This is a genomic window from Thioclava sp. NG1 (assembly GCF_003122275.1).
GTDB classification, from domain to species: Bacteria; Pseudomonadota; Alphaproteobacteria; order Rhodobacterales; family Rhodobacteraceae; genus Thioclava; species Thioclava nitratireducens.
In genome coordinates this window covers 54,844-97,190 of the sequence record NZ_QFBB01000012.1, presented here as the reverse complement: position 1 = coordinate 97,190, position 42,347 = coordinate 54,844, and the positions used below count along the sequence as shown (strand labels likewise).

62 protein-coding genes (1 of these 62 running past the window's edge) are annotated in these 42,347 nt (G+C 59.6%); 8 read left to right on the top strand and 54 right to left on the bottom strand.

The features are described from left to right. Positions 1-548 precede the first annotated feature (548 nt). From DEM26_RS18405 to DEM26_RS18395, 3 genes are all read left to right on the top strand, one after another. The gene (locus DEM26_RS18405; protein WP_109173077.1) at positions 549-911 is read left to right on the top strand and encodes a hypothetical protein; all 363 of its coding nucleotides are present in this window, start codon (positions 549-551) and stop codon (positions 909-911) included. 171 nt (positions 912-1,082) lie between these two features. Then, positions 1,083-1,322 carry a pyocin activator PrtN family protein gene (locus DEM26_RS18400; RefSeq protein WP_109173076.1) on the top strand — a complete coding sequence of 80 codons (240 nt, stop codon included), beginning with the start codon at positions 1,083-1,085 and terminating at the stop codon, positions 1,320-1,322. Positions 1,323-1,332: 10 nt separating this feature from the next. Then, complete coding sequence (locus tag DEM26_RS18395; protein WP_109173075.1) at positions 1,333-1,581, top strand: hypothetical protein; 249 nt, start codon at positions 1,333-1,335, stop codon at positions 1,579-1,581. A 333-nt stretch (positions 1,582-1,914) separates the two neighbouring features. On the opposite strand, the gene DEM26_RS18390 is transcribed toward DEM26_RS18395, so the two are convergent. The 10 genes from DEM26_RS18390 to DEM26_RS18345 all read right to left on the bottom strand — a co-directional run bounded on the left by DEM26_RS18390 (position 1,915) and on the right by DEM26_RS18345 (position 9,469). Then, positions 1,915-2,121 (bottom strand): hypothetical protein, encoded by a 207-nt coding sequence (locus DEM26_RS18390; protein ID WP_146194490.1) that lies wholly within the window; start codon positions 2,119-2,121, stop codon positions 1,915-1,917. 551 nt (positions 2,122-2,672) lie between these two features. Further along, on the bottom strand, positions 2,673-3,923 hold the full coding sequence (locus DEM26_RS18385) for an ATP-binding protein (protein ID WP_109173073.1): 1,251 nt from the start codon (positions 3,921-3,923) through the stop codon (positions 2,673-2,675). A 486-nt stretch (positions 3,924-4,409) separates the two neighbouring features. Beyond that, entirely contained in the window at positions 4,410-4,715 is a 306-nt protein-coding gene (locus DEM26_RS18380; RefSeq protein WP_109173072.1) for a hypothetical protein, read from the bottom strand. Positions 4,716-4,818: 103 nt separating this feature from the next. Then, complete coding sequence (locus DEM26_RS18375) at positions 4,819-5,121, bottom strand: hypothetical protein (protein WP_109173071.1); 303 nt, start codon at positions 5,119-5,121, stop codon at positions 4,819-4,821. A 53-nt stretch (positions 5,122-5,174) separates the two neighbouring features. Continuing rightward, positions 5,175-5,522, bottom strand: coding sequence for a GlsB/YeaQ/YmgE family stress response membrane protein (locus DEM26_RS18370; protein ID WP_199224700.1), 348 nt, complete (start codon positions 5,520-5,522; stop codon positions 5,175-5,177). A 310-nt stretch (positions 5,523-5,832) separates the two neighbouring features. Continuing rightward, positions 5,833-6,180 carry a hypothetical protein gene (locus DEM26_RS18365; protein ID WP_109173070.1) on the bottom strand — a complete coding sequence of 116 codons (348 nt, stop codon included), beginning with the start codon at positions 6,178-6,180 and terminating at the stop codon, positions 5,833-5,835. A 41-nt stretch (positions 6,181-6,221) separates the two neighbouring features. Beyond that, a complete protein-coding gene (locus tag DEM26_RS18360; RefSeq protein ID WP_109173069.1) occupies positions 6,222-7,322 on the bottom strand; it encodes an SH3 domain-containing protein in 1,101 nt (366 codons plus the stop codon). Between the two features lie 272 nt (positions 7,323-7,594). Next, complete coding sequence (locus DEM26_RS18355; protein WP_109173068.1) at positions 7,595-7,855, bottom strand: hypothetical protein; 261 nt, start codon at positions 7,853-7,855, stop codon at positions 7,595-7,597. A 25-nt stretch (positions 7,856-7,880) separates the two neighbouring features. Then, positions 7,881-8,591, bottom strand: a complete 711-nt coding sequence (locus tag DEM26_RS20740; RefSeq protein ID WP_233243197.1) for a hypothetical protein — start codon at positions 8,589-8,591, stop codon at positions 7,881-7,883. A gap of 224 nt (positions 8,592-8,815) precedes the next feature. Next, a complete protein-coding gene (locus tag DEM26_RS18345) occupies positions 8,816-9,469 on the bottom strand; it encodes a helix-turn-helix domain-containing protein (RefSeq protein ID WP_158275165.1) in 654 nt (217 codons plus the stop codon). 419 nt (positions 9,470-9,888) lie between these two features. On the opposite strand from DEM26_RS18345, the gene DEM26_RS18340 reads away from it, so the two are divergent. Continuing rightward, positions 9,889-10,569 (top strand): outer membrane protein, encoded by a 681-nt coding sequence (locus DEM26_RS18340; RefSeq protein ID WP_233243196.1) that lies wholly within the window; start codon positions 9,889-9,891, stop codon positions 10,567-10,569. Between the two features lie 846 nt (positions 10,570-11,415). Here DEM26_RS18340 and DEM26_RS18335 read toward each other — a convergent pair. From DEM26_RS18335 to DEM26_RS18300, 9 genes are all read right to left on the bottom strand, one after another. After that, positions 11,416-11,598 carry a hypothetical protein gene (locus tag DEM26_RS18335; protein ID WP_109173066.1) on the bottom strand — a complete coding sequence of 61 codons (183 nt, stop codon included), beginning with the start codon at positions 11,596-11,598 and terminating at the stop codon, positions 11,416-11,418. A 398-nt stretch (positions 11,599-11,996) separates the two neighbouring features. Continuing rightward, entirely contained in the window at positions 11,997-12,221 is a 225-nt protein-coding gene (locus tag DEM26_RS18330; RefSeq protein WP_109173065.1) for a hypothetical protein, read from the bottom strand. A gap of 11 nt (positions 12,222-12,232) precedes the next feature. Beyond that, entirely contained in the window at positions 12,233-12,418 is a 186-nt protein-coding gene (locus tag DEM26_RS18325; protein ID WP_109173064.1) for a hypothetical protein, read from the bottom strand. A 10-nt stretch (positions 12,419-12,428) separates the two neighbouring features. Next, positions 12,429-12,614, bottom strand: coding sequence for a hypothetical protein (locus DEM26_RS18320; protein WP_109173063.1), 186 nt, complete (start codon positions 12,612-12,614; stop codon positions 12,429-12,431). A gap of 9 nt (positions 12,615-12,623) precedes the next feature. Beyond that, positions 12,624-12,851 (bottom strand): hypothetical protein, encoded by a 228-nt coding sequence (locus tag DEM26_RS18315; RefSeq protein WP_109173062.1) that lies wholly within the window; start codon positions 12,849-12,851, stop codon positions 12,624-12,626. Between the two features lie 14 nt (positions 12,852-12,865). Further along, positions 12,866-13,000, bottom strand: a complete 135-nt coding sequence (locus DEM26_RS20825; RefSeq protein WP_255415043.1) for a hypothetical protein — start codon at positions 12,998-13,000, stop codon at positions 12,866-12,868. A gap of 14 nt (positions 13,001-13,014) precedes the next feature. Next, positions 13,015-13,194, bottom strand: coding sequence for a hypothetical protein (locus DEM26_RS18310; protein WP_109173061.1), 180 nt, complete (start codon positions 13,192-13,194; stop codon positions 13,015-13,017). A gap of 6 nt (positions 13,195-13,200) precedes the next feature. Then, positions 13,201-13,482: a hypothetical protein gene (locus DEM26_RS18305; RefSeq protein WP_109173060.1), complete on the bottom strand. Its 282-nt coding sequence runs from the start codon at positions 13,480-13,482 to the stop codon at positions 13,201-13,203. A gap of 74 nt (positions 13,483-13,556) precedes the next feature. Then, positions 13,557-14,039, bottom strand: coding sequence for a hypothetical protein (locus DEM26_RS18300; RefSeq protein ID WP_146194489.1), 483 nt, complete (start codon positions 14,037-14,039; stop codon positions 13,557-13,559). 101 nt (positions 14,040-14,140) lie between these two features. On the opposite strand from DEM26_RS18300, the gene DEM26_RS18295 reads away from it, so the two are divergent. Next, on the top strand, positions 14,141-14,590 hold the full coding sequence (locus tag DEM26_RS18295) for a hypothetical protein (RefSeq protein ID WP_109173058.1): 450 nt from the start codon (positions 14,141-14,143) through the stop codon (positions 14,588-14,590). A 606-nt stretch (positions 14,591-15,196) separates the two neighbouring features. Next, positions 15,197-15,541, top strand: a complete 345-nt coding sequence (locus DEM26_RS18290; RefSeq protein WP_233243194.1) for a hypothetical protein — start codon at positions 15,197-15,199, stop codon at positions 15,539-15,541. Between the two features lie 237 nt (positions 15,542-15,778). Here DEM26_RS18290 and DEM26_RS18285 read toward each other — a convergent pair whose 3' ends face one another. The 13 genes from DEM26_RS18285 to DEM26_RS18225 all read right to left on the bottom strand — a co-directional run bounded on the left by DEM26_RS18285 (position 15,779) and on the right by DEM26_RS18225 (position 27,110). Beyond that, positions 15,779-16,147: a hypothetical protein gene (locus DEM26_RS18285; RefSeq protein WP_109173057.1), complete on the bottom strand. Its 369-nt coding sequence runs from the start codon at positions 16,145-16,147 to the stop codon at positions 15,779-15,781. Further along, positions 16,144-16,863, bottom strand: coding sequence for a lysozyme (locus tag DEM26_RS18280; protein ID WP_109173056.1), 720 nt, complete (start codon positions 16,861-16,863; stop codon positions 16,144-16,146). The genes DEM26_RS18285 and DEM26_RS18280 overlap by 4 nt, the downstream gene beginning before the upstream one ends. After that, positions 16,860-17,345: a hypothetical protein gene (locus DEM26_RS18275; RefSeq protein ID WP_109173055.1), complete on the bottom strand. Its 486-nt coding sequence runs from the start codon at positions 17,343-17,345 to the stop codon at positions 16,860-16,862. Before DEM26_RS18275 ends, DEM26_RS18280 begins: the two co-directional genes overlap by 4 nt. Next, positions 17,342-17,599 carry a hypothetical protein gene (locus tag DEM26_RS18270; RefSeq protein WP_146194488.1) on the bottom strand — a complete coding sequence of 86 codons (258 nt, stop codon included), beginning with the start codon at positions 17,597-17,599 and terminating at the stop codon, positions 17,342-17,344. Before DEM26_RS18270 ends, DEM26_RS18275 begins: the two co-directional genes overlap by 4 nt. A gap of 105 nt (positions 17,600-17,704) precedes the next feature. Then, positions 17,705-19,528, bottom strand: coding sequence for a glycosyl hydrolase family 28-related protein (locus DEM26_RS18265; protein ID WP_109173053.1), 1,824 nt, complete (start codon positions 19,526-19,528; stop codon positions 17,705-17,707). A 14-nt stretch (positions 19,529-19,542) separates the two neighbouring features. After that, the gene (locus tag DEM26_RS18260) at positions 19,543-21,759 is read right to left on the bottom strand and encodes a phage tail protein (protein WP_109173052.1); all 2,217 of its coding nucleotides are present in this window, start codon (positions 21,757-21,759) and stop codon (positions 19,543-19,545) included. Next, the gene (locus DEM26_RS18255) at positions 21,749-22,162 is read right to left on the bottom strand and encodes a DUF6950 family protein (RefSeq protein WP_146194487.1); all 414 of its coding nucleotides are present in this window, start codon (positions 22,160-22,162) and stop codon (positions 21,749-21,751) included. The genes DEM26_RS18260 and DEM26_RS18255 overlap by 11 nt, the downstream gene beginning before the upstream one ends. A gap of 9 nt (positions 22,163-22,171) precedes the next feature. Next, entirely contained in the window at positions 22,172-22,741 is a 570-nt protein-coding gene (locus DEM26_RS18250; protein WP_109173050.1) for a hypothetical protein, read from the bottom strand. Continuing rightward, positions 22,734-23,396, bottom strand: a complete 663-nt coding sequence (locus tag DEM26_RS18245) for a hypothetical protein (RefSeq protein ID WP_109173049.1) — start codon at positions 23,394-23,396, stop codon at positions 22,734-22,736. Before DEM26_RS18245 ends, DEM26_RS18250 begins: the two co-directional genes overlap by 8 nt. Next, on the bottom strand, positions 23,396-25,471 hold the full coding sequence (locus DEM26_RS18240; protein ID WP_109173048.1) for a hypothetical protein: 2,076 nt from the start codon (positions 25,469-25,471) through the stop codon (positions 23,396-23,398). The genes DEM26_RS18245 and DEM26_RS18240 overlap by 1 nt, the downstream gene beginning before the upstream one ends. A 127-nt stretch (positions 25,472-25,598) precedes the next feature. Then, positions 25,599-26,036, bottom strand: coding sequence for a GTA-gp10 family protein (locus DEM26_RS18235; protein ID WP_109173047.1), 438 nt, complete (start codon positions 26,034-26,036; stop codon positions 25,599-25,601). Continuing rightward, positions 26,036-26,482, bottom strand: a complete 447-nt coding sequence (locus DEM26_RS18230; protein WP_109173046.1) for a phage tail tube protein — start codon at positions 26,480-26,482, stop codon at positions 26,036-26,038. Before DEM26_RS18230 ends, DEM26_RS18235 begins: the two co-directional genes overlap by 1 nt. A 202-nt stretch (positions 26,483-26,684) precedes the next feature. Continuing rightward, positions 26,685-27,110: an HK97-gp10 family putative phage morphogenesis protein gene (locus tag DEM26_RS18225; RefSeq protein WP_109173045.1), complete on the bottom strand. Its 426-nt coding sequence runs from the start codon at positions 27,108-27,110 to the stop codon at positions 26,685-26,687. A gap of 10 nt (positions 27,111-27,120) precedes the next feature. Here DEM26_RS18225 and DEM26_RS18220 point away from each other — a divergent pair, with 10 nt between their 5' ends. Beyond that, positions 27,121-27,657 (top strand): peptidoglycan-binding domain-containing protein, encoded by a 537-nt coding sequence (locus tag DEM26_RS18220; protein ID WP_109173044.1) that lies wholly within the window; start codon positions 27,121-27,123, stop codon positions 27,655-27,657. A gap of 73 nt (positions 27,658-27,730) precedes the next feature. Here DEM26_RS18220 and DEM26_RS18215 read toward each other — a convergent pair whose 3' ends face one another. The 3 genes from DEM26_RS18215 to DEM26_RS20465 all read right to left on the bottom strand — a co-directional run bounded on the left by DEM26_RS18215 (position 27,731) and on the right by DEM26_RS20465 (position 29,025). Continuing rightward, the gene (locus DEM26_RS18215) at positions 27,731-28,063 is read right to left on the bottom strand and encodes a hypothetical protein (protein ID WP_109173043.1); all 333 of its coding nucleotides are present in this window, start codon (positions 28,061-28,063) and stop codon (positions 27,731-27,733) included. After that, positions 28,060-28,803: a phage regulatory protein/antirepressor Ant gene (locus DEM26_RS20470; protein WP_158275164.1), complete on the bottom strand. Its 744-nt coding sequence runs from the start codon at positions 28,801-28,803 to the stop codon at positions 28,060-28,062. The genes DEM26_RS18215 and DEM26_RS20470 overlap by 4 nt, the downstream gene beginning before the upstream one ends. A 66-nt stretch (positions 28,804-28,869) precedes the next feature. Beyond that, the gene (locus DEM26_RS20465) at positions 28,870-29,025 is read right to left on the bottom strand and encodes a hypothetical protein (protein WP_158275163.1); all 156 of its coding nucleotides are present in this window, start codon (positions 29,023-29,025) and stop codon (positions 28,870-28,872) included. Between the two features lie 93 nt (positions 29,026-29,118). On the opposite strand from DEM26_RS20465, the gene DEM26_RS18205 reads away from it, so the two are divergent. Then, entirely contained in the window at positions 29,119-29,388 is a 270-nt protein-coding gene (locus tag DEM26_RS18205) for an Arc family DNA-binding protein (RefSeq protein WP_158275162.1), read from the top strand. Here DEM26_RS18205 and DEM26_RS18200 read toward each other — a convergent pair. The 19 genes from DEM26_RS18200 to DEM26_RS18120 all read right to left on the bottom strand — a co-directional run. Then, positions 29,385-29,789 carry a DUF3168 domain-containing protein gene (locus DEM26_RS18200; protein ID WP_109173041.1) on the bottom strand — a complete coding sequence of 135 codons (405 nt, stop codon included), beginning with the start codon at positions 29,787-29,789 and terminating at the stop codon, positions 29,385-29,387. The two genes, DEM26_RS18205 and DEM26_RS18200, sit on opposite strands and share 4 nt — an antisense overlap. After that, the gene (locus tag DEM26_RS18195; RefSeq protein WP_109173040.1) at positions 29,786-30,121 is read right to left on the bottom strand and encodes a phage head completion protein; all 336 of its coding nucleotides are present in this window, start codon (positions 30,119-30,121) and stop codon (positions 29,786-29,788) included. The genes DEM26_RS18200 and DEM26_RS18195 overlap by 4 nt, the downstream gene beginning before the upstream one ends. Then, complete coding sequence (locus DEM26_RS18190) at positions 30,118-30,675, bottom strand: head-tail connector protein (RefSeq protein ID WP_109173039.1); 558 nt, start codon at positions 30,673-30,675, stop codon at positions 30,118-30,120. Before DEM26_RS18190 ends, DEM26_RS18195 begins: the two co-directional genes overlap by 4 nt. Before the next feature lie 6 nt (positions 30,676-30,681). After that, positions 30,682-30,822: a hypothetical protein gene (locus DEM26_RS20460; RefSeq protein ID WP_158275161.1), complete on the bottom strand. Its 141-nt coding sequence runs from the start codon at positions 30,820-30,822 to the stop codon at positions 30,682-30,684. A gap of 55 nt (positions 30,823-30,877) precedes the next feature. After that, entirely contained in the window at positions 30,878-32,116 is a 1,239-nt protein-coding gene (locus tag DEM26_RS18185) for a phage major capsid protein (protein ID WP_109173038.1), read from the bottom strand. Between the two features lie 14 nt (positions 32,117-32,130). Continuing rightward, entirely contained in the window at positions 32,131-32,967 is an 837-nt protein-coding gene (locus DEM26_RS18180; protein ID WP_109173037.1) for a head maturation protease, ClpP-related, read from the bottom strand. Further along, complete coding sequence (locus DEM26_RS18175) at positions 32,954-34,195, bottom strand: phage portal protein (protein WP_109173036.1); 1,242 nt, start codon at positions 34,193-34,195, stop codon at positions 32,954-32,956. The genes DEM26_RS18180 and DEM26_RS18175 overlap by 14 nt, the downstream gene beginning before the upstream one ends. Positions 34,196-34,202: 7 nt before the next feature. Continuing rightward, positions 34,203-35,978 (bottom strand): terminase large subunit, encoded by a 1,776-nt coding sequence (locus DEM26_RS18170; protein ID WP_109173035.1) that lies wholly within the window; start codon positions 35,976-35,978, stop codon positions 34,203-34,205. Beyond that, complete coding sequence (locus tag DEM26_RS18165; RefSeq protein WP_146194486.1) at positions 35,956-36,354, bottom strand: P27 family phage terminase small subunit; 399 nt, start codon at positions 36,352-36,354, stop codon at positions 35,956-35,958. The genes DEM26_RS18170 and DEM26_RS18165 overlap by 23 nt, the downstream gene beginning before the upstream one ends. A 111-nt stretch (positions 36,355-36,465) precedes the next feature. Further along, complete coding sequence (locus DEM26_RS20910; protein WP_369907867.1) at positions 36,466-36,921, bottom strand: HNH endonuclease; 456 nt, start codon at positions 36,919-36,921, stop codon at positions 36,466-36,468. 308 nt (positions 36,922-37,229) lie between these two features. Beyond that, positions 37,230-37,463 carry an HNH endonuclease signature motif containing protein gene (locus DEM26_RS20905; protein ID WP_369907870.1) on the bottom strand — a complete coding sequence of 78 codons (234 nt, stop codon included), beginning with the start codon at positions 37,461-37,463 and terminating at the stop codon, positions 37,230-37,232. A gap of 284 nt (positions 37,464-37,747) precedes the next feature. Beyond that, a complete protein-coding gene (gene nusG, locus DEM26_RS18150; protein WP_109173031.1) occupies positions 37,748-38,359 on the bottom strand; it encodes a transcription termination/antitermination protein NusG in 612 nt (203 codons plus the stop codon). A gap of 6 nt (positions 38,360-38,365) precedes the next feature. Beyond that, on the bottom strand, positions 38,366-38,569 hold the full coding sequence (locus tag DEM26_RS18145) for a hypothetical protein (RefSeq protein ID WP_146194485.1): 204 nt from the start codon (positions 38,567-38,569) through the stop codon (positions 38,366-38,368). Between the two features lie 4 nt (positions 38,570-38,573). Beyond that, the gene (locus DEM26_RS18140; protein ID WP_109173029.1) at positions 38,574-39,368 is read right to left on the bottom strand and encodes a YdaU family protein; all 795 of its coding nucleotides are present in this window, start codon (positions 39,366-39,368) and stop codon (positions 38,574-38,576) included. Further along, positions 39,365-39,616, bottom strand: coding sequence for a hypothetical protein (locus tag DEM26_RS18135; RefSeq protein ID WP_109173028.1), 252 nt, complete (start codon positions 39,614-39,616; stop codon positions 39,365-39,367). Before DEM26_RS18135 ends, DEM26_RS18140 begins: the two co-directional genes overlap by 4 nt. Next, a complete protein-coding gene (locus DEM26_RS18130) occupies positions 39,613-41,001 on the bottom strand; it encodes a replicative DNA helicase (protein WP_109173027.1) in 1,389 nt (462 codons plus the stop codon). The genes DEM26_RS18135 and DEM26_RS18130 overlap by 4 nt, the downstream gene beginning before the upstream one ends. A 57-nt stretch (positions 41,002-41,058) precedes the next feature. Next, positions 41,059-41,514 carry a RusA family crossover junction endodeoxyribonuclease gene (locus tag DEM26_RS18125; RefSeq protein WP_109173026.1) on the bottom strand — a complete coding sequence of 152 codons (456 nt, stop codon included), beginning with the start codon at positions 41,512-41,514 and terminating at the stop codon, positions 41,059-41,061. Beyond that, entirely contained in the window at positions 41,514-41,684 is a 171-nt protein-coding gene (locus tag DEM26_RS20450) for a hypothetical protein (RefSeq protein ID WP_158275159.1), read from the bottom strand. The genes DEM26_RS18125 and DEM26_RS20450 overlap by 1 nt, the downstream gene beginning before the upstream one ends. Beyond that, on the bottom strand, positions 41,681-42,347 hold the 3' portion of the coding sequence (locus DEM26_RS18120; RefSeq protein ID WP_109173025.1) for a hypothetical protein. The gene runs 44 nt beyond the window's last position; only the last 667 of its 711 coding nucleotides appear in the window; the start codon falls outside the window, past its right edge — the gene reads right to left on this strand; the stop codon is at positions 41,681-41,683. The genes DEM26_RS20450 and DEM26_RS18120 overlap by 4 nt, the downstream gene beginning before the upstream one ends.

The following is a 42,347-nucleotide window of genomic DNA, read 5'->3' as shown; positions in this document are numbered from 1 at the left end:
GATGGGTATCACCTCGCAGTCCGCGCCGGCGCAGACAACGTGCCGCTCAGACACCGCTTACGAATAAATCCTTGCGCGGTCGTGAAATTTTTTAACGCTCTCCGAGCCGCTCTAACGAGCAAGATCACCGAAACCTTCGGTGACCTGAGCGCTTTTGCACTACTTCGCTAATGCTGATGAGCGCTCAATATTCGTTCGAAAAGTCGTGGTCGCCGTCAGCTCGGCGGCGCCTCGAGGATCACCACAGTGCGGCACTCTGATTTTTACGGGAATAACCCATAGAAACGCTGGTCGAGGCAGAGCCGCGGTTTCCGAAGCCGGTCTTTCGGCGAGACCGGCTTCGCAAGCCGCGGCCGATCACGACCAATGGATAGGGAGGAGATGCAAAAACGCGGACCGGAACAACCGCGCATGTCCTCGCTGATCACGCGCGAAATGCCAGCAGGTGATCAATCCCGCCGCACCTCCTGCCGGCGGGATCTTGAAGAACGGCACCGACAAGTTCAGGGCTGCACAGGGCGGCCCATCGGATGCCGGGGAGACCCGAAATGGGAAAACAAGTACTAATTGCTATCGATCCGAAGACTGGTGTGCCGCGGGCGACGGCAGATCGCTTGGTCCGTAGCTTCCTGGCTCGCCATGGCTCAGGCCTCGACGATCTTCTTCGTCGCTTTCCAAGCGTGCCGGGTTCGGCATTCGGGGCGGCAATTGAGCGCTGCATCAAGCCCGGTGAAGCGACGCCGGAACTGCAGCTCGCCCTCGAAGAAGCATGCGACACGCTGCTGTCATTACGGGTTGAAGAATTCCATCCGTTGCCCGTTGATGACGGAAAGAGACACAACATCGACGCTGGCCTGCGCTGGTATGCCGCTCGCTTTAGTGACTTGGCGAAAGCTGCGCGCTTCATGTGATTACTGAAAACCCTCGTCGGCACACCCCCGGCGAGGGTTCTTCCTTTGGCTCCGCGTCGCGACTTTGAGTGGATATCAAACCCTAATCACAGCTTCGCCCGTCCACGGCAAGTCGTTCGCATCTCTCGTTCAGGCACCCATCCGGTCGCCCTTACAAAGAGAGGAAAGCATATGAACACCTTTTACATCCTGCTTGGAAAATACGGACACGAGGTCATGATCCCTTCGGAAATCGTCGCCCGTGACTGGTTCAACGTTGGAAAAGCGAAATTCCACGAAAAGGTAAGCCGTGGCGAAATCGCACTACCGGTGATGAGCATGGATGACAGTCAGAAAAGTCCTCGAGGCGTCCACATACTGGATCTCGCTGAATATCTGGACAAGCGCCGCAATGCTTCTTTCCGTAAGTGAGATCAACTCGATGTCGACCATGATGATACTTGTTGCGAAGTTTGGCGCGACCTCGCTAATCCCAACTAAAATCGTAGCAGAGGATTATTTCGGGAAGCCGCTGAGAGACTTCCTGAAAGCACTGAAAACTGGAGCGATCCCTTGCGGCAACCTCGATCTCAACCAAGCGTGGGATCAAGGAATTCCTGTGGCTTGGCTAACGGAATTCATCGAAATGCGGCGTTCGATGGCAAACGGAGCCCTCCAAAAATCTCCCTGAGACTAATCGAACTCTCAGACTTTCAGCGGTCGGGACCGCTCTATCCAGGGACGCGTTCCGCTCTGTTGGAAATCACAGAAGACAATCTGGTGCCCATGTGGCACCAGATTACGACTCCAAAGAGAAAATTCTATGCCCCCCAGGGGCGTAAGGTCCCCGTTGAACCGGAAAACTTTTCGGACACGAGAAGCCCTCATCACCGCGCTCGAGTTTTCGCGCGAGCAGTATGCGCTAATAGTTCTTCGCATCCGCCTGCCCTCTTTTCATCGGCATCCTGAGGTATGTCATGCCATCAAACACCGAGAGTTCGCGACGCCTCAAAGCCTATAGCAGTCAATGCTGGGACTTTAATCCGCCAAGCAAGTCTTTAAGCAAAAACGCTGCTATGACGTCGCAGCGCTCAACAGCACTCAGGCTGCGCACACGCAGCACCTCATGCGCAGACATCCCGCGTTCGCGGAGCTCTGCATCGCTGATCTCTTGAGCTATTGCGCGGTAGTATTCGCCATAGCTGTCGAAATTCGTTTTCCGGTCGTTCACCGTCACTCCCACCATCAGTGGCCCCAAGGTCAGCCTCTAACAAAGGCCAGAGAGCACCGACGAAACGTCAAGTTATTCAGTCGATGCGAACAAAAAGCCAATCAAACAAGCAAGCGAGCACTGTGTCCACAACCTTCTACGGGGAGAACTTCATGCATATCGCCCCCATCTTCGAAACTCTTGAGACCGATCACGGAACGACCGACGCCGCAAAGCATCGCGTACGCCGACACGACGAAAGTCGCAACGACGTACTCCATGTGTTTGATTTCGCGCATGCGCCAAACGTCCGCAATTCGCGCTTCCTGCTTCGGCCCATACCGGCCGCTCGCCAAGATCACCAGCGCTGCGGTGCAGCTTCACCGGACCAGTCATTCACGCATTACGCGGCATGGCCTTGCGCGCAGAGGTCAGCAACGCGGACGCGACGGACCTTGAGCCGGATCATCTGACGTCACTCACCTACAGCTGGAACAGACCATTAACCACCTTGCGCGTTGTCGCTCCATTGACGCAAAAACGAAGCGGGGTGACTTTCTGCTGCCTAATGTCTATATGTCATTGATTACACGGACGACTTTACCCTCTTTGATAGCCAGCATGGTCCGTATAGCCATTCGCACTTTTGGGCTTGAAAGCCTGTAAGACTTTTGGCTCTCAATGCGCCTTAGCAGTGGATTCTCGTCCTTCGAAAGTTTTGACAACTCTCCTGATACATTGAGAGCCACATCTTTTGTGGTTTCAGGGAATAGCTCTCTAATCTTTGCTTCTACATCCTTGTAGGTAAAAGTGTCTTTAGTGATCTCACCGCAAGCGTATAGACATTGGTTCCGCCTGGCCGCCTTGGTTTCACTTGAGTTTAGGCGATCCGCCAACATGGCACAGGTAGAGCGAATAGAATTCTTTGCCCACTTAGTAGTCGCCCTGTCGAAGACAACTTGGTCTATTTTCCCATCCTTCTTTCGAGCCTCCTTTGCGATTTTTAAGCCCAACTCTTGAAGCTCGAGTGCAATTCTGTCAGTTACCTTTAGCATCCGATCATAGAAAATTTCGCTATTACCTATTACCTTCAGCTTCAACGCACTCTCAAGGCCTAAGCGCATTAAAGACTTGGCTTCGTTGGGCGTCATCCGCTCAACTTCTGGAATTTCTTTAAGTCGCGTTGAAATCGTTTGAAGATTATCACTTTTTGAAAGTATTTCATCTATCCCGGCAGGGGTTCCGACAATTACAATCTTAACTTCATACTGAGAATAAGTGGGGTCGTCCAAGAGGATAATGCAATTCGAGACTTGCTTGCACAAATCCGCGTCACTGGAAATCTGCTCGAAATTATCTAAGACGATTACCGCCTTGCTCCTGCCAGCCTTCTTTCTAACGTAAGCCAAAAGTCTTTCGAAAGGCTCTTTCTTGCCCTTTACATAGGTCCAAGTTCCTTCGAAATCGACACCGACACCTTGCGGCTTGATGCCGCCTGATTTCGCCAGCTCATAAGCCTCCTTCTCGAGTTCTTCATTCCTTGCGAGTCTATCCTCGAAAGCGGCGCCGAGAGATCCCAGCCTTGAGGCCTGAACAAGGTTGATGACTTCATAAGAGACGCGTTCAGTTTCAAAAACTCTTTTATAGAGCCATGACTTTCCGTTGCCGCTTTCTCCAAAAATGATCAGATGCTGACTTTCAGTTAGCCCCTCCGCGAGTTCCTCTTCCAGATCTGGACGCGGAATATATGATCGGCGATTTACGTCGGATGAACGAGGAGTAAAGACCTCTTCTGGCTTGGGCGTTCCGGAGAAAAGCGACATGATCTTGGTTCTCTACTTTTGAATATCCGTCATGAAATCTACTATCATCACGTCTCGTCGAAGACCATGTCGTAAGATTTCAATCTCGTGCACAGAAGCGCGTGACGATTTGCTTCTTACTGAGCTTCCAAGAGCGGTCATTCGGTGATCGGCGCAGCGAACTTCCGCTTCCCGCCCAGACCTACGGACCCGTGGCGAACGGCCCTTTGCTGTCGTAGACCTTAGCCCCAACCAATGTCTGCTATTTCCAATCAAAAAATAACGTTCGGTCCCCAATCACCATCGCTCGGAGGCGGTTCTCCCGCGAAAGCGACGCGTTATCCGAATGATGATTTCGGGGCTGCACGATGTGCAGCCCCGCATCTATCTTTCAGGAACACATAGTTCAAAACCGGCACCGAGGCAGCTCTGAAAAAAAGCGGCGCAGCGCGAATGCAGACTTCTCACGAGCCCACTGACCGAGAAACCGTAGCTTCCGTCTGTCCGTCAGCAATCCTCGGCGGGCAACATGGTCACGTCGGAGTAGCGACCGTCCGCGGTCGTGATGCGCGCGCAGGCGCCGGTGGAGCGATTGAAATACCAGGAGGTCAGACCTTGGGAGCGAACCCGTTCATAACCGAGTGCCATGATACCCATCTCGGCCTGCCCCGCCCGGGCGCCCTCGAAGGAAGAGAGGTCGTATTCGCTGCCGACGGCGGGGCGACCTTGCTCCGGCATGCTCGTGTCGCCGGTCTCCACGCAGGCGGCAAGCGGAAGGGCCGCGGCAAAGGTCCAGATCAATTTCGTCTTCATGGTCGTCTCCTTCGACAGTTTGCGCGCCAGTTCAGATCAATGCGCGGTTGGACAATCTTGGCTGCGGCCCCGCTATGAGGGAGGCGAGGCCGGAGGCGGCGCGTCAGTTCGCGTATTCGCTGAAGACTGTGACGCTGCCGTTCGCTTCAAGGCGGCAGGTGTATTTGCTCCCGCCCGCCATGAGCGTGAGGATCGGGCCGCCGCCGGTCTGGATACGGTCGAGGATGGTAACCGAGCCCGCGCTGGTGCTGGTCAGGGTCGCAGCCTGCACGATGCAGGGGCCGGTCATGGCTTCGAACTGGACATCGGTGCCGCTGAGCGCCGGGTCCGAGCCTCCGGTCTCGACGCAGCCTGCGAGCAGGGCCGAGGCCACGAACAGGCCTGCAATGGTCACAGTGGTCTTCATGTTTTTCTCCCTCCAGGTTGGTCGCCGTTGAATTCGGGCGTGATCCGCAGGGCTCAGGCCTTTCGGATCATCTTCACGATCAGCAGCAGAAGCACCGCTCCGAGGAACATCACGATCAGCGATCCCAAGACGCTCACGATCTGAATTCCGAACAGCCGGAGCAGAACGCTCGCGAGGATCGAGCCGCCGATCCCGATCAGAATGTCGAGCCCGATACCGGACCCCGCCCCCTTCACGAGCAGGCTCGCAAGCCAACCGACGATCCCGCCGACGACGACGGCGATCAGAATGCCGATGATGAGCCCCATCCCGGCGCCGACCGCCTTTGCGGGCCCTTGCTGCGCGAAGACGGGCGCTGCGAAAGCGGTGGCCGCGAAGGCCATGATTAGTCTCTGTTTCATCACTGGGTCCCCACGATTGGTGTGAAACCTGTCAAAATGGGCGAGCGGGTTTCGACCCCGATCAGGATTTCCCCCGTCTCTCCCCGAGCATTCCGCCGATGTAGCCGCCCACGGCCCGGCAAGAGCGGCGGACCACCAGGACGTGCTTCCGAAGTCCAAGGTGCGTGAAATGAACCACCCGATGATAAGGGCGACGCAGCCAATGAGTGCGTATTTGACACGCGTGCCGAGAGTATCGAGCACGGCTGTCTCCATCTGGTGAAACTTTCGGGGCAACGACCCGCGCCGCCACCCCGAAAGTCAGTGCGGATCAAAGGTAGCCTTCGCTACCCATGAACATGGTCTGCGGGTTGCTGCCGTCCGCGCCGACCAGACAGCGCCACGGAGCGCCGTTCGCGCCGACCCGCATATAGATGGCCGTCGCGGCCTGCGACGTCTCGCCACCGACCACGGTCACACCGCCCGTTGTCTGAGCGGCCAGGGCCGACCGGCAGGCGTCGATCGCTGCCTGACTGACGTCTGGGGCCATGCTGGTGATGAAGGGGGGGCTACCGGGCGCGACAGGCATTTGGGCTGCCGATCCGCCTGTGCTCTCGACACAGGCCGAGAGCGCAGTGAGCGCACAGAAACCGGCCGTAATTCCGATCAGTTTGGGCATGTTCCGTTTCCTTCCATTGAGATGAAATTTCGATTTGAGCTTCAGTCGATACCGAAGATGACGGTGTAAGATTGCGCGCCGTTGGACGTGTTGTAGACGTCGATCATGTGGTCGCCCGATTGAAAGAGCTGGCCACGGTATTCTTGGGTCGCGGGCATTTCGTCGAGCAGGACGGACCCGTCCGGGTTGTAGATCACGTAGGTCATCCCGGGCCCGTTGGCGGCGAGCCGGAAATACAGATTCTGCCCGTTGGCCGCGCCGAGGATATATCGCTGCGATTTCTGCGGCAGAAGCTGACCGGAGAGCTCCGCGCCGCTCGATCCGGGCGCGAACCGCACACGGATGTCTGCCGACCCGCTGCCCGCCATTGCCCCGCCGCCATCATCGGCGGTTGCGCCGTTTTCTCCGCCACCCGGCCTGGGAAGGCGCAGGAATCGGGCCGCGACCCAACCCTGCACACCGCTACGCGGATCTCGAATTTTGCACCATTGCCGACCGTCCGACATCGTGCAGCCGCCGACGTTGCTCACGACTGTCCCGTTTTGCAGTCTGCCAAGCAGCTGGCCACTGGGACGCGGGGCGTTGCGAACGTTGAGCGTATCCCCCGGCGTGCGGAGCGTTACGACAAAGATATCCTCTTCCGGGAGCAGTCCGCTGCCCTGACCGCCACTCGCAGTCGAGCCGCTGCCGCTTCCTTCTCCGGTGATCGAGACTTTGATCGAGAAGCCAACTGTCTTTCCGGTATCCCTGTCATTGCCCATCAGGTAGACGCGGATCGCCCAGTCACGAGTTTCGGGGAGGATCACGCTGGCCGACTTGCCTTCGTTTGAGCCAACGAACAGGCCGTTATAGTCCATGCCTGCGGGCAGGATGTTGAAGTAGGCGATACCGTTGCCATTCGTGCCTGTGACCGTCAGGTCGACATTCATCCGTTGGCCCGCGTTCCCGCGCAGCACATAGTCGATGTAGTCCCTACCGATCACAGCGCCGTTGATGGTCACGCCCGACTGGCCGCGTGGGAAGCTGATCGGCACGCTCTCCTGCGCAGCCGCTTGGGGCGCACCGAGCGCGAGGGAAAACGCACAGAGCGCAGCGGCCGAGGCGGCGCGAAGCGCGTGCAGGAATGGGGCCGTTTGAAGCATGTTTTTCTCCTCTCGGTTCGGACAGGCCGCGCGGCTTTGGATTGGGCCACGCGCGCCCAGATCATTTCGTGCGTTCACGCTCCGGGATGAACGACCGGCGGTCCGAAAATCTCTTTTCAAGCCACGCGTTAGGAAATCAGATCACGGGGGCGTGATTTTGGGGAGTGCGAAAATATGCGTTTTGGAAGATTCCGTTGACCTCAGGGCAAGGTGGCGCCGTTTTTCGGGACGCGCCGACGCACATAAGCAAAGAAGACGGGGGGGCGGGCCGCTCAGTGACGACGGCGTAGCGCTCTGCAAACCATAAAAAGCACGAAGAGGTTTACGCCGGGGGCAGCAGCCGCCCAGAGGGCGGCCGCACTTTCCGGCACGGGAACGATCATGTTCCACGGCAGGCCAAGCGGCATCAGAAAGACGCCAGAAAGTGGATCACGCTCCTGTCCGAACCAGCCAAACGTGCCGATCGCGAGCAGCAACAGCGCCGCGATCCAGAGGAGCACGAAGAGGCCGATGAGTATCCGACAGAGCGTCATTTCCTTGGCTCTACCCCTTACGCTTTCAGCAATCTTCCGCAGGCAGCATCGTGATTTCAGCGAATTTCCCGTCGGAGGTCGTGATCTTCGCGCAGGCACCGGTCGCCCGGTTGAACCAGAAGGTCGTCAGGCCTTCCGATCGTATGGACTCGAAGCCAAGGGCCTGAAGTCCGCCCTCTGCCTGACCCGCAGGCGCGCCGACGAAATCGGTCAGATCGGTCGGACTACCGACTGTCGGCATGCCGCTTTCCTGCGGCGCGCCATCCATCGCACCGCCACCGTCGTCGGCCGTGGCGCTGTCTTCCGTGGACGTCGGAGCGCCCACCTGTTCCACGCTCGCACCGCTGCCGTCATTCGAGACGAGACAACGCCATTCGGCATCATCGACGCTTTTCAGCATGACAAGCGAATTCGCCTCGGAGAACTCGGTGCTCAAAACCGTGCCGCCCATCGCGCCATGCGCCGCGCGCACCGCGTCGATGCAGGCGTCGATTGCCTCTTGGCTGACCTCGGACGGAGTCGCCGCTTGCGTCGCGGCAGGCTCTTGCGCTGCAGCTTTCGGGGCCTCAGACATCGCGCCGCCGCCGTCATCGGCCGTCGCGGTATCTTCTTTCGCAGGCTCCGCGCTCTGCGTCGTCGAGGTGGTCGCCGAGCCGGTCTCCTCGGCCTTGTCCTCCTCTTCCTGACATGCCGAAAGCGCGAAGACGAGCATGGCGCTGAGAACGAGCTTGTTCATTTTGAGGACCTCTCTGAATGCGTTGCGCAACGGGTAACGCGAGCGGCGTGCCGCGAAGTGCAGGAGGATGGCATCTCCCGCTAAGGTCATGCGCCGTCGTCATTCTTAGCATTTGATCACGAAGCGGTGATCTGTGGGAGGGCGGAAATATGCGTTTTGCCGGGCCGGATGAGTTCCGCGGTGAGGGTCCGATCATCCAAGCGCTGCGGCCGCCCCGGTTCCCGTCAGTATAACGACGCGTCGTCGATCAGATGGGCGCGCTGCCCCGCATGGGTGACATGAAAGGTTCCGGGATTGTCGGCCGCAACGAAGCCGATCTTCTCGATTGTGAATTCGTCATTGGCGGGGAAGTCGAAGAAGGAGGTGATATAGTTGAGCGCCCCGATAAACTGCCCGTCCTCCGTCAGAGGCTCCCAGATCGTGACGTTTCCGTTTCCGCGCGCATTCACCGTAAAGCTGAACAGAAGGGCCGCCCCGTCGAGAAAACCCGATTCCAGCAGGTGATCCCGAAGATGCGGCGCGCCGATGCGATTGGAGTAGGTTTCGAAGGACGTTCCCATGAGCTTGAAGGGATCCTGTCCGCGATTGATGAAGGCCTTCTTGCCGGAGGCCGAAATTTCGACGAGCCGCAGGTTCTGATCGAGGAGCGACGCGGGGCGCAGGTCACACCGCACGATCGCGAGGCTTCTGTTGAAGGCTCGCCGCTCCTCATCGCGCTCCAGAAGTGATCTCAGACGTGCGAACGTTGCGGGGCGCGGATTTTCCACTTCGCGCTCCCATCGGCTCACCGTGCCCTGATCGACCCCAAGCCGTTCGCCCAGTTCGCTCTGGGTGATGCCCAAGCGTCGCCGAATATTCCGGATTGTGGGGCCGTCCACTTCGATCTCCTGCCAAGCCGAACCGCAACGCGCTTACCTTACGTTACCCCAAGAAAGTGGATTGGCAAGATTTGTTGGACCGGCATCGCTGAGAAAAGGTTTTGAACACCAAACCGGCGAAGCACGGCATAGACCCTTTTCAATCGCTTCCCTTTATCGACCTCAGCGAGTTCATGCGTCATCTCGTGAAAAGAGCTTATGGAGAAGGACGGAGCCTCTTGTTTCGAAGACCTGTATTCGGGCTGTTAGATCCGTCTCGGTTGCTCAAAGCTTCACTTGCCGAACGCATATTTTCGCCCTCCCTTTTCCCACTTTTCCGTGAACATAATAATCGTGAAAGTGTTCGGCCAAGACCTCTCAAGGGACGTCAATCCAACTGGTTCACCTGAAGCTACGGCATGCCTGGTGTTGGAGATTTGATGCAATTCGAGAGCAACGCCCTCAGCAAACGGAGCTTAATAGGTATGCGTAAAATCTTCTTCTCGGCAGCGGGCGCCCTGTTGGCCGCTCCAGCGTTCGCAGGAGGATTTAGCTACAGTCCGGCCCCGGAGCCGGTTGTCGCGGCCCCAGTCGCGCAAGCCGCCCCCTCATGGGATTGGACCGGCGCATACGTTGGTCTGCAATATGATAAGATTTTCGATGGCACCTACACCGCTGGTGGGACTGACTCAGATGTGAACGGTCAGGTCTACGGAGTTTTTGGCGGTTACAGACATGACTTTGGTCGGTTCGTGCTCGGCGGGGAACTCGACTACATGGTGGGCGAAGGGTCGATTGATGCGCCAGCTCAAATAGGAGGTAAGTTCGACGTCGATGTTGACCACCTTGTCCGCCTGGGATTGGAAGGAGGTTACGATTTCGGACGCTTCCTCCTCTATGGCACGGTTGGCTATGCCGACATCAAGATTACCGATGACACGAATTCTTCGGTTTCCAGCAACGGATACTTTTATGGAGTTGGGGCCGATTATCTCGTTAGCGACAACTTTGTGGTCGGGGCTGAGTTGCTGCAGCATAAGTTCGACGATTTCGGCGGCGTTGCCTCAGGCGATGAGCTGGACCTTCTTACGTTTGGGATAAATATCAGTTACAAGTTCTGAGGATATTTCACAGCGATCGTCTGTGTTGCGGTTGCGCCGTCCGTTATGCCTTCGGGCATCTCAAGAGACCAGAGCGTCTTTGTGCGATCTGGTCACTATTCAACCGTGCAAGCCCAACATGAAATTTTATCCGTAAAGCAGCGATCAGTTTCTTGTTCGGCGCTGAACGAGAAGACAATCGCTCTGGATTAACGATCCTCTATGATCGGCAATATTTTGTTCGCGTCTTTTTCTGAGAATACAGCCGGTGTGATAGTGTCGCGACCGCCTTGCGTATTTTCTGACCGTCGCGACAAACTGGCATCTGCCGGAAGCGGCCATTCGGTTGACGCGCAGCGAAAGACAGCTTCCCGCCCTTTCTGACGACCGGAACACGTTCGAGGAGAGTGCTTCCAGGTGAACTCGGTGCTACGATCGGTGTGAAACAGAGGTCAAAGACGAGTTTCAGGTGCAACATTCGGTGCAACAAATTTCGCCTGCGTCGGTTTCGGCCAATAAAACAAGCCCACTCAGGACTCCTCGGCACCATCCATCATCGGGACGACCGAGAGCTTCGCTGCGCGGATCAGGGCGTCATCTGTCGTCATCGCATCTCTCATCGGGTCTGTCTCGGGGCCGTCTCGATAGCGTCTGTGCCGCCCCCAAGGCGCTGAAATTCCGAAAACTGGGGGAAATGGCGCACCCAGAAGGATTCGAACCTTCGGCCTCTGCCTTCGGAGGGCAAAGACAGTGTGGATGTTCGCGCTGTATTCCCGATTTATACCGCTATTCGTTCACCTTCGGGGCGTTTCGTTTAGCGAGTAACAGTTACGCGTAACAGATTGAAGGGTGAAAAGCCGCGCGAGGTCACCGGAACTTCTTGAAGATCACCCGCGCCCCGTGCTGCAGCGAGATCGTCTGCCCCGGCAGAGCCTCGACACGATCGAACACGGCCTTGCCGTCGACGAAGTTGTCATAGGGCTCGTCAGAGACGATCCGGTCATTCTCATCGCGGACGACGATGCGGTGGGAGACGTGCAGTTTTCCCATCACGCAACCTGAACCAGGGATAACGTCACGATGACCAGCACACCCATGCGCTCGCTCCTATCTTGACTGAAAGACTTCTGGGGCAGTCAGCGGCTTACGGAGATCCGCATCACGCTCAGCATCGATCCGTGACTCATGAGCGGTCTTGCGCCAATCACAATCGATCACCGGCCACCACCACGATATGATCCCGAGCAAGGTAACGCGCCGCTCTGCGATGAACCGACGCTCATGCCAACAACGGTAACCATTGCAAACCTCGACGCGAGCCTCGCGAACTCGATACTCCATCGCCTCGCTCCTTTCTTGGGTGCTGGGCAGGTGGGCGAGCCTTCAATCCGAAGACCTATGACCCGCGGGCAGAGCCCATTCGGCGCCCACCAGCGCAGCACCCACTCCTATCTGGACGCAGCGGGCGGCAGGTTCTCGACCATGTGCCTAACCATCGCGACGGCCTGAGTGAAATTGAGGACGTTGGTGCCCGACGGGTGGCGCCGGAATTCGTGCGGCGTGCCGACATTGCCAACCGGCTCGAAGCTGACCCCGCCGTCAGGGGCAAAATCGTCGGGAATCGGCCAGTTGAGAAACTGCTCCGCCATGTGTCTGATCTGCTCTTCGGTCATGGCCATTTTCCCTATTGCACCTTCCGATTGATCCCGGCGTGACCGGGCTCCATCACGTCTGACTGATCGACCATCATGTGGAGAAAGTCGTCGATCATACGCAGCTCTTCATCTGTCGGCTCGCGATTGAACGCGACCGACAGCGCACGTGGGTTCTCCCCATCTCGCCCAACGCCTCGCACTAGAAGCTTTGCCATCGTCTCGCTCCTATCTGGACTGTCGCGAGTACATCTCGCTTAGCTTCTTCAGAAGTGCATCCTTGGACATCGTGTCCGTGGATAGCACCCCTTCGTCCTCAAAATAGACGCCGCCGAGCTCGTCCTCATGCCAACGCCCAGGGATGACCTCCCCATCGACTTTGACAATGCCACTCGGCTCCAGCACGACCGCCATCTCTTGCTCCTATTTGGATTCGCGAGAGACGAAATCCGCCTCGACAGCAGCGAAAGCCTTTTCGCGCGTCAGATCATCTAAGATGTGGGACTGGTGCTCACCCCAATCTTCATCAGGGGTGCAGTATTCCCATGCCCCATCGCTCTTGCGCGGGCCGATGAAATACGTCCCATGTCGAGTGTCAGCACGATAGTGATCAGGCTGCATGTTGCTGACAGCCTTCCAATTCAGGCCCATACCTTGCTCCTTTTTCAGACCGGCCAGACTCCGGAGATGCTAATCGGCCCGACGCGAAGCACCGGGTCAGCCTCGAGGCCGCGATCCATGTGCGGCCAGTGCCAGATGAAGGGCGTGAGCCCGATCCAGAGATATCGCCATCGCTTCATCACCAGCTCCTTTTTCAGACTGCCAGACCGATCAGAAATCCGATCGATCCGGTAATGATCGCGACCAGAAGGCAAGCGAAGAATACGTCGCCACTCGCCCACGGCTGCGGCGGATGGTATTCGTGACCCCCAAGCCAAACCTGACCACCGATCACGTATTCCCGCCGGCCATCTTCGTTTACGCGATTAAACATCCGCCCTCATGTCGAGTATATAAGACGCCATAAGATCGGGACCGCCTGAAGAGCTGTGCCGATTGCTACCATGATCAAACCATACTTCGCTGCCCGCGAAGACCAGAGCAAGTTCTGGACCATCGGAAGCTGCAGATCTTCTTCGCGTACTCCGCCAGAGTAGCGCGTCAAACCGATATTAATCGCATCATCCTCTCGAAGAATAACCGCCTTCGCTGTCACGCCTGCACCGATTAGGGTTGTGGTGAGCCCCGCGAGAGAAAACAGATCGCCAATCACTTCGTTCATTTTGTCAAAATCCTTTGTTGACTTTTCGAATGTGAGGCAAGTATCGCTGATTCGCAGGTAGCGTGCAAAAGTAGTCAACTCCGGGCCCGGAAGCGGCGCTGATAGGCCGCGTTCGCCGCGAGCTGCACCATCTCCAAGAACTCTGTCAGGTCGTCGCCGTCGACGTAGAGCGCCGCGCCGTTGTCGCGCACCGAATGCACGTAGACCTGCATCCCGGCCTCCCACAGCCCGCGCACAGTCTGCTCTGCCAGCTTGGCAGAGAACCCGACGCAGAGCGGAGTCGCGAAGAACACAGTGTCGCCCTCGGGGCGAAGGAGCCGCATCGCATCGATGAACGCGGCTCGCGCCTCCAGCTTCGCCATCCAGTTCGTCGTGCGCTTCACCTTCGACACGTCATCGAGGATCAGCGCCGAAATATCGTCTCGCCCCAGCATACTCTCGGTGACGCCCCAGGCTCGCGCCCGGGCGACCTGCTCTGTCTTCGACGGGAGCGACGGGTGAACCGTCACCACGGCCCACTTTCCGTTGAAGTGCCCCTCTTCCTTACCCTCGCTCACGCGCTGTGCCTTTCTTACTATTTTCTCACAACGTAGCAAAAGGGCTTGGCGCGGGCAATCCGCTTAGTTATTCTTATATCGTAGTAAAAGAGGGAAAGCAGATGCCCCTGCCCTATGCATCATCGACCGCCGGCCAAGCGCGCGAGAAAGAGATCCGCGACACGCTTCGCAGCGTTGGCGCGAGCGCCGTCGGGTTTATGGTCGATGACGATAGCGATCAGATCATCGCGCAGTTTCGCCTGCACGGGCGCGAGGTCACGACCCCCGTTCGCGTCGGAGCATACGCCGAGGCGTGGAAGCGCGAGAACAAGCGCGGGCCCCGCACCAAGGAATGGGATCACGAAGCGAAGGCGCGCAAGGTCGCAGAGAGCGCCGCTTGGGCGATCCTAGCCGACTGGATCAAGGCGCAGGCGGCGATGATGGCCGCGGGCTTCCTCGATGCCGACGCCGCATTTCTTCCGCACATCCATTTGCCGGACGGTCGGCGCGTGGGTGATGCGATCACCGAGACGGACGGGCCGCTGCGCCTGCCGCCGCCGAAGTCCAACTAACCCGGGAGGGCCGCATGGAGCCACAAGAAGGCCACCGATTGGCGAAGTATCAGCGACCCGGCGTCGTTATTGTCATGGGCCCAGAGCAAGCCAAGGAGGTGCAAATACGACCTCTGCCAGACCATGTACTAAACAACCTACCCGGCGACGCATCCTTCTGGGCACGTGATATGCGGATGCGTCTCGGCTTCGTTCCTTGTCATTGGGCGCGCATGTTCGCGGCATGGGCAAAGATACTGGCGGGTCACGACCCATCAGACGACGAGTGGCGATGGCTTCATGGACCCGCAACTTTGATAGGAGCGCGGGCTTGGCTCAAAAGACTGATCCCAAACGAAAGTGAACAGTCCAGCTAACCCCGGAAAGAAGCATGAAGACACTCTGCCGCATCGCACGAGCGATTGCTGCCTGGCTCTCCCCGCCGAGAGCCACGTGTCCAGGTCAGTGCCCACCCTGCAACGGAGACTGCGACCAAGGCCGCACCTGCCCCGCCCGTTCGGGACCGAAAAGCCACAAACTTTCCTCCAGATTCAATAAATTGTGACAAAGTCGAGAGGCACAGGGTAAAGACGAATTGTGTATTATCACCAATAGGGGACAAAAAACGTGAAGACGATTATCAATGTTGGCATTCTCACCGCAGCTGCAGTCGCAATTGGTGCCTGCGCCAAGCAGCCCGACGAGATCGCGGCGATCCCGATGGAATCGAGCATGTATGCCGGGCAGAGCTGCAGTTCTCTGAGCCAAACGCGGCTGAAGCTTTCTCAGGATCTCGCTAACCTGTCCGCGCAACAGAAAGATGCAGCCAGCGGCGACGCTTTCGGCGTGTTCCTTCTCGGCCTTCCGCTCTCCAGCATGTCTGGCGGTGACAAGGAGGCAGCTATCTCTGTCACCAAGGGCAAGCTCGACGCCATCAATCAGGAGATGGCCCGGAAGCGCTGCAAGATGTGATCCAGAGAGCCATCAGAGACAAGAGAAGCCCTGCGGATCGCGGGGCTTTTTCATTTCTACCGCAGCGAACCTAACGCCAGCGCGCGCCGGCGCTCGCAGTCGATCAGCGCATCCCCGAGTCGCGTGATCGTCACAGCGTCCGCACGTAGCGTCCCGCCTGCCGCCACAAGCGTCTCTGGCGCCGTACACGGAACGCGCGCCGCTGCTGGGACTTCCACGCGGATTTGCGGCAGCGGCTCATTGAGCCCAATGTCCGCGGATTTGGTCGAGCACGCCGCCAGGAAGACCGGGAGCATCAAGACCGGGATCAGAATCGAGCGCATCTAAGAGCCTCCTTTCGGCTGCGGCGCGGGCATCGCGAGCGGTGAGTAGCGCGGACTCGGCCTCGGCCAGCTGGCGCGCCTTGTCATTGGCCTCGGTGATCGCGTGGGCTGTGCGGACGCGTGCAGCCCGGAGAGCGGCTGACGTGGCCTTTGCGGCGTCAGTCTGCATCTGAGCCACCTTCGCGCGGCAGAAGGCGTCACGAACCCACAGGCCAGCGCCGAACGAGGCGGCGAGCAAGGCAATTCCCGCCATCAGCCGCCAGTTCTTAGCGAGCCAGATCATTTCAAACCGGAGAGGCAGAGCTTCCGCTCATCGAGCCGCCGGTTCAGCAAGCCCTGCAGGAAGCGCTCGCCCGATCGCGTCCACTTCGGCAGCTCGTTGCAGGCCGCGCGCCAGTCCCGGGCCCGCAACTTCTTCGCAAGCGTCGATTTCGCGGCATTCCCGAGCCCGACGTTATAGGCCCAGCTCGTGACCGCTGCCTGAACCTCGATCGGCGCCTGCTGCATCGGAGGCGCGATCTGGAGCATCCCGGTATAGAACTCGGCCCAGCGGCTTTGCAGCATGGCCGTGCATTCGGCGTCGGTGTAGGTGTCGCCCGCCTTCACGCCACGCGTCTCGCCATAGCAGACCGTCAGGACGCCGATCACATCGCGATAGGCCGTATTCTCCTTGCCTTCCCACTTAGCCGTGAGAGGAACACCAACGGCCAGCACGGCCGCCATGATCGCCGCTGCCGCTTTCTTGCTGATCGCCCCGCCCTGCTCCGCGAGATAGGCCGCGATCGCCTCGGCCAGCTTCTGCTGCTGGATCAGACGCGATCCACCGGTGACGGCCGCCAGCATCGCGCCGACCATGAGATAGGTCGACGTCTTCAGGTGCAGGTCCTCGGGCGCGAACGTCTCCCAGCCAGCAGCCGCGGCGAGGAAGATCGCGTTCGCGATCGAAAACAGGAACGACCAGGCCTTCGTCGCGATTAGCTTCCACTCAGGAATCATCATTGGGTCACCTCGAAGATGTTGGAATCGATGCACTCACCCCGCTCTCCGACGAGCGGGATGCCTGTCTTCACGAAGACGCAGGTCGTCAGGACGTATTGGCCGGGGATCAGCTGCTGCATGCAGGGCGGCATGGCTCCGGCGGTCCACCAGTCCAGATCGATGGACTCGCGCAGCGCGGCCCCTGCCCGGTAGGGGACGTCCTCGCCGCCGGAGCACATGACCTCATTTTCCGGCACAGATCGCACCGTGGTGACGTAACGGCCATTGAAGTCGCGCAGGATCACCCGACTCGGGGTCACACGGATCGGCGCGCCGAAGTCCGCATCATCGACCTTGACCTCGCTAAGGGCATACCAACGCGAAGCAGGCCAGAGCGCGCGCCAGAAGTAGATCGCACCGACCGTGCAGCCGACGAGAATGCATGCCAGGAGAGCGAGCCCGCCGATCTTGTCGACGAGTGTCCAAGGTTTCGTTTTCCTCATTTCCAGATGCTCCCCTTGATCGTGCTCACCGTGGCGAGGATCGCCCCCAGCGCGAGGAAGATGCGGACGGACCACTTGATGCCCCACGACCCGCTCTCCGCCGCGTTCACCACGCGCGCAGCGCGCTGCAGGAAAGGCGGGGTGCCATCAGGCTCGGGCAACAGCAGCGCCCGGTTAAGCGCTGAAACCTCGTCGCGCAGCTCGGACATCTCCGATCGCAATTCCCGGATCATCGAGTGTTCTTCAGGCGTCACGTCCGCCCCCCTTTCGGCATAAAAAAGCCCGCCTGTGGGGCGGGGTCGTGGTCTGGTTAGATTTCATACTAGCGCCTCTTGCGAGGTATGCTTTCTTGCCTAACGTTACGCGGCTCTGCCCGTCTCGATCCAAAGGCCAATCGCGACGACATATTTCAGCGTGACGCTGTTATTCTGCGCCATTATGAAATTCACGTCTCCTGCGAGCCGCGTATTCGCTGCATTCCGCAGGGTGATCGAGAAGGCGGAGTTGTTAACGATCGTGATGGATTGCCCGTCAACGCCTGAAGAGATTGCCGTGACGGTTGAGGACGCAACTGATGCCGTCGCCGTCAGCAGATAAACGTCATGCGTCGGAACTAAGCCTGACCCAACCGCGAAACCGTTACCAACCGCTTGAGATTTCACACCTGCTGTGAGGCTACCTCCCGAGGCCAGACTGCCACTTGCGGTGATCGGTCCGTTCACGGTCAGTTTATCGTGCGATGTCCCAGGCCCTCTTGTGTTCAAAAACGTGTTTGAAGAACCAGCATCGCTAATTTGAACAGAACCTGCTGCGGTTGAGCCATCTTCTTCTATCCGCACACCGATAAACGTATTATAATTCGAGGTTGCGTCTAGCGAAATGCCGACAATGCCGCTAGCGTCCAGCCCTTCGACTCTGATACCGGAAAAGACGTTATGCTCTGAGGCAACCAGATCAACGATGTTTCCGGCCCCAGTTGTATTGTTCACCAGAACCCCTGAGAAAGAGGCGTAAGCGCAGCCATCCAGCTTGATTAGGCTGTCGATACAGTTCTCCAGATAAACACCTGACACAGAGATATTGTCGGTGGAGGTAAAGTGCAAAGCGATAGAAGCCGTCGCCCCGTCCGTGGTGCGCGCGTTCTCATAAGCGCCTCCCGTGATGGAAACAACCGACGAGACGTTTGTGTATAGCGGATCGCCCTTGCATAGCCGGGAAATACAGCTGACCAGTGTGGTCGCTTGCGTGTGGTCGAGGACAAAACCACGCCCGCAGCTTTCGACCACAACGTTGGAAAGCTTGGCGCCCCACATATTGAAGGACACACCGTTCCAAGTTAGAAAAACACCTGCGCCGTTGCCTGCGGTGCCGAAAGACCGGATATAGCAATCGTTTATCGTAATGCCGCGCGGATTGTTTATTACATGAATGCCATATGTATTGGCGGTCAGATCACCGACGATTTCCAATCCAGATATTTTGACGTGCTGATTGCCGTCTGCGGAGAAAATTCCGCTGCACCCCGTGGCTGTGATCCGCGTTTTAGTACGACCATCGCCGCAAATATCCGTTGCACTAACAACACTAAGCTTGGTCTTAATCAGGTAGTTTCCGGCTGGGATACATATTCTCCCGCCAAGACTAAACGCGGTCTGAAGTGCTGTTGTATCGTCCGTTACGCCATCGCCTTTTGCGCCCCAAGAGCGAACATCGCCGTAAAGCACGTCGAAGTTTCGTCCGCCTGCATTTGTCAGGCCAAGATTTCCACCGGAAGTGACGATTTGATAGATTGCAGCAATGCTCGGAATGGTGAGCGTTGTTCCAACTGGCAGGTCGTCACCGGTGCGAGGATCGGCCAGCATCTCAGCCAGAGAACTGAACTCACGCCGATAGCTGACCCACTGCAATCCGCTCCCCGTCAGGTCACGCACGAGCGATCCATCTGCGGTGTAGGTGCCAGCGGCGACGGTCTTCCCGAGTTCCGGCTTTCCGTTGGTGCCAGCCTCAACGATCACATTGTCATCCACAACGTTAGTCGTGTCGGCCTCTAGAGCTGTGAAGTCAGCGAACCGGCGCGCGTACTGGATGTCAGAAAGAAGATCGACCAGTTCCAGCGGATCAATCTGGTGGCTTGCAGAAGGCGGGTTGCCGCGCACAACCGTGCGGACGGGAAGAGAAGTCATCTTGTTCTCCTAGATCAGATTGTCACGGAAACCGGGCCGCTGCCGGTCGCAGGAAGGGTGCCGTCATCAGCGGGAATGCCAGACGGGTTGATCGGGACGCCCCAATAGTAATAGGTGCCGGTCGCGAGGCCTGTGTCGGTCCAGGCGTCTGCGTTCGACGGGATGCCGTACTCGGTGCGGACCAGCGCGGCGTCTGCGAAGGTCGTCGTCGTGCCGCGATAGATGCGGGTGGCGAAGTAATTCGGATCGTTCGGCGCGGTGAAAGCGACGTCCACGTTGAACCCTGTTGCCGTGGCGTCGAAAGCATCGAGCGCGGCAGGCGCAGTCGTATTCTGCACAACCGTCACCGTCTCGGAGGCAGACCAAGCGCTGACCTTGCCGCCACTTGTGCGGTTGCGGATCTGTGCCTCTATCTGCGCACCGTCAGGAAGGCCGGTTGCCGTGTAGACGGACTGCCCCTGCGGAAGCGTGACCGTCTCCCAATCGCCGCCGCTCTCGCGGAGCTGGATTTGCTGCTGCAGGTCGCTGGACTGCGCGTCCCAGATGTATTTGATCGCGCCACCGCTTTGCACCGAGCCAGTGAACCCTGTCGGGACGCTCACCGTGTCTGCGGTCGCGACTGCGGCGTAATTCGGCGGCGTCGGTTCTTCGGTCGCGGCGTCGAAGTCAAAGTCAGAGGCTTGCGTGCTCGTGCCATTGAGGAAGAACACGCCACCATCGATGCCAAACTCTCCCACCTCGATGACTTCATCCCAGAGCGCAGTCTTGATGCGCACGAACCGCTGCCCGAACAGCTTGAAGCCTGCGCCAGAGAGCGTGATCTGGTAGCTGCGCGCGTATCGCTTCACCTTGGCGATGCGCTTGCAAAGACGCGCCGCCTGATTGTGGCTGGTAGCGGCGTAAATCTTCGGTTCCTCGGTGACGAGCCGTTCAGCTTCGGTAATGACATAAGGCCCGGTGTTCGCCTCACGCCATGCGTTCTTCGGCTCCGTATAGGTCGCGACAACCTCGGTCGGGAGGTCACGCCCCATCGCGCCCTCCGAGACGCTGATCGACAGAATATCATCATCGGTCAGCGTGACAGTTGGCGCCTCGTAGCGACCGACCCTGAACCCGATCTTGCCATCCTCGCGCTCATAGATGAAAGCATCGCAGGCCCCGCAAAGTTGGGCGCGCTGCGTCTCGAAGTCAGTGTCGTCTGTGAATGACCAACCGATTGTCCAGCGCTTCTGCTGAACGCCGTCGCGGTTGGTCACGAGCTGGTCGCAGATGTCAGCCTCGGTCGCCACTTCTGCCCAATCGACGCTGCGCCCCCAGACCTTCGTCAGCCATGCCGCGATGATGAGGGCCGCATTATTCGAGTACCCGTAGCTGTCTGTGCGCGGGTCATAGATCGTATCCATGCCCTTAATGACCGGCGTATAGGCAGGCTCTCTCCCGGTCGGGTAAACCTTCGTAAAGCTCTCCGCGCCTTGGTTGCGCGCCCAGATATGAGCGCCGGTCAGCCCTGCAAAATCATGCGCGGAGGTGATCTCTGGGAAGATCGATACCATGGCCGGATCGGCAGTTTGCCCAGAATGGCCGAGGAAAGGACGGATGCGAACGTTGGAAGAAGTAGTGACAGTTACCCCGCCACCGCCAAAAATACCGCCGTTAAAAACGCTACCACTCTCCGTAGAGAATACATACGGCGCTGTTGTAACTAGCCCATCTGCATCGATCTCAACCTCGCGCTCATCAAGGTAATGGGTCGTCACGCTGTCGCAGCTGTGTGCCGCGAAGATTGGTGTGTAATGGCGCTTCCAGCCTTGTGTACCGGTCACAGGATCATTCGCCCGCGATGCGCCGGTGAAGCCGAGCGGCCCACCGATGCGAGCTTCCCCAAACACCCATTGGAAGTAGCTGATGTCTTGGGCGAAGTTACGGTATATCTGGCTCGGCGAAGGCGACCTAACGGCCCCCATTTTTCCAGCGAGCACGGAAGACAAGTAGGACAGCCCTACCGACAGAAGAACCTGCCCAAGGATGGTGGTCCCGAGGAACGCGCCAACGGCGTAGCCAGCAGCAGTCGCGCCCCCGATAGCAGTAGCAAGGGAGGCCGTGATTGCAGACCCACCGCCGAAGCCAGCGATGAATGCAGTTACAAACGTGCTGACAGGCTCAGCCGCAGCAGGGCGCGGCGTGAGCGCTGTGGACGCCATCAGCGCAGCGGCAAGTAGCTTACCCCTCATAGCCAACACTCCATGCCGCCAGAACGCCCACAAGCTTGCTGTGCAACGTCGTGGTCCCTTCTTCGCCCTTGAACAGCCATGCGTTGTCCGCGACCTTCACGCCCCCAACCGGATGCTTCGTGAAAGGCACGTTGCAGACCGCGATGTCTCCGGGCTGCGGAGCATCGGTGCGCTCCAGCCCTAGCGGCTCAACCTGCGCATCCATGAAGCCGACCGGGTCGGTGAAATATCCCGTGATCCGCTGGCATTCCCCGGCGCTTGAATAGGTCATGCGCCACTTTGCCCCGAGATCGACGCCGCGCACGGCATGGACCCAATCGGCGAGCAGAAATATGCAGTCGCTCTCCCCCCACATGAAAGGAGCCGCCGATTGGCGGTTAGCGAAGACAAACAGTGGTGACATGAAACCTCGTCAGCCGCCGAACAGCGGCTCATCCTGGTAATTGCTGGTTGGCATGAACTCGAGCGACGGGTTGTCATAGCCGAGAAGGCGGGAATGGCCGCGACGATCGAGGATATGGCGCCGCGCCGACTTGCGGTCCTGAAAGCTGCTCTCGAAGCTGAGCGTGATGGAGCGATCGGCGGCGCCTTTTAGCGTGTAGTCGAGTTTCTCCATCGTGCGCGTCATGAAGAGCACCGGCGCTTCTTGCGGTGCTTCCAGATCATCGACGGTGTAGAGCGGCTGAGCGTAGAACTTAATCTCGCGGCCTTCGACGTATTCGATCCCGAGCGCCTTCACCTGCCCGATCAGGTCGTCGCTGTCGGGATCTTGGAAATAGGCGAGCGTGACCTCCCCAGCCGGGGCCGTGCCGCCAATGGACGCCTGCAGCCGTGGCATGGAGAGCAGCACCGAGCCGACCCACCGGTCGCCATTGGTATCGGTGAAAACGCCATCCGTCCCCGGCCAGAAGCGCGCAGGACCGTCAGGCGTGTCGATCTCAGCCAGCAGCAGCCAGCCAATCACGGAGGACCAATCAGGCATTCAGAACCTCCTGCAGCTGCGGCGCAGGCGTTGCGAAGTGCGAGGGACCATAGGTGATCGCCCCCTGCCCTTCGTCGGACAGTTCGAACAGCCCTACGCCAACGCAGCGGATCTCGGCATCATCCGGGATGTCCGTCACGAGGCGCTGAACTCCGACCTCATAATCACCGCCGCCGAGGTCATCGACGTAGGTCACCTGAAACGGCTTCTTGGCATAGCTCATGATCTGGCCCGGGACCGGCGGGAAGTCTGCTGTGTTCACTTTGATCGAGGTCGCGCCTTTGGACGCCGCACCCACGCTGAGGACGGTCGGCACATAGGCCACGCCGCTTCCGGTGCTGAGGTATTGCCCATTCGAGAACGTGAGCCCGGTCGAGCGCGCCGCCAGCGCGGGCATTGCAGCCGTGTTGATGATCTCCACCTGCAGGATTCCGTGACGCCCCTGCAGCTGCGCCATGATGGCCTGCCATGCGCCGATCATGGTTCGCCGCGCTGCGAAGGTGGGCGTCCCGATCCAGCGCGGCTTCTGGTTTACCACCCAAGCGCTATTGCCGCTGATTGACGTTCCATTATCGACGCCGCGCCACTCGATGCGCCAAGTGAATTGCATATCCCGGCGAAGCTTGACTGGGATCGTGATGATCGGACGCGCCATCAGGTCGTGCCTCGCATATCGTATGTTTGGGCGTTGCTGCCGAACTGGCGCTTACTGGTAGCAACGGATGCGGCTGCAGATTGCACCGCGCTCACGCGAATCTTTGCCGCAATTTGGCCGCTGTCTGTGAGCACCAGATCACCGCCTTCGACTTGCACCCTTACCACACCACCGCCGCCACGCAGCGCTGCTTGCGCCTGCGGAACATTGAGAATTGCGCCGTTCGAGGAGGGAACGAAAACTTCTGAATTCGGCGTGTTTTCGTTGACGAGATAGGGCGTGCCAGCAGTCACTGGTCCACCGGAGGCGCGGGCTCCTCCGAACAGCCCGGAAACGAGGCTCCCCAGCAGACCGGATCCACCGCCACCGAGTGGCCCATCACCGAACAGTGCCGCCTGCACCGCTGCCTTCGCAAGAGACTTGGCCAACTCCTCCAGCACGCCAGACAGGTTCTTGCCCTCGACGATCGCGTCGACGAGTCCGCCCTTCAGTGTCTGCTGAGCCTGGTCGAAGAACTGGGCCCGCTCGCGCGCCTGCTCGTATTTTGCGGTCAGCTCACCGATTGCCTGCGCCTGTCGGTCGATCTGCTCGCGCACCGTCTCGCCGGAGCCTGCGACTTGGCTGTCGAGATCGATCCCGCGCTTCTTCGCCTCGTCGAGCAACTTCCACTTGGCTTCGAGAGCTGCAGTTTCGGACTTCGTCTTTCCCAGCAGCTCGATCTGGCGCTCGATATTCTGTAACTCTTCGTCCGATGCGGTGAAGAGTCCGGGCTTTTCCTTCTTCGACTTCCCGCCAGATTTCGGCGGTTTGGTGAGTGCAGCAATCTGAGCGTCAAGGGCCGCTTGCTGGCGAAGCTTGTCCTCGAATTCCTTTAGGCTCGCTGCCGCTTGATCACGGACAATCTTGTCCGAAGAACCAAATGCGGCTGCCTCCTGTAGCCGTTTCTCTTGAACTTTACCGGCGATTTCAGCCTCGGCTTTAGATTTGCCTGCCTTAAGCGCCGCCAAACGAGCGCGATCACCTGAGTTCGAGATATCGAGGCTTGCTATCCCAGATTGAATTTGACCAAGCGCACGGACGGCCGCGGAAAGCTGCGCGACGAGCGCAGAGGCTTCGCTCGCCGCATTCGCGATCGAGTTGGCCGCTCCATCAGCGGCACCTTGCATGTCACCAGCTGCATCACCCGCATCGCGAACGCTGGCATAAAGCGAGCGCGCCTCATCATTCATATTTTCGTATGGTCCGAGAGCGTCCTCAAGTGCGGTGAGCAGCGCCGCCGCTGCATCAGCTTGAGCCTTCGCACCTTCTGCGTTCTGCAGCGCGTCAAGGGCGCCAGCGAGCGCCACCGCCTCGCCTGTCGTGGCCCCAAGCTTTTCTTTCAGATTGTTGATTGCCTCGATCGCGTACCCGCCGATATTCAGACCGCTGGTGAGGTCCAGCAGTCGCGCATTCGGGTTCAGGTTCTCAGCCGATAGCTTGCCGAAGCTTTCGGTGATTGTGTCGATCGACGACTTGAGCTTCTCTGCGGCCTGCACACCATTTATGTCTTCCAGAGCTCGCAGGAACTGACGTGCAGCCTCGGTAGCAGTGCCATATTTCTTCGCGAGATCAGCCGTAGGAATGACCGCCTCTTCGGCGGCCGATCGGTAATCGCTCACGGCCTTCTTGAGCTTCTCGATCTGTTTTTCGAGATCCTCTCCCTTCTCCCCCATGTCGAGGAAATGACCCGCGAGAGGAACGGCGACAGCTGCGACGACGCCGATAACTGCGCCGAGCGCGCCGAAGCCGCTGAGAAGCTGAGGAAGCTGTTGCCCAAGCGCACGCGCGGCACTGGTCCCACCCGAAATCTGAACCGCCAGATCCTGAAACTGATAGCTGACGTTCTGGATGTTTCCGCGCGCCGAATTCGAAAGCCCCTTGAACGACTCGACGGCCTTCTGGTTCGACTTCACAAATCCCTTTGCAGCCTTGTTCTGAGTTTCGAGCACCTTCTTCTCGATACGCGCAAGCTGCTGCAGAAGCCTGTTTTCGCTGACCCCGATCGGGAGTTCCATTCCGGCGGTATTGTCTGCCATCAGAGACCATCCATGATATCGCAGAGAGCGTCGTATTGCTCATCTGTGAGCGGCGGGTTTTCTGAGCCCGCGCCCTTGCCTTGCGCTCTGTTCCAGCCATCGATGCAGGCCGAATATTCCCAAAGCGTCATTTCTTTGACTTGCGCCGGCGAGAATCCGAGGGCGGCCCCGTTTCCGTAGATGCGGGAGAATCTGGGCCGCTCTCCTCCCCCGCTTCCGCCTCCCCCAACGGGTCATGCTCTTTCGCAGCGAGCGAATGTGAGATGATCGTGTAGGACAGGAGGTTCAGTTCTCCGACATCCCCATCCTCGAAAGCTTGGCGGGACTTTCGATGTGCCGTCTCGCGGTCCATCCCACCCCCGATAAGGCCAAGGCGGATGCACGCAATCACCTCGCGCACCTTGACCGGCGCGTAGGTGAGGCTGCCGCGATCTTGGCCCATACGCAGGCGGTAAAACAGATCGAGGACGCCGTCCGAGGTCAGATCGTCTAGCGCCTCAAGCTCGCCGATGCGGAGAAGAAATTCATCCTCTCCGCTCGCGTAGTTCAGCCGGATGGGATCCATCAGGTCACCGCCGTGAAGGTCATCTCACCATCGGAAACGAGAGTGAGACTGACCTGCGCCTTGTTCCCGCGCTCGCCGCTCACCTCGAAGCCTGTGACATGCACCTTGCCTTCCCAGTAGTGGCCGTTGGTCGTGTCATCCGGCTTGCCGACATAGACGCGAGCATTGATGCTATCGGCGCTGTTGAACGCCTCCCACCAGGTGGTCACTGCCTCTGCAGCCAGCACGCCAGAGCCATTGACGCTCATGTCGAGGCTCTCGACGCCACGCTCGATCCACGCAGGAAGCTCAGGATCGTCACAGTCAGGAACGGTAATGTCCTGCGTGTTCTTCGAGAACTGCACGGTGTGGTTGTTGAGCCCGCAGGGGCGCGCGAAGGTGCCGGGCGTCGAGGTTTCGAGTTGGACCGCAACCGTCGAGCCGACATAGGAGGTCGGTTTAGCCATTGTGTGGCTCCTTTGTGATATGCCTTGCCCAAGGGCATCTGACGGGCGACAGGGCTATTCCCTGACTTCCCTGATCCGATCGCCTGCCATTTCGCGGCACGCGCGCGTCAGGCCGCACCGGACATCGCCCGGGCGGAACACCATCACCACGCTCGGGCGTGGCATGAATTCGAAATACTCGATGACGAGCCAGCAGCGCTGCCTAGGCATTGCCGCTCTGCCACGCCTTGCGGATCTGGCGCGTTATCCTTGCTTTCACCCGTGATTTCACCCGCCGCCATGACGGGTTGAAATACGGGTTCGCAGGCATGTTCTTCGTCCCGTGCTCCTGAAGCTTCGCATTCTGGAACTTCACGCCGCGCTCATTCGTCACGATCGTCGTCTGGTCACCAGCCTTGACGAGATAGCCGATGAACTTACTCGATTTTCCCTTGCTGCTCATCACCTGGTCGGCCTTCTCAACGCGGATTGACCGAACAAGCTCGAGCTCATCGCGCGGCGCGGTGGCGCGCATCACATTGGCGGTTTCTTCTGCGCCTTGCTTCGCCGCGGCGTCAGCGGCTTTAATGACCGCAGCGCCATGCTTTCGCAGCTTGGCGATGAGACGATTTGCACCATAGTCAGGCATTGGAGCCCCCATGAAATTTATCACCGCACTCGCTACAGCGATCTTGTTTGCTTCTCCTGCGCTCGCAATCGAGCGGGTTCAGCTCTTCATGTTTCAGGACGCCCTATCCGAAATAGGGCTCTACAAAGGCGATCCGGACGGGCTCAACGGGCCAGGAACGAGAAAAGCAGTTCTTGATTTCTCAAGCCAATATGGCGGCCCGAAGAGCGTTGACGGAGCGTTTAATTTTGCCTTGCAACTTTCGGCGCGAAGCAGAACTCCGATTGAAGACCCTGAATTACTCAAGGATGTGAAAGCCGAAGTGTCGAAAGAGCTTAAAGACCCTGATAGTGCGAAATTTCGAAACATCTTCTCCGTAAAATCTGGTGAAGAGACGATAATCTGCGGCGAGGTCAATGCTCGAAATTCCTACGGCGGATATGCTGGTTATTCTTACTTCTACGGCATGTCATCGGGCGTCTTGGGGTATCTTCAAATAGCCCTTGATGACGCTGGAAAAGCTGAACTCGCGAGAATGAAATGCAGCTTAGCTATTCCAAAGAGGTAGAAGTTTCAGTTTCGTGCTCGATCTTCTTAAGGTGCATATGGGCCCCCTCATTTTTGAGGAGACCCATTTCTCATCAAGCGGCGCGATACGCCTGCAGCGGACCGAAGCTCTCCTGATCGAAGTAGCCGCCGCGTTCATCTTCCTTCCAGTATGTCCGCCCGGCGTTCGCCTCGACGGATAGCGGATGGCGCATGTGGTCGACCGGGCCCCAGTTGCTGCGGAGCGTCACCGATAGGCTGTTGTGATCATCCTCGGCGAATTCCTCGCGGATTAGGTCCAATAGTGCCTCGGCATGCTGCCGGATCTTTTCTTCCCGGCTCAGGGTTTCGGTCGCAACGGCACCGCCTGTCATAAGACTGGCGAGACCGAGGGCTGGCGCGGCGGCGAGTAGCTGACGGCGTCTCATTGCGTCACCTCCTTCGCGATACCGGGCACAAGCTTGGCGAGCCGCGTCAGACCCTTGGCGGTCACGCGCACCTGTTCGGTGACCTTCTCTGACCCATCGGCGCGCAAGACGGTCGTCGTCTTGTGCTCCAGAAGTCCAGCGTTGCATTTCGACTGGTAGCCGAGCCACGTCCCGCCGTTAGGCCGCTTGTAAGTCCAGCCGTTGTGCGAAAGCCATTCGAACAGGTCTTTCGGGCGGACACCGAGCGCCTTTGCGGACTCGGTGATGTTCAGACTCCCTTCTGCCTTTGCTAGCCGGTCATGCGCGGCGACATCCTCGCGCATGTCGGCGATCTGCTGGGCCTGCTGATTCATTGTAGCGTTGGCCTCGATGAGGGCCGCTGCCATGAGTTGCGGGCCGGAAAGCATCGCCGTCGCTTTGATGCGTTGCTCCATCTCGTTGAAGGCTGAGATGAACTTCTCCTTCCACGCTGCCGCCTCTTTCCCGGTGAAGCCCATCACGAGGAAAGAGAACCCATCGCGGGTCATCAGCATCTGGGGGAGCGTTCGCCCTGTGGTATCTACATATTCACTGGGCGCAAAATTGCGCTCAGTGAAGTCGGTGCTGCATTCCAGATTTTTGATAGCCCGCAGCACATCCTTGTGCTGTTTTCCGAACTTCTCCGCGATGATGCGGCTGGTGGTCATCAGGCTCTCGCTCACGAGGCCATTGAAATCTTCCTTACGAGCTGGCATATTCATGCTCTAACCTTTCAGTAGAGAGTTGGGTTGATCAGGTCGCTGGGTGTGTGCAAGCCCCAGCGGCCTTTACTTTTGTGCGGCTTCGTCAGCCTCCACCTGCTTGCGCAGCATCAGGTTCATCTGAGCTGAAACCGAACGGCTCTCTCGAACCGCAATCTCCTTCAGCTTCACCATCACGTCCTTATGGACGTTGAGCTTGAACGGTTGAACTTCGACTTTCATCGTATCTCCTTCCAATGTCCCATCATGAACATAAAATGTAGCCTTGTGTAAAGAACATTTTTTGTAAACCTATGGACCATGAGCGATTCAAGCGTGTCCCAATACAAACTTAATCTTCCAACCGATCTCAAAAATCGGTTGCAAGAGGCGGCCAACCGAAGCGGAAGAAGCCTTTCTTCTGAAATCATTACCCGGCTAGAAGCATCTATCGCGATATCTGATGATGGCGGCCTCGACTTCACCTTGGATGCAATCGAAAACTTCATCGTCGAGGCTGTTATCAGCCAAACTGAAGACCTTGAGGCTAGGGTTAAAATGCTTGAGCGCTTCGTCGATACGACTGACTATTTGAACGACGACTAACCCTCCGTGACCGCCTTGAGCGAAACGATCCCGTGCGCGACCTGCTCGTCAGGATCGCCGATTACGCGCATGTCTTCGACCTCCACGAGGACCAGCGCGACCGGATCGGACAGCACTAGTGCGGCATTGTGGAGCGCCTGCTTCACCGCCGCGCATATCACCTTGGCGCCGCGCTTCGATCCACCTTCCTGCGTCCAAACGTCGATCTGCAGATAGTTCTCTTCACCGTCGATGCATTCCACATCGTCGGTGACCGCCTGCGACGGGCCGAACGTGATGTAGGGATAGACGACGCCATCCGGCGCGTTGTCATATACCCTTGTGCCGACCAGCGCCGAAACGCCAGCATCGGCGATCAGGGCATCATAGACGGAATCCTGCAGGGCTACGTCCGCGCTCATGCCGCCTTCCCTCCCTCGATGACGATAAACACCCACATCGGGTCCGTGATGGCGTCGACCTCGATCACCGCATAGGCCGCGTCGGCCCGGTGAAGGTCGATCATCCGGTAATCCGTCGTGATCGCGCGCGCGGCCGCGCAGGAGCGGATTTTGACCTTGTAGATCGGTCGGCCTTCAAGCCGCGCGGCCTCGACGACTTCGCTGCCGCGCTGATAGATCAGCTTGGCGCGCGTCTGGTGGCGCTCGGTCCAGACGGTCGTAACCACGCCGCCCGCGCCCGCGGTCTCGACGGGCTCCTGAAACTTGACCGATCCGCGAAACCCAGCCGTCATACCATCGTCCACCGATACGGAGCGATGAGAGCCTCGACGCCCATCGGAAGGTCTTTGCTCGCGCTGCGGTCCTCATACCAAGCTGCAGCCAGCGCCTTCACCGCCAGCTTGAGCGTAGAGGGAACGTCAGCCGGGTCGCCGAATCCGCAGGTGAACTCGATCCGGATCGGCGCCGCATTGTCGAACTGGAGCGCCGGGAATGCATAGTCGCTCGAAATGCTCACCAGCGTGCCGGTCGCTACCGGGTGCAGTGTCACCACCGGCCCGGTTTGCTCCGCCCCGTTCTCGTCGTCATAGACGATCGACACTGCGGACACGTCTGGCACCGGCAGAACGAAGGATCGCACCCACGCAGAGGCTGAAACCTGCCACGTCTGCGTCACCAGCGCGCGGCTCAAGACGCCGCGGAATCCGTCGAGACGAGCGACAGCCGCAGAGATGAACCCTGCGATCAGGTCGTCGTCATCCGGAAAGTCCACGACGCATTGCGCCTTGACCTCTGCCAGGGTGACAGGATCGGCCGCAGGCGGCGTGACGAGGATGGGGCGGAACATGTTCTGTTACTTCTTGGCAGGTTTGCCGTAGGGCGTGGGGTCGAGCCCGAGCGCCTTGGCGTCCTCTGCAGTCATCGACTGCCGACCGGCAGCTTTCGCGGACGCCGCCTTTGCTTCCGCGGGCTTCTGTTGCTTTTCATCAGCCATGATTCGCATCTTTCGTTTTGAGGGAAAGGCGGGCCGCTAAGCCCGCCCAAATGGTTTAGGCCGCAGCCATCTGCAGAACCTTGAGGCACTCGGGGTTCACGACACCGCCACCGACGCGCTTCGTGGTGTAGAAGTGCACGTAGGGCTTGTTGGTGAAGGGATCGCGAAGGACGCGAACGCCGGTGCGGTCGACGATCAGATAGCCGCGGCGGAAGTCGCCGAAAGCGATCGGAAGCGACGACAGCGCAATGTCCGGCATGCCGGGCATTTCCGTGACCGGATAGGCCAGGAGCTGCGAGGGCTGACCGACCTGCGAGGACGGCTCCCAGAGCTGACGGCCAGTGCTGTCGCGCAGCTTGCGAACGACACCCATGGTCGTGCGGTTCATCACGAAACGGCTGTTGCCGGTGTAGGCCGACGGCACTGCGTAGATCAGATCCAGCAGTTCGTCTTCGGTAATGGCGCTCCCCGAAGCCGCCGCCTTCGCTTCGATGGCACCCAGCGGATTCGCCGCTGCGTTGGCGCCGCCGGTGACGTAGGTCAGGAAGCCGTTCGGCTTGTTGGTGCCGTTGCCCGAGATGAACGCGAGGCCCTCTTGATACGAGAACTCGGTTTCCACCTCACCCGCGATCCACGCCTCGAGGTTCACCTCGGCATCATCCAGCATCTGCTGCGTTGCAGCAGGGTTCGCGTAGATTTCGCCGGTGGTGAAGGTCATCGAGCCGAAGGTTGCCGTCCCGGTTTCCGGGCGAGCGGCCGCTTCACCAACCCAACCCGATGCGGTGCCGCGCAGATTGAACAGCTTTGTGAAGCCGTTGCCGGAGATCGTCTGGACACCCGCGATCTGACGCATGGCCGAGACTTCGATCAGCTTATCGGTGATCGTGCGATCCCATTCCACGGGAGCCAGATAGCCGCCTTCATCGGCAGCGCCCTTGTTCAGGTTCGCCTGAACCTCGCCCTTGCGGAAGTGCGCGCGGAAAGCATCGGTGTATTCCTGATCCTTCACGCCACCGGCACCACCGCCGTTCGCGGTCATCGCCGCGAGCTTAGCATTGGCCTGATCGACCGCCGCCTGCAGTTCGGACACGCTGGAGTCGATGCGCTGCATCTTCTCCGTGGTCACCACGTCGTCGAACTTCGCGTTGACCTCTTTGTCCTTCTGCGCCTGGGTGGCCTTGAATTCGTGCCAATCCTTCTGGAGGTCGGCAAGAATTTTCGTAACATCACCGCCTGCATCTGCACGAACGGCGACGATCCCGCGCGCCTTGGCGGGAAGCATGTGCTTGGACATGATTGTCTCCTGATTTAGCTCTTGAAGAGGCCCGAAACGAGGGCCGCGATAGCGTCAGCGTCGTGCTTGACGGTCAGGGCAGCGTCGTGCGTGCCCCCTTTTGCATCGGCAAGAAGCGCGCGGCGTTCCGTCCGAGGCATTCCGGTTTTGGCGAGGCGGGCATCGATGCGCCGGGTTGCGTTCACCCCGCTCATGGCCTCCGCTTTTGCCTTGTTCTCGGTCACGGCGTCAGCAGGCAGGAAACCGGTCGAGAGGCCGACCTCGACGGCCTGCTCGCCGTTGAACCACGTTTCGTTGTCCATCCACTCGGCCGCCTTGGCCTTCGAGACGCCGGCGCGATCCGCGTAAAGCGTGGCCATTGCGTCGTCGAACGGCTCCATCGTCGCCGCAGCATCGGCCAGGTCGTGACGGTTGCCCATCGCGATCACCCACGCATTGTGCACCATGAGGAATCCGGCCTTGCCGATCTGGATTTCGTCGCCCGCCATCGCGATGACGGAAGCCGCAGAGGCTGCGAGGCCAAGAATGCGGACGGTCACCTTATTCGGGTGAGCCCGCAGCAGGTTGTAAATGGCGACACCCTCGAAGAAGTCGCCGCCGGGGCTGTTGACCTCTACGATCACGTCTTGCGACCCGATCGCGCGCAGGGCTGCAGCAACGCGCTTCGCGGTCACACCACCGCCGGTCCAGAAGTCCTCGCCGATGACTTCGAGGATCGTAATGGTGTTCTCGCCCTGTGCTTTCGGCGACAGGCCGGCGTTCCAGCGCTCCAGCGCATCTGCGTCTGGCTCAAAGGCGCAGACGGTCGGCAAGCGGCCAGCTTCAATTTCCGGGAGTTTACGAAGGCTCATTTTGTGCCCCTTTCTGTGCGCCCATAGGCTGCGGCAGGTCATTGCGCGGCGGCAGGTCCATCCATTCGCGCGGCTCGTCAGGATGAAGCCACGGCGTGTGGCCTCCAGCGCCAAGACCCTTGGCGAAGAAGTCAGCCTGATCCTTCATCGACCCGCGCAGTAGCCCGCCAGCGTTGAATTTCGCCTCGTATTTATCCGCCTCGGCCTCGGTCAGAAGATCGCGCTCGATCGCCTGCTGCCACGCTTCGAACCACGGGTTGAGCGAGTAGCGGACGAAAAGCTGCCCGAGAACGTCGATCCCAGAGCCCCAAGACGTGTCATCCATCATCAGCAACGGGCGCGGGATGCCGAACACTCGCCCGATTTCCTCGATCTGGTGCTGGCGCTGCTCCAAGCCCTGAGCGTCCTTGCCCGGGGCCTGGAATGACTGCATGTCCATCCCCTCTTCGAGGATCTTCCACTTGTGGGCGTTATCGGCGCCCTCGCCGTCGGCCATGCTTTCCTTGAGGCGGTTGAATGCCTCCTGCGACAGCTTGTCCTTGTGCTTCAGGAACCCGCCGACGATCATGCCCTTCGAGAACATGCGCGCAGCGGAACGTTCCGCCTGCAACGCGAGGCCGATCGCCTCAGCCGCCTGTTTAACCATGGAAAGTCCGGTAAACCCGTCCTCCGAAAGCCCGTAGCGCAGGTGAAAGATGTCCTCCTGCCGGTACTTCACGTCGCCGCCGTTTTTGCGGGTCACGGTGTAGGTCAGCGACCAATCCGGGTTCTGCACCACCTTGCAGTTCGACAGTGGCACGAGCTGGATAATCTTGTTTCCGCTCATCACCTTCAGAGCGAATGCATCTCCTTCGGTGAGCGCTCGCTGCTGCATGATCGAGCGAAACTCGAAGGCGGTCTGCCAGGCGTTCGGCTTGCGGTGCAGCACCCGATGAAGCGGGTGGTCTGCGACCTCCTTCGTGGTCTTGTCCTTCAGGTGAAGGGGAAGCATCCCGATCGAGAATGCCAGAAGCGATACCGATCGCAGCACCGCAGTGTTCTGCAGGGCCCGCTTGGTAGTCACATGCACGCCCGATGCTGACGCGCCGCCCCCACCATTGCGCAGGAATTCGTAGAACGCCGGATCGTTTAGCCCTGAGAAAAGCTGACCTTCGCCGGTCATGGCGCGGGGCGATAGCGCTTCCTTTGTCTGGCCTCCGCTGGCGCGGAATATGTCGAAAATGCCCATGCGCCCCTCAGAAACTCAGAATGCCGCGCGCCTCGTAGACACTGGTCTTGTCTTCCATCGCTGCGGTCGCCGACCCGACGGCCATCGCCAGCGTGACCACGCCGTCAATCCGCCCCCGAGAGCGCGACTTGTCGAACATCCGGTTGCCGAAGCCATCCTCGCGGATGATGGCGTTCTGCGCGCAGATGCTCGTCAGCTTGTTCCGGTCGATCACCACGGTGCCCTTGAGCATGTGATCCTCGAGCTGGGTGATGCTTGTCGGCATGCACAGGAACTTTCCGTCGAAGCTGACGTGATGGCCCTGCTTGTGCCGAACGATCTTCAGGCCTGAGCCCGTCTCCGCCTCGCCTTCGATCCAGTATGCGAAGCCCTCGCGATCGAATGCCTCGCAGAGCTTCTCCAGGTGCGCGCTGTCCACTGCCATGCGCACCACGTCGTGATCCGAACATAGCTTCATGATCCGCGCCGCGACGAAGCTGTAATCGATCACGCGTCCCGGCGTGATCTCGATCAGTCCCGCCGCTTGCAGCTCGCGATATGGTATCGCGTCCGCAGTCGTGCGGTCCTCGATCTCGTATTCCCGCGTCCAATACCAGTTCTTGACGCAGATGCTGTCGCCCTCCCACGCTGCGGAAATGGCGGTCAGGTCGTTCTTCTCCGAAAGGTCCAGCGAAAGGTGGCAGCGACGGCCTTTCATGGCCACCTCATCCACCTCGCCCTGCGCTTCTTCCCAAGCTTGCTGAGAGGTCCAGAACCCAGCCGATCCGACCGGAATCCCGAAATAGAGCCTCTTCGTCGTCAGCTGCGTGCTGATCTGCTGCTTCGCCGTCACGACGAGCGCCCGGATATTGTCGAGCGAGTAAGTGATCCCGAGCGCCGGCAGAGACTTCACCCAGCAGCTCTCGTCATTGAGCGGGTCGTCGTTCTCGTCGACCCGGGCGATATAACCGAACACGCTGTCGTCGGAATATTCGCCGGTCACGACCTTCTGCACGAAGTCGCTGTAGTCCGTCCCTACCTGTTGATCTGCGCTCGGGGTGTTCGTCCCGAGCATCAGAATGCTGTCGCCGTGCTTCTTCGCCACGGCAGCGCGCCACATCTCGATGGCCTTGTTTGACTTCATCTCGTGGACTTCGTCGCCAGCCACGAGGATCGGCTTCGGCCCGGAGACGGAATCCGTATTCGCGAGCGGCTCGATCGACGACCCCGAGGCGGTGTGCTCGACCTTGTAGGCCAGATCACCGGTGCCGCGGATCACGAACGCCAGATCTTCGAGCGTCAGTCCGTCCTTTCCCGGGATGGGCGCCCGCAGCATGCTGTAGACGTCCTTGAACATCACGCGGGCAGTGTTCTTGTCCTGGCCGATGCAATAGACCTCGGCCCGCCTCTTTCCGTAGAATCCGGTGAGGTAAATCGCGATCGCTGCCATGAGCGGCGATTTCGCCTGCCCCTTCCCCGTTTCCAGCCACACGAACCGGAAGCGGATATAACCCTCCGAGGTGCGCCAACCGAAGATCGAGCCAACCGTGAACATGTGCCACGGCAACAGCGTGAACGGCTCGCCCTCTTTCGCCCCTTCCGTCACCGTCAGCATTGCCGGGAAGAACCGGATTGCCCGCTCCGCCTGCTCTACGTCCCAATGCAGCCCGCGCCCAGCACCTTTCTCCAGATCGTCCAGATGGCGCTGGCACTGCGATCGCACAAACTTCCCAGCAACGATTTTCCCAGAGACCACATCGCGCGCATATTGCGTGGTCTGGTCAATGGGCTGTGAGGAACTCATCGGCTGCTGTCTTTCCGCCCCTGCCCTTCGGAGCTTCAGCTTTGGTGCCGACGCTTTCCGGCGTGAGCGTCAGGGCCTTCTCCAGCTTTGCGATCTGATCCGCCATGTTGCGCACCTGCGCCCAGAGCATACTTGCGACCTCTCCGCCGTTCGGGCCTTTCGTTACCGGGCCCTGCGCCACTGCGATCGGATGATAGTGCAGATACTCGACGGTCATCCGCACGAGGCGGTCCACCGTCTTCGCTCGAGCGGTGTTCCAGAGGCCGCGCCCGTCGAGGTCAGCCTTGTATTCCGCCCAGAGCACGCGAGCCTGCTCGGCCATCGCTGATCCCTCGTCGTGGCCCGCGAAAATGTCGCTGTATCTCGGTTGCCGCATAGGTCAGCACTCCCACCCTACTTTTCGCAGGTGATATCTCAAACGCAGGGGTGCGGCGGGTTTCCGGAGGGGCGCTTTTCCAACATTTTACGCCCCCCCCCCCTGGCTCTCCTAGAACAGCCTCAGCTGGCCACCTGCACCATCAGACTTCTCAGCATTGCACTTCCTGCACGTACACTGAGTATTTCGATACGAGTGCTCTCCGCCTTTCGATATCGGATGGATGTGGTCCAGCTCAGGCGCTCTATCGTCGTATGTGCCTCGAAGTGACTTCGGTGTCTTCACTCCGCAAATCTGACACTTCCAGCTATCCCGATCAAAAACAGAAATCGCATCAACACTCTCGACGGTAACTGCGCGCTTCCTCGCCTTTTGCTTCCTTCGAGATGTAGCTCGAAGCTTTAGTTTTGCCTGAGCCTTGCAGCTGCTTGAGCAGAACGAAGATGGTTTTCCGCCAGTGCTTACAGGCTTGAATTCAGATCCACACAAGCTGCAATTAGCAGAGGCAGGCAATGTTGATACTCGCGCAGATATAGTGCGGCTATAACAATCAGCAGAACAGTACATTCTTGAGGCGCGGTCAGAAGTGAACCTTCTACCACACCCTGCGCAATCACTTCGGAACACAATGTGCCTTACGATCCCGCGAGACTGTAGCATCGATCGCCTCTGCGACTGCCAGAAGAGGCCGCATTCCCGTGAGCAGCAAACTCTCTTGATCGACGGCTTGTGAGCAAACCTCTTGCCGCACAATTGGCAAACGGATGTATGCCGTGCTACTTGGCTATTAGCCATCATCGAACCTCGCACGTTCGTTATGGTTAGGGCCGTTGCGGTGTTACCAGCACCACTTCGGCCCGTTTATTTTACCCAGCTCACCACTGCTGGCAAAACCTTTCTTTGGCCTCTGCAATCATATCTGCATCTGGCCAATATGCCGCTTCGATCGAGGCACAATGCCGGTCGTGACACCTTGCGCACACCAGAGCGAGGTTGCTCCGCTCGAACGACAGGTCAGGCCGCAGGCGCCACGGCCTTTTGTGGTCGACCACTGCGGCACGCTTCCCCGTCCGGCCCCTCAGGGTCGGCGGGATCGGCGCGCTGCACATGCGGCACTTGCCGTCTTGCTCGGCGTAGAGGGCGATGGCATGGGCATCGCGCTTGGCGCTGCCAGCTCTGCCCGCGAATGGGTGCGCTGATGCCTTTGCCATCACGTCACCTCGATACGAAGAAACCCGCCGCTGCTTGCGACGGGCCGACCAAATGTCCCTCTAGGAATAGCTTACGCAGTCGCATCCACGGCGCTATTGCGTCCCGAGATGCGCTGTCCCTACGGCGTTCGCTTTCGCTACTAGCGAGGTTGTTTCCGAAGATACACCATCTTGCAGTCATTTCAAGAGCCTGACGCTAGGGCTTGCAGGCGCACCAGCCGATCCACAGAGATCGTCGCCTCGTGGCCGCCGAGGATGCCAATCAGCAGGCGAGCCATGCCCTTGTGCACGTCGACCACGTCGACCACCCAGCCCTGCATCGAGCCGTCCTTGATCTCGACGCGATCACCGGCGCGGACCCGGGCGGCTTCCTCCGCCTCGGCACGCATCTTGGCAATCGCTGCCGGGACGTGCGCCATCTGCGAGAGCGTCGTATCGCTGATCGGCATGGGGCGCCCCTCAATCCCGATCACGCCGCTGATCCAGCGCGACGACTGCAGCACATCCCACTGAGGTTTGCCGGTGAACCGGGCGAAGATGTAGCGCGGTACGAGGCGGGCCTCATACGGCGCTTTCTTCTTCCGGCCGCGCGGGATCCGCCGCCAGCGCGTCTCGCTGGGATACCAGCACTCGATCCCGTGATGCTCGAACCACGCCTTGGCGTTTGGCTCCTTGAGCGGCGGCGTGGTGAACGCGAACCAACGCGGCTGCGCCTCCCCGACCTGCGGGCCCCGACGCTCCGGGAGGTCCACGATCTGCCCGATTTGATATTTCGCGCGCCTGGTCATCATCATCGCCCCTCAGTCCCTTTTCTGGTTTTCATCTCGCTCATCCCCGGCCTGCCCCGGGAAAAACTGCTGCTCGATCTTCCCGATCAGCACGTTGCCGTCCGCGCCCTCGTGCCACTGCCGGATCGCCGACGCGACGGCGCGCTCCAGCGCCTTGCGGTGGACGCCGACCGCGGTGCGGTGCTGGTCGAGGCTACGGCGGCTCGGCTGGGTCACGCGGTCAGCCTCCATTCCCGCCAGCCACCCGGCGGAGGAACGCGGTCTGAGCGTCCTCGACCGATCTACCCGCCCTGCCCTGCCCGCTGGCAGCCTGTGCCGCCTCCTGCATCGGCCCGTCGAAATACCCGAAGCTGCGCGGCACGAAGAACGGATCCTTGTCCTGCTTGCGCTGGATCACCTCGCGGATCACCGCGCACTGCCGATCGACGGATAGGCCCATCTCCGACCATCGCTTGGCGTGCTCCATGTGCGCCACGGTGCCGAGAACGGTTCCGTTTGGCCCGATGCACCCAGACCTGTCTGCACCGATCGCATCGAGGAGCCTCTCGCGGTGGGTGATTTCCTGATCTGATTTCGGATCGCGCGCACGACAATGCGAAGCATTGTTTGGTTCTGGTTCTGGCATACTTTCGTTTGGGTTATCCGAACAAGAACCGCTGGGTTTTGCTAAGTTACTGTTTTCGCTCGTTCTAGGCCTTCCGCCTTTGGCCCCATTCTCGCGGTTTTTCTGAATTATTTTGAGCGTGTTTTGCATCGTTTTTTGCAGTTTTTTCTGCGTGATCTCGCCGTTTCTGATCGTAAGAAGAGGTGCAAGGCGCTCTTTTACCCTGCGCCATTTCGCGCGCGACAGGCCCGTAATTCTGGCGTTGTCCTGGTCATCATCGGGGATGACACCATTGCGCCTCCACATGGCAGCGAGGAGCAATAGGTAGGCGCCATGCTCCTCGGTGGAGAGGTGTGTCGTGTCCGCGAGATAGGCGTCCCAGTAGATCGGCATTGCTGGTGCTTGGCTCATTTCCTTCCCCCTTCGAGCACCGAAAGATTAGGAAACTTGTTGAGGCGATCGGTGTAGCCGCTCTCGATCATGATCCTTCTGACATCACCGAGCAGGCCAGAGACAGTTTCTGGGTCTCCTGACAGGTCATCCCGGCGCAGCGCTTCAGAGAGCGCATCAGCTATTGCGGGAGCGGCTTTGTCACGCGGACCCGCAAGATTGAGAAGCGTTATCAGTAGCGCCGCCCACGTATTTTCGTCTTCACTCATTTGCGGTCGCTCCAGATCAGGTTTAGCGCCACGTTGCAGCGAACGCGGGCCGTTCCGATGTCACCTTGGCGCTGCTTGGCCACGATGATCTCAAGGCGGTTGTGAGCCTTCTCCATGGCGCGCTGCCACAGCTCCAGTTTGTCCTCGTCGTCTGGCTTAGACCGCTCGACGTAGTACTCGTCGCGGTAGCAGAACAGCACCGCGTCGGCGTCCTGCTCCAGCTGCCCGGACTCGCGCAGATCCGAGAGCATCGGGCGCTTGTCGTCCCGCTGTTCAACGCCGCGACTAAGCTGAGACAGAGCGATGACCGGGATGTCGAGAAGACCCGCGAGGCTCTTGAGCGCGATCGACACCTCGGTGATCTGATCGTATCGGCTGCGACCTGGCGCCTTGAGCAGCTGGGCATAGTCGACTATCAGCAGCTTCAGTTTGTCGCCGAGCGCGCGCTTGATCTGGCGGGCGCCGGCCACCATCGCCCCGAGATCCGCATGCTTGCGCTCGAGGAAGTAGATCGGCAGGTTCGCCACGCTCTCCGCACAGCCGCGCAGCGCGTCGACCTGCGTCTCGGTCATGTCGCCCCGGCGCATCTGCTTGTAGCTCGTCGCCCGCCCGCTTTGGGCCGTTGCCTCGGACAGCGCGCGCAGCGCCATCTGCTCCGGGTTCATCTCCAGCGATACGATGCCAACTCCATGCCCGGCGCGCGCGATGTTGAGCGCCATCGACAGCGCGACGGCCGTTTTGCCCATGCTGGGGCGACCGCCGAGAATGATCAGCTCTCCCGGATAGAAGCCCGGGATCAGGTCGTCGAGCTCAGGAATGCCGGTGAAGATCGCGCCGGTTTCCTCGCCGACGTAAGCGGAATTGACCTGCCCCATCGCCTTCACGACTGCGGCCTGCATGCTGACCGGCCCGCGTCGGTCGTCTACCCGGTTGGACGCGATCAGGGCCGCTTCAAGACGCGCCGCAATCTCGTGGGCCGGGTCCTCTCCGCGCGCGATCGCAGCCTGTGCCTCAGACATCGACGCGACGAGATTCCGCTTCGACTTGAGGTCCGCGAGCATGTCGAGATAGCCGCTGATCGATGCGCTTGCTGGCGCTGCCGTTGCGAGGCGCGCGAGATAGCCCGCGCCGCCCAGCGATGCGAGTGCCTCGCTGCCGCGCAATGCGTCGGAAATGGTGACCGGGCTCACAAGCTCACCAGCGCGATCGCGCTCCGCCATGATCCGGTAGACCTCGGCGTGGGTCGGCTCGTGGAACAGATCGGCCCCGCCACGCGATGCAATGCGGCCAATGTGCTGCGGGTTCAGAAGTGCATCGCCGAGAACGGCCTGCTCCCCTTCGATGCTCAGCGGCGCCCGCTCATGTATCGTCGCGACGTTGCTCATCGTCCTTGCTCCTTTCGACCAGCTTGCGCGCCAGTTCTCCAATGCTCTGCCAAGCCATCACTCACCGCCAACCAGCCGGTCGCGCAGCGCGCGGTAGTCGCAGGAATCCAGCGCGACGAGAGGCTCTACATGCACGACAGTTTCTTCGCGGATGCCCCAGCCCTTGCGCACGCTCATTTCCGCGATCTGGCTGTCATCTGCCCACGCGATGCGGTTCAGCCCGTCGCAAATCGCTTTCGCGACGTTATCAACGTCAGGCTTCTGGCAGTGCGGCCGATGCAGATGCTCCGCGCGCTTCTTCTTCGACCAGCTTTTCGCCGGCACAAAGGTTGCGACGATCTCGACGCGCACCGGCCCTTTGATCGGGCACGGGAAGTGCTGCACGGCGATCTCGCCGACCGTGCGCTCGAAGCTTTCGTTTGCCGCTGTATTGAATGTGCGGCGCTGCTTGAAGCTCACGCGGTGGCGCTGCTTAGCGAACGGGCGGCCCGGTATGGTGAAGGTCACGCGCATCAGCACCCCTTCCGCAGCCGCTCATTCGTCACCGCTTCCAGCTTGGCCTGCACGTGCTTGGTCGACTTGTGCTGCCAGCGAAGCTTCCGCGCCTCGTGCATCAGCGCGTCGCGCTCGGCGAGGAGGTCACGGCGGGGCTTGGTGAAGCGGGTGAAGAGCGCTCTGATCATGCGAATAGGTCTCCCTGTCTTCCGTCCTCACGGTCCATCCAGCGGAACGACGGCTCAGGCGCGCTGCCATCGTTGGCGCGACGATCGAACCGGTCCCAAACGAACCAAGCATTTCGTTGTGGCGGGCTACCTTCGCCGGTGAAGTCGAGCTTCCAGCGCATGAGGTAGCAGTAGGTGAATGGGTGGGCGTCGAGCAGCGCGCCAAGGCCATTGGCACGGGCAGCTGGCCAATCCCACGACAGAAGTAGGGCCAGGTAATCCCAGCCCGGCATTTCAAGCGTGTGCCTGAGCCATTCGCCCTTCCCGTCCCTGGCATTGATCAGGTTGTAAGGCGGGTTGGTGATGATCGCGCCAGCTCTGCTCCGAAAGCAGGTGAAATAGTCGGCGGTCCAGCTGTCTTGGCACCCCCGATCGATCAGGTCTGATGCGCAGCACTTCAGCCCTGCTGCGCGAATTTCGCGGACAAGGTGCCCTGCCCCGCACGCTGGCTCCCAGACGCCGCCAGATTTGCGGATACGCTCACCATCGAGATGAAGCAGCGCCCGGATCGCATCTGGCTCGCCCGTAAGGTATGCGTCGTGCGCGCGGCGCTTGTCTTCGCGCACCTTCCTCTGCTCCGGGAAATCAGCGAGAAGCGCTTGACGGCCATCTGACTTCGGCTTC

What these genes read in the sequence shown, in the direction of transcription:
- DEM26_RS20740 (WP_233243197.1), bottom strand. Translation starts at nt 8,591, where the DNA reads ATGAACAAGCTCGTTCTCAGCGCCATGCTCGTCTTCGCGCTTTCGGCA.
- DEM26_RS18215 (WP_109173043.1), bottom strand. Translation starts at nt 28,063, where the DNA reads ATGAGACGCCGTCAGCTACTCGCCGCCGCGCCAGCCCTCGGTCTCGCC.
- DEM26_RS18195 (WP_109173040.1), bottom strand. Translation starts at nt 30,121, where the DNA reads ATGACGGCTGGGTTTCGCGGATCGGTCAAGTTTCAGGAGCCCGTCGAG.
- DEM26_RS20905 (WP_369907870.1), bottom strand. Translation starts at nt 37,463, where the DNA reads ATGTGCAGCGCGCCGATCCCGCCGACCCTGAGGGGCCGGACGGGGAAG.
- DEM26_RS18365 (WP_109173070.1), bottom strand. Translation starts at nt 6,180, where the DNA reads ATGCCCAAACTGATCGGAATTACGGCCGGTTTCTGTGCGCTCACTGCG.
- DEM26_RS18385 (WP_109173073.1), bottom strand. Translation starts at nt 3,923, where the DNA reads ATGTCGCTTTTCTCCGGAACGCCCAAGCCAGAAGAGGTCTTTACTCCT.
- DEM26_RS20465 (WP_158275163.1), bottom strand. Translation starts at nt 29,025, where the DNA reads ATGAAAGTCGAAGTTCAACCGTTCAAGCTCAACGTCCATAAGGACGTG.
- DEM26_RS18405 (WP_109173077.1), top strand. Translation starts at nt 549, where the DNA reads ATGGGAAAACAAGTACTAATTGCTATCGATCCGAAGACTGGTGTGCCG.
- DEM26_RS18310 (WP_109173061.1), bottom strand. Translation starts at nt 13,194, where the DNA reads ATGTTTAATCGCGTAAACGAAGATGGCCGGCGGGAATACGTGATCGGT.
- DEM26_RS18200 (WP_109173041.1), bottom strand. Translation starts at nt 29,789, where the DNA reads ATGAGCGCGGACGTAGCCCTGCAGGATTCCGTCTATGATGCCCTGATC.
- DEM26_RS18255 (WP_146194487.1), bottom strand. Translation starts at nt 22,162, where the DNA reads ATGTCACCACTGTTTGTCTTCGCTAACCGCCAATCGGCGGCTCCTTTC.
- DEM26_RS18250 (WP_109173050.1), bottom strand. Translation starts at nt 22,741, where the DNA reads ATGCCTGATTGGTCCTCCGTGATTGGCTGGCTGCTGCTGGCTGAGATC.
- DEM26_RS18280 (WP_109173056.1), bottom strand. Translation starts at nt 16,863, where the DNA reads ATGATGATTCCTGAGTGGAAGCTAATCGCGACGAAGGCCTGGTCGTTC.
- DEM26_RS18165 (WP_146194486.1), bottom strand. Translation starts at nt 36,354, where the DNA reads ATGCGGCAACCGAGATACAGCGACATTTTCGCGGGCCACGACGAGGGA.
- DEM26_RS18325 (WP_109173064.1), bottom strand. Translation starts at nt 12,418, where the DNA reads ATGGCAAAGCTTCTAGTGCGAGGCGTTGGGCGAGATGGGGAGAACCCA.
- DEM26_RS18130 (WP_109173027.1), bottom strand. Translation starts at nt 41,001, where the DNA reads ATGAGCAACGTCGCGACGATACATGAGCGGGCGCCGCTGAGCATCGAA.
- DEM26_RS18320 (WP_109173063.1), bottom strand. Translation starts at nt 12,614, where the DNA reads ATGGCGGTCGTGCTGGAGCCGAGTGGCATTGTCAAAGTCGATGGGGAG.
- DEM26_RS20470 (WP_158275164.1), bottom strand. Translation starts at nt 28,803, where the DNA reads ATGAATATGCCAGCTCGTAAGGAAGATTTCAATGGCCTCGTGAGCGAG.
- DEM26_RS20910 (WP_369907867.1), bottom strand. Translation starts at nt 36,921, where the DNA reads ATGTACTGTTCTGCTGATTGTTATAGCCGCACTATATCTGCGCGAGTA.
- DEM26_RS18170 (WP_109173035.1), bottom strand. Translation starts at nt 35,978, where the DNA reads ATGAGTTCCTCACAGCCCATTGACCAGACCACGCAATATGCGCGCGAT.
- DEM26_RS18315 (WP_109173062.1), bottom strand. Translation starts at nt 12,851, where the DNA reads ATGGGCCTGAATTGGAAGGCTGTCAGCAACATGCAGCCTGATCACTAT.
- DEM26_RS18360 (WP_109173069.1), bottom strand. Translation starts at nt 7,322, where the DNA reads ATGCTTCAAACGGCCCCATTCCTGCACGCGCTTCGCGCCGCCTCGGCC.
- DEM26_RS18135 (WP_109173028.1), bottom strand. Translation starts at nt 39,616, where the DNA reads ATGAGTGAAGACGAAAATACGTGGGCGGCGCTACTGATAACGCTTCTC.
- DEM26_RS18185 (WP_109173038.1), bottom strand. Translation starts at nt 32,116, where the DNA reads ATGTCCAAGCACATGCTTCCCGCCAAGGCGCGCGGGATCGTCGCCGTT.
- DEM26_RS18190 (WP_109173039.1), bottom strand. Translation starts at nt 30,675, where the DNA reads ATGTTCCGCCCCATCCTCGTCACGCCGCCTGCGGCCGATCCTGTCACC.
- DEM26_RS18230 (WP_109173046.1), bottom strand. Translation starts at nt 26,482, where the DNA reads ATGGCTAAACCGACCTCCTATGTCGGCTCGACGGTTGCGGTCCAACTC.
- DEM26_RS18295 (WP_109173058.1), top strand. Translation starts at nt 14,141, where the DNA reads ATGCCCCTGCCCTATGCATCATCGACCGCCGGCCAAGCGCGCGAGAAA.
- DEM26_RS18375 (WP_109173071.1), bottom strand. Translation starts at nt 5,121, where the DNA reads ATGAAGACCACTGTGACCATTGCAGGCCTGTTCGTGGCCTCGGCCCTG.
- DEM26_RS18265 (WP_109173053.1), bottom strand. Translation starts at nt 19,528, where the DNA reads ATGACTTCTCTTCCCGTCCGCACGGTTGTGCGCGGCAACCCGCCTTCT.
- DEM26_RS18370 (WP_199224700.1), bottom strand. Translation starts at nt 5,522, where the DNA reads ATGAAACAGAGACTAATCATGGCCTTCGCGGCCACCGCTTTCGCAGCG.
- DEM26_RS20450 (WP_158275159.1), bottom strand. Translation starts at nt 41,684, where the DNA reads ATGATCAGAGCGCTCTTCACCCGCTTCACCAAGCCCCGCCGTGACCTC.
- DEM26_RS18275 (WP_109173055.1), bottom strand. Translation starts at nt 17,345, where the DNA reads ATGAGGAAAACGAAACCTTGGACACTCGTCGACAAGATCGGCGGGCTC.
- DEM26_RS18220 (WP_109173044.1), top strand. Translation starts at nt 27,121, where the DNA reads ATGAAATTTATCACCGCACTCGCTACAGCGATCTTGTTTGCTTCTCCT.
- DEM26_RS18400 (WP_109173076.1), top strand. Translation starts at nt 1,083, where the DNA reads ATGAACACCTTTTACATCCTGCTTGGAAAATACGGACACGAGGTCATG.
- DEM26_RS18340 (WP_233243196.1), top strand. Translation starts at nt 9,889, where the DNA reads ATGCAATTCGAGAGCAACGCCCTCAGCAAACGGAGCTTAATAGGTATG.
- DEM26_RS18305 (WP_109173060.1), bottom strand. Translation starts at nt 13,482, where the DNA reads ATGAACGAAGTGATTGGCGATCTGTTTTCTCTCGCGGGGCTCACCACA.
- DEM26_RS18330 (WP_109173065.1), bottom strand. Translation starts at nt 12,221, where the DNA reads ATGACCGAAGAGCAGATCAGACACATGGCGGAGCAGTTTCTCAACTGG.
- DEM26_RS18285 (WP_109173057.1), bottom strand. Translation starts at nt 16,147, where the DNA reads ATGATCTGGCTCGCTAAGAACTGGCGGCTGATGGCGGGAATTGCCTTG.
- DEM26_RS20825 (WP_255415043.1), bottom strand. Translation starts at nt 13,000, where the DNA reads ATGAAGCGATGGCGATATCTCTGGATCGGGCTCACGCCCTTCATCTGG.
- DEM26_RS20460 (WP_158275161.1), bottom strand. Translation starts at nt 30,822, where the DNA reads ATGGCTGATGAAAAGCAACAGAAGCCCGCGGAAGCAAAGGCGGCGTCC.
- DEM26_RS18380 (WP_109173072.1), bottom strand. Translation starts at nt 4,715, where the DNA reads ATGAAGACGAAATTGATCTGGACCTTTGCCGCGGCCCTTCCGCTTGCC.
- DEM26_RS18235 (WP_109173047.1), bottom strand. Translation starts at nt 26,036, where the DNA reads ATGGATCCCATCCGGCTGAACTACGCGAGCGGAGAGGATGAATTTCTT.
- DEM26_RS18395 (WP_109173075.1), top strand. Translation starts at nt 1,333, where the DNA reads ATGTCGACCATGATGATACTTGTTGCGAAGTTTGGCGCGACCTCGCTA.
- DEM26_RS18260 (WP_109173052.1), bottom strand. Translation starts at nt 21,759, where the DNA reads ATGAGGGGTAAGCTACTTGCCGCTGCGCTGATGGCGTCCACAGCGCTC.
- DEM26_RS18225 (WP_109173045.1), bottom strand. Translation starts at nt 27,110, where the DNA reads ATGCCTGACTATGGTGCAAATCGTCTCATCGCCAAGCTGCGAAAGCAT.
- DEM26_RS18175 (WP_109173036.1), bottom strand. Translation starts at nt 34,195, where the DNA reads ATGGGCATTTTCGACATATTCCGCGCCAGCGGAGGCCAGACAAAGGAA.
- DEM26_RS18125 (WP_109173026.1), bottom strand. Translation starts at nt 41,514, where the DNA reads ATGCGCGTGACCTTCACCATACCGGGCCGCCCGTTCGCTAAGCAGCGC.
- DEM26_RS18240 (WP_109173048.1), bottom strand. Translation starts at nt 25,471, where the DNA reads ATGGCAGACAATACCGCCGGAATGGAACTCCCGATCGGGGTCAGCGAA.
- DEM26_RS18140 (WP_109173029.1), bottom strand. Translation starts at nt 39,368, where the DNA reads ATGAGCCAAGCACCAGCAATGCCGATCTACTGGGACGCCTATCTCGCG.
- DEM26_RS18335 (WP_109173066.1), bottom strand. Translation starts at nt 11,598, where the DNA reads ATGGGAAAACTGCACGTCTCCCACCGCATCGTCGTCCGCGATGAGAAT.
- DEM26_RS18245 (WP_109173049.1), bottom strand. Translation starts at nt 23,396, where the DNA reads ATGGCGCGTCCGATCATCACGATCCCAGTCAAGCTTCGCCGGGATATG.
- DEM26_RS18180 (WP_109173037.1), bottom strand. Translation starts at nt 32,967, where the DNA reads ATGAGCCTTCGTAAACTCCCGGAAATTGAAGCTGGCCGCTTGCCGACC.
- DEM26_RS18355 (WP_109173068.1), bottom strand. Translation starts at nt 7,855, where the DNA reads ATGACGCTCTGTCGGATACTCATCGGCCTCTTCGTGCTCCTCTGGATC.
- nusG (WP_109173031.1), bottom strand. Translation starts at nt 38,359, where the DNA reads ATGATGATGACCAGGCGCGCGAAATATCAAATCGGGCAGATCGTGGAC.